The 56,413-nt window shown below is 49.4% G+C and carries 63 protein-coding genes and 2 pseudogenes (2 of these 65 only partly in view); 9 read left to right on the top strand and 56 right to left on the bottom strand.

Annotation, left to right across the window (positions count from 1 at the left end; all coding sequences use genetic code 11):
* Positions 1-183, bottom strand: the start of a protein-coding gene (locus NSQ46_RS10095; RefSeq protein WP_251537417.1) for a GNAT family N-acetyltransferase. The gene continues 273 nt to the left of window position 1, outside the view; 183 of the gene's 456 nt are visible here — the first part of the coding sequence; its start codon is at positions 181-183; the stop codon falls past the left edge of the window.
* A 359-nt stretch (positions 184-542) separates the two neighbouring features.
* Here NSQ46_RS10095 and NSQ46_RS10090 point away from each other — a divergent pair, with 359 nt between their 5' ends.
* Entirely contained in the window at positions 543-806 is a 264-nt protein-coding gene (locus NSQ46_RS10090) for a hypothetical protein (RefSeq protein ID WP_342576748.1), read from the top strand.
* A gap of 192 nt (positions 807-998) precedes the next feature.
* Here NSQ46_RS10090 and NSQ46_RS10085 read toward each other — a convergent pair whose 3' ends face one another.
* From NSQ46_RS10085 to NSQ46_RS10050, 8 genes are all read right to left on the bottom strand, one after another.
* Positions 999-1,145 (bottom strand): hypothetical protein, encoded by a 147-nt coding sequence (locus tag NSQ46_RS10085; protein WP_007127940.1) that lies wholly within the window; start codon positions 1,143-1,145, stop codon positions 999-1,001.
* A 213-nt stretch (positions 1,146-1,358) separates the two neighbouring features.
* Complete coding sequence (locus NSQ46_RS10080; RefSeq protein ID WP_342576747.1) at positions 1,359-2,045, bottom strand: hypothetical protein; 687 nt, start codon at positions 2,043-2,045, stop codon at positions 1,359-1,361.
* Positions 2,046-2,110: 65 nt separating this feature from the next.
* Positions 2,111-3,316 carry a WD40 repeat domain-containing protein gene (locus NSQ46_RS10075; RefSeq protein WP_342576746.1) on the bottom strand — a complete coding sequence of 402 codons (1,206 nt, stop codon included), beginning with the start codon at positions 3,314-3,316 and terminating at the stop codon, positions 2,111-2,113.
* A 212-nt stretch (positions 3,317-3,528) separates the two neighbouring features.
* Positions 3,529-5,049: a HAMP domain-containing sensor histidine kinase gene (locus tag NSQ46_RS10070; protein WP_340900017.1), complete on the bottom strand. Its 1,521-nt coding sequence runs from the start codon at positions 5,047-5,049 to the stop codon at positions 3,529-3,531.
* Entirely contained in the window at positions 5,046-5,741 is a 696-nt protein-coding gene (locus NSQ46_RS10065) for a response regulator transcription factor (protein ID WP_007127936.1), read from the bottom strand. Before NSQ46_RS10065 ends, NSQ46_RS10070 begins: the two co-directional genes overlap by 4 nt.
* 192 nt (positions 5,742-5,933) lie before the next feature.
* Complete coding sequence (locus NSQ46_RS10060; RefSeq protein ID WP_342576745.1) at positions 5,934-6,479, bottom strand: GrpB family protein; 546 nt, start codon at positions 6,477-6,479, stop codon at positions 5,934-5,936.
* 154 nt (positions 6,480-6,633) lie between these two features.
* On the bottom strand, positions 6,634-7,113 hold the full coding sequence (locus NSQ46_RS10055) for an NUDIX hydrolase (protein WP_028404655.1): 480 nt from the start codon (positions 7,111-7,113) through the stop codon (positions 6,634-6,636).
* 34 nt (positions 7,114-7,147) lie between these two features.
* Positions 7,148-7,903, bottom strand: coding sequence for an SDR family NAD(P)-dependent oxidoreductase (locus NSQ46_RS10050; RefSeq protein ID WP_342576744.1), 756 nt, complete (start codon positions 7,901-7,903; stop codon positions 7,148-7,150).
* A 294-nt stretch (positions 7,904-8,197) separates the two neighbouring features.
* On the opposite strand from NSQ46_RS10050, the gene NSQ46_RS10045 reads away from it, so the two are divergent.
* Complete coding sequence (locus tag NSQ46_RS10045) at positions 8,198-8,701, top strand: VOC family protein (RefSeq protein ID WP_342576743.1); 504 nt, start codon at positions 8,198-8,200, stop codon at positions 8,699-8,701.
* A 169-nt stretch (positions 8,702-8,870) separates the two neighbouring features.
* On the opposite strand, the gene NSQ46_RS10040 is transcribed toward NSQ46_RS10045, so the two are convergent.
* Positions 8,871-9,335, bottom strand: coding sequence for a GNAT family N-acetyltransferase (locus NSQ46_RS10040; RefSeq protein ID WP_210094756.1), 465 nt, complete (start codon positions 9,333-9,335; stop codon positions 8,871-8,873).
* 264 nt (positions 9,336-9,599) lie between these two features.
* Positions 9,600-10,430 carry a cupin domain-containing protein gene (locus NSQ46_RS10035; protein WP_210094757.1) on the bottom strand — a complete coding sequence of 277 codons (831 nt, stop codon included), beginning with the start codon at positions 10,428-10,430 and terminating at the stop codon, positions 9,600-9,602.
* Positions 10,431-10,640: 210 nt separating this feature from the next.
* Between NSQ46_RS10035 and NSQ46_RS10030 the strand changes: the two genes are divergently transcribed.
* Together NSQ46_RS10030 and NSQ46_RS10025 are read left to right on the top strand one after the other, a co-directional pair.
* Entirely contained in the window at positions 10,641-11,915 is a 1,275-nt protein-coding gene (locus tag NSQ46_RS10030) for a cation:proton antiporter (RefSeq protein WP_028404659.1), read from the top strand.
* A 21-nt stretch (positions 11,916-11,936) separates the two neighbouring features.
* Positions 11,937-12,449, top strand: a complete 513-nt coding sequence (locus tag NSQ46_RS10025; RefSeq protein ID WP_007127928.1) for a cation:proton antiporter regulatory subunit — start codon at positions 11,937-11,939, stop codon at positions 12,447-12,449.
* Positions 12,450-12,726: 277 nt separating this feature from the next.
* Here the strand turns inward: NSQ46_RS10025 and NSQ46_RS10020 are convergent, their stop codons facing one another.
* From NSQ46_RS10020 to NSQ46_RS10010, 3 genes are all read right to left on the bottom strand, one after another.
* Positions 12,727-13,125: a hypothetical protein gene (locus tag NSQ46_RS10020; RefSeq protein WP_007127926.1), complete on the bottom strand. Its 399-nt coding sequence runs from the start codon at positions 13,123-13,125 to the stop codon at positions 12,727-12,729.
* 38 nt (positions 13,126-13,163) lie between these two features.
* On the bottom strand, positions 13,164-13,967 hold the full coding sequence (gene murI, locus NSQ46_RS10015; protein WP_007127925.1) for a glutamate racemase: 804 nt from the start codon (positions 13,965-13,967) through the stop codon (positions 13,164-13,166).
* Between the two features lie 268 nt (positions 13,968-14,235).
* A complete protein-coding gene (locus tag NSQ46_RS10010) occupies positions 14,236-14,814 on the bottom strand; it encodes a hypothetical protein (RefSeq protein WP_007127924.1) in 579 nt (192 codons plus the stop codon).
* A gap of 83 nt (positions 14,815-14,897) precedes the next feature.
* On the opposite strand from NSQ46_RS10010, the gene NSQ46_RS10005 reads away from it, so the two are divergent.
* Positions 14,898-15,710 (top strand): lipase family protein, encoded by an 813-nt coding sequence (locus NSQ46_RS10005; protein ID WP_028404663.1) that lies wholly within the window; start codon positions 14,898-14,900, stop codon positions 15,708-15,710.
* A gap of 73 nt (positions 15,711-15,783) precedes the next feature.
* Here the strand turns inward: NSQ46_RS10005 and NSQ46_RS10000 are convergent, their stop codons facing one another.
* The 4 genes from NSQ46_RS10000 to NSQ46_RS09985 form a co-directional block, all read right to left on the bottom strand.
* Entirely contained in the window at positions 15,784-16,629 is an 846-nt protein-coding gene (locus tag NSQ46_RS10000; RefSeq protein WP_028404664.1) for a PIG-L deacetylase family protein, read from the bottom strand.
* A gap of 66 nt (positions 16,630-16,695) precedes the next feature.
* Positions 16,696-17,118: a VOC family protein gene (locus NSQ46_RS09995; protein WP_342576740.1), complete on the bottom strand. Its 423-nt coding sequence runs from the start codon at positions 17,116-17,118 to the stop codon at positions 16,696-16,698.
* 139 nt (positions 17,119-17,257) lie between these two features.
* Positions 17,258-17,737: a hypothetical protein gene (locus tag NSQ46_RS09990; protein ID WP_034272811.1), complete on the bottom strand. Its 480-nt coding sequence runs from the start codon at positions 17,735-17,737 to the stop codon at positions 17,258-17,260.
* Between the two features lie 67 nt (positions 17,738-17,804).
* Positions 17,805-18,374, bottom strand: coding sequence for a 2-phosphoglycerate kinase (locus tag NSQ46_RS09985; RefSeq protein WP_342576739.1), 570 nt, complete (start codon positions 18,372-18,374; stop codon positions 17,805-17,807).
* 255 nt (positions 18,375-18,629) lie between these two features.
* On the opposite strand from NSQ46_RS09985, the gene NSQ46_RS09980 reads away from it, so the two are divergent.
* Positions 18,630-19,673: a LacI family DNA-binding transcriptional regulator gene (locus NSQ46_RS09980; RefSeq protein WP_341032875.1), complete on the top strand. Its 1,044-nt coding sequence runs from the start codon at positions 18,630-18,632 to the stop codon at positions 19,671-19,673.
* 138 nt (positions 19,674-19,811) lie between these two features.
* Here the strand turns inward: NSQ46_RS09980 and NSQ46_RS09975 are convergent, their stop codons facing one another.
* The 6 genes from NSQ46_RS09975 to NSQ46_RS09950 all read right to left on the bottom strand — a co-directional run bounded on the left by NSQ46_RS09975 (position 19,812) and on the right by NSQ46_RS09950 (position 32,611).
* Positions 19,812-21,131 carry a glycoside hydrolase family 125 protein gene (locus tag NSQ46_RS09975; RefSeq protein WP_342576735.1) on the bottom strand — a complete coding sequence of 440 codons (1,320 nt, stop codon included), beginning with the start codon at positions 21,129-21,131 and terminating at the stop codon, positions 19,812-19,814.
* A gap of 41 nt (positions 21,132-21,172) precedes the next feature.
* The gene (locus NSQ46_RS09970; RefSeq protein WP_342576734.1) at positions 21,173-23,473 is read right to left on the bottom strand and encodes a glycoside hydrolase family 3 N-terminal domain-containing protein; all 2,301 of its coding nucleotides are present in this window, start codon (positions 23,471-23,473) and stop codon (positions 21,173-21,175) included.
* Positions 23,474-23,807: 334 nt separating this feature from the next.
* Positions 23,808-26,921, bottom strand: coding sequence for a glycoside hydrolase (locus tag NSQ46_RS09965; protein ID WP_342576983.1), 3,114 nt, complete (start codon positions 26,919-26,921; stop codon positions 23,808-23,810).
* Between the two features lie 6 nt (positions 26,922-26,927).
* A complete protein-coding gene (locus NSQ46_RS09960; protein ID WP_342576732.1) occupies positions 26,928-28,307 on the bottom strand; it encodes an alpha-L-fucosidase in 1,380 nt (459 codons plus the stop codon).
* Positions 28,308-28,605: 298 nt separating this feature from the next.
* The gene (locus tag NSQ46_RS09955; protein ID WP_342576730.1) at positions 28,606-30,123 is read right to left on the bottom strand and encodes an extracellular solute-binding protein; all 1,518 of its coding nucleotides are present in this window, start codon (positions 30,121-30,123) and stop codon (positions 28,606-28,608) included.
* A gap of 208 nt (positions 30,124-30,331) precedes the next feature.
* Positions 30,332-32,611 (bottom strand): helix-turn-helix domain-containing protein, encoded by a 2,280-nt coding sequence (locus NSQ46_RS09950; protein ID WP_251537401.1) that lies wholly within the window; start codon positions 32,609-32,611, stop codon positions 30,332-30,334.
* Positions 32,612-33,044: 433 nt separating this feature from the next.
* Between NSQ46_RS09950 and NSQ46_RS09945 the strand changes: the two genes are divergently transcribed.
* Together NSQ46_RS09945 and NSQ46_RS09940 are read left to right on the top strand one after the other, a co-directional pair.
* Positions 33,045-33,971, top strand: coding sequence for an ABC transporter permease subunit (locus NSQ46_RS09945; RefSeq protein WP_007127911.1), 927 nt, complete (start codon positions 33,045-33,047; stop codon positions 33,969-33,971).
* A gap of 36 nt (positions 33,972-34,007) precedes the next feature.
* Positions 34,008-34,886 (top strand): carbohydrate ABC transporter permease, encoded by an 879-nt coding sequence (locus NSQ46_RS09940; RefSeq protein WP_251537392.1) that lies wholly within the window; start codon positions 34,008-34,010, stop codon positions 34,884-34,886.
* Positions 34,887-34,999: 113 nt separating this feature from the next.
* Here the strand turns inward: NSQ46_RS09940 and NSQ46_RS09935 are convergent, their stop codons facing one another.
* The 25 genes and pseudogenes from NSQ46_RS09935 to NSQ46_RS09815 form a co-directional block, all read right to left on the bottom strand.
* Entirely contained in the window at positions 35,000-35,401 is a 402-nt protein-coding gene (locus NSQ46_RS09935) for a zinc ribbon domain-containing protein (protein WP_007127909.1), read from the bottom strand.
* A 28-nt stretch (positions 35,402-35,429) separates the two neighbouring features.
* Entirely contained in the window at positions 35,430-35,906 is a 477-nt protein-coding gene (locus tag NSQ46_RS09930; protein ID WP_007127908.1) for a DinB family protein, read from the bottom strand.
* A gap of 244 nt (positions 35,907-36,150) precedes the next feature.
* A complete protein-coding gene (locus tag NSQ46_RS09925; protein WP_007127907.1) occupies positions 36,151-36,654 on the bottom strand; it encodes a GNAT family N-acetyltransferase in 504 nt (167 codons plus the stop codon).
* Positions 36,655-36,675: 21 nt separating this feature from the next.
* Positions 36,676-37,287 (bottom strand): haloacid dehalogenase, encoded by a 612-nt coding sequence (locus NSQ46_RS09920; RefSeq protein ID WP_210094771.1) that lies wholly within the window; start codon positions 37,285-37,287, stop codon positions 36,676-36,678.
* A gap of 99 nt (positions 37,288-37,386) precedes the next feature.
* Positions 37,387-37,770 (bottom strand): nuclear transport factor 2 family protein, encoded by a 384-nt coding sequence (locus tag NSQ46_RS09915; protein ID WP_251537388.1) that lies wholly within the window; start codon positions 37,768-37,770, stop codon positions 37,387-37,389.
* A gap of 84 nt (positions 37,771-37,854) precedes the next feature.
* Entirely contained in the window at positions 37,855-38,442 is a 588-nt protein-coding gene (pgsA, locus tag NSQ46_RS09910; RefSeq protein ID WP_251537386.1) for a CDP-diacylglycerol--glycerol-3-phosphate 3-phosphatidyltransferase, read from the bottom strand.
* Positions 38,439-39,032: a DJ-1/PfpI family protein gene (locus NSQ46_RS09905; protein WP_213614726.1), complete on the bottom strand. Its 594-nt coding sequence runs from the start codon at positions 39,030-39,032 to the stop codon at positions 38,439-38,441. The genes pgsA and NSQ46_RS09905 overlap by 4 nt, the downstream gene beginning before the upstream one ends.
* A gap of 103 nt (positions 39,033-39,135) precedes the next feature.
* Positions 39,136-39,594 carry a GyrI-like domain-containing protein gene (locus NSQ46_RS09900; RefSeq protein WP_251537384.1) on the bottom strand — a complete coding sequence of 153 codons (459 nt, stop codon included), beginning with the start codon at positions 39,592-39,594 and terminating at the stop codon, positions 39,136-39,138.
* A 67-nt stretch (positions 39,595-39,661) separates the two neighbouring features.
* Positions 39,662-39,958, bottom strand: coding sequence for an antibiotic biosynthesis monooxygenase (locus NSQ46_RS09895; RefSeq protein WP_251537381.1), 297 nt, complete (start codon positions 39,956-39,958; stop codon positions 39,662-39,664).
* A 39-nt stretch (positions 39,959-39,997) separates the two neighbouring features.
* Positions 39,998-40,324, bottom strand: coding sequence for a VOC family protein (locus tag NSQ46_RS09890; protein ID WP_342576982.1), 327 nt, complete (start codon positions 40,322-40,324; stop codon positions 39,998-40,000).
* A gap of 161 nt (positions 40,325-40,485) precedes the next feature.
* Positions 40,486-41,109: a bis(5'-nucleosyl)-tetraphosphatase (symmetrical) YqeK gene (gene yqeK, locus NSQ46_RS09885; RefSeq protein WP_007127899.1), complete on the bottom strand. Its 624-nt coding sequence runs from the start codon at positions 41,107-41,109 to the stop codon at positions 40,486-40,488.
* A gap of 44 nt (positions 41,110-41,153) precedes the next feature.
* Complete coding sequence (locus tag NSQ46_RS09880; protein WP_007127898.1) at positions 41,154-41,648, bottom strand: GNAT family protein; 495 nt, start codon at positions 41,646-41,648, stop codon at positions 41,154-41,156.
* A 16-nt stretch (positions 41,649-41,664) separates the two neighbouring features.
* Positions 41,665-42,201, bottom strand: coding sequence for a hypothetical protein (locus NSQ46_RS09875; RefSeq protein WP_007127897.1), 537 nt, complete (start codon positions 42,199-42,201; stop codon positions 41,665-41,667).
* Between the two features lie 27 nt (positions 42,202-42,228).
* Positions 42,229-42,681: a hypothetical protein gene (locus NSQ46_RS09870; RefSeq protein ID WP_007127896.1), complete on the bottom strand. Its 453-nt coding sequence runs from the start codon at positions 42,679-42,681 to the stop codon at positions 42,229-42,231.
* A gap of 41 nt (positions 42,682-42,722) precedes the next feature.
* On the bottom strand, positions 42,723-43,598 hold the full coding sequence (locus tag NSQ46_RS09865) for a class I SAM-dependent methyltransferase (protein ID WP_251537371.1): 876 nt from the start codon (positions 43,596-43,598) through the stop codon (positions 42,723-42,725).
* A 212-nt stretch (positions 43,599-43,810) separates the two neighbouring features.
* On the bottom strand, positions 43,811-44,356 hold the full coding sequence (locus NSQ46_RS09860; RefSeq protein WP_251537369.1) for a GNAT family N-acetyltransferase: 546 nt from the start codon (positions 44,354-44,356) through the stop codon (positions 43,811-43,813).
* Between the two features lie 45 nt (positions 44,357-44,401).
* Entirely contained in the window at positions 44,402-44,863 is a 462-nt protein-coding gene (gene tsaA, locus NSQ46_RS09855; RefSeq protein WP_251537366.1) for a tRNA (N6-threonylcarbamoyladenosine(37)-N6)-methyltransferase TrmO, read from the bottom strand.
* A 141-nt stretch (positions 44,864-45,004) separates the two neighbouring features.
* Positions 45,005-45,478, bottom strand: a complete 474-nt coding sequence (locus tag NSQ46_RS09850) for a hypothetical protein (protein WP_341342228.1) — start codon at positions 45,476-45,478, stop codon at positions 45,005-45,007.
* Between the two features lie 72 nt (positions 45,479-45,550).
* A pseudogene (locus NSQ46_RS09845) lies at positions 45,551-46,069 on the bottom strand (GNAT family N-acetyltransferase).
* 175 nt (positions 46,070-46,244) lie between these two features.
* The gene (locus NSQ46_RS09840) at positions 46,245-46,871 is read right to left on the bottom strand and encodes a zinc dependent phospholipase C family protein (protein WP_144873276.1); all 627 of its coding nucleotides are present in this window, start codon (positions 46,869-46,871) and stop codon (positions 46,245-46,247) included.
* A 55-nt stretch (positions 46,872-46,926) separates the two neighbouring features.
* Positions 46,927-47,112 (bottom strand): GNAT family N-acetyltransferase, encoded by a 186-nt coding sequence (locus NSQ46_RS09835; protein WP_251537518.1) that lies wholly within the window; start codon positions 47,110-47,112, stop codon positions 46,927-46,929.
* Between the two features lie 438 nt (positions 47,113-47,550).
* Complete coding sequence (locus NSQ46_RS09830) at positions 47,551-48,207, bottom strand: HAD family hydrolase (RefSeq protein ID WP_251537364.1); 657 nt, start codon at positions 48,205-48,207, stop codon at positions 47,551-47,553.
* A complete protein-coding gene (locus NSQ46_RS09825) occupies positions 48,208-48,891 on the bottom strand; it encodes an HAD family hydrolase (RefSeq protein ID WP_342576726.1) in 684 nt (227 codons plus the stop codon).
* Positions 48,892-48,942: 51 nt separating this feature from the next.
* Positions 48,943-49,467, bottom strand: a complete 525-nt coding sequence (locus NSQ46_RS09820; protein ID WP_341342232.1) for a 2'-5' RNA ligase family protein — start codon at positions 49,465-49,467, stop codon at positions 48,943-48,945.
* Between the two features lie 33 nt (positions 49,468-49,500).
* Positions 49,501-49,968, bottom strand: coding sequence for an NUDIX domain-containing protein (locus tag NSQ46_RS09815; RefSeq protein WP_341342233.1), 468 nt, complete (start codon positions 49,966-49,968; stop codon positions 49,501-49,503).
* 367 nt (positions 49,969-50,335) lie between these two features.
* Here NSQ46_RS09815 and NSQ46_RS09810 point away from each other — a divergent pair, with 367 nt between their 5' ends.
* Positions 50,336-51,118: a M15 family metallopeptidase gene (locus NSQ46_RS09810; protein WP_007127879.1), complete on the top strand. Its 783-nt coding sequence runs from the start codon at positions 50,336-50,338 to the stop codon at positions 51,116-51,118.
* 1,149 nt (positions 51,119-52,267) lie between these two features.
* Here NSQ46_RS09810 and NSQ46_RS09805 read toward each other — a convergent pair.
* The 7 genes and pseudogenes from NSQ46_RS09805 to NSQ46_RS09775 all read right to left on the bottom strand — a co-directional run.
* On the bottom strand, positions 52,268-52,729 hold the full coding sequence (locus tag NSQ46_RS09805; RefSeq protein WP_028404689.1) for a Fur family transcriptional regulator: 462 nt from the start codon (positions 52,727-52,729) through the stop codon (positions 52,268-52,270).
* 215 nt (positions 52,730-52,944) lie between these two features.
* Positions 52,945-53,052: pseudogene (locus NSQ46_RS09800) on the bottom strand (30S ribosomal protein S14); the annotation flags it as partial.
* A gap of 3 nt (positions 53,053-53,055) precedes the next feature.
* Positions 53,056-54,252: a zinc ABC transporter substrate-binding protein gene (locus NSQ46_RS09795; RefSeq protein ID WP_342576725.1), complete on the bottom strand. Its 1,197-nt coding sequence runs from the start codon at positions 54,250-54,252 to the stop codon at positions 53,056-53,058.
* A complete protein-coding gene (locus tag NSQ46_RS09790; protein ID WP_342576724.1) occupies positions 54,245-55,108 on the bottom strand; it encodes a metal ABC transporter permease in 864 nt (287 codons plus the stop codon). The genes NSQ46_RS09795 and NSQ46_RS09790 overlap by 8 nt, the downstream gene beginning before the upstream one ends.
* Positions 55,054-55,761: a metal ABC transporter ATP-binding protein gene (locus NSQ46_RS09785; protein WP_342576981.1), complete on the bottom strand. Its 708-nt coding sequence runs from the start codon at positions 55,759-55,761 to the stop codon at positions 55,054-55,056. Before NSQ46_RS09785 ends, NSQ46_RS09790 begins: the two co-directional genes overlap by 55 nt.
* Before the next feature lie 77 nt (positions 55,762-55,838).
* A complete protein-coding gene (gene rpmG / locus NSQ46_RS09780) occupies positions 55,839-55,988 on the bottom strand; it encodes a 50S ribosomal protein L33 (RefSeq protein WP_007127873.1) in 150 nt (49 codons plus the stop codon).
* Between the two features lie 93 nt (positions 55,989-56,081).
* Positions 56,082-56,413, bottom strand: partial view of an ATP-binding protein gene (locus tag NSQ46_RS09775; RefSeq protein ID WP_342576723.1) — the 3' portion only. The gene runs 484 nt beyond the window's last position; the window shows 332 of its 816 coding nt (coding positions 485-816); its start codon lies off the right edge, out of view; it ends in the stop codon at positions 56,082-56,084.

Raw genomic sequence — 56,413 nt, 5'->3', positions numbered from 1 at the left:
CATCGTAAATCCGACCATCGTCTCTTCCGCATAAATGGCCATCGCCACAAAGCCTTCGAGAAACTGAACCTGGGCAATTGAATAAAGATTAGAGGCAATAAAGCCGGCCTGCTCCGGCTTGGCTTTTAGTTGAATACACGCTTCCCAGTTATTCGCATCCACCGGCCTAAGCTCAATACTCATGAAATCCCCCTTAATCTGTAACCATTGTTTCGGCCGTGCTCACGTCGATTTATTCCAATGATGGAAAATGGCCTTTAAGCACATCATAGCATAAGGGATCCCTTCAAAGCCGGTATCAAACGGTTTAAAAGATACCTAACCTGTGTGCAAGGAGAATGAAATATCCAGGGTATCTTTTCAACAACAAACCGATATATCATCATTTGGCCAAAATACATCGTTCCGCCCTTCAGGAGATCTGATATCGTCGTGTTGTTTGTTCATGATATATCCAATTTCCACCCTTGCGTAGCACATCTTCTATAAACCTCTCATTTAATATATGGAAAATCCTATTTTCATATATTGAGGTGAAGCCAATGAGTCAAGTCAATGCCGTTCCCCAGCCAGACCTGGTGCTGATCAGCTGGTCAAGAAATCCTCTGGTTCCCGGTTCCGCCCGCCGAATCGTCGCAGCCCGCGTGATCGGCAGCGCTGTCCCTTGCCGCAGCGATTTGAGACCGAATGCCCTGCTTCGTACGGCGCTGGCCTGCTTACTGGATAACGATGTAGGATTTAAAATCGTATTCCGCAAGCAAACCTCCCCGATTAGCGGGTACCTGTTGTTACAGCGTGAAAGATAATCACAGAAGGAGCAGCATGATGCTGCTCCTTCCGCTGTTTAAGGCTACAATCCAATAGACATCCAGGGACGATGCAAAGGAGGTCGTGAGCAACTCCTCCTACCTCAAATAAGCGTTCGCCTCATCAGGCAGAGTCAGTTTAGGAGGCTCGTTCGTAGGCCTAGTCGACATTTGTTCATGGAAATCTCTGAGCTATTCTTTACGATTCAAATCCTGCAGTTGTTGATTCAGCTGGTCAAGCGAACGCTGCATCCGCTCCATTCGGCGCAGCCCGGAATATTGGTTGCTTATGATGCCTGCCAATCCTACGAACAATAAAATAACAATTAAAGTCATCATTTCGCATTCATATCCTTTCTATCAATCGTTTCTATTAAAATACTAAATTTACAACATTATGCAAATTCTACCCTTCCATTACATTACATCATATCATACTTCCTTCCCAAATTTGATTCAGATTGCCCAGGAAATATTACGTCAAAAAAAGCCTGCAAGGCTAACCGTTTCAGGTGCTTGCAGGCAAATTTTCTCCATTGAAATGGGTCTCCGTTATTTTGTTTTGACAACATGCACCGCAATCTTTTCCAGCTGCGATTGACTTAGAGAGTGATCCGGAGAGCTAAGCGTGACGAATCGGTCATCCAATTGAAAACCGAGCAATGCGGTATCGTCCGGTGTATACCATTTTGCCTTCGTACCGTTGGATAAAGTGACCGGCTTGCTGTCATAACCGAACGAATAATCTCTTGGCGAGATATTGACCGTCATGTGCTCGAACATGATGTTAACTCCATCCCCCGAGGCCCCCGTTTTACGATAGGCGTCCCCTTTCACCATTTGAGCAGGAGCATACGCTGTTTCAAAGCCATCGAATTTTGCGAACGCATTCCGGATTTCCCGCAGCTGCGTTTCACTGTATTGTACAGGTACAAGCTCGTTGGACTGACCTTGATCCGTCCCGGTCCCGATCACCACTTGCCGGTTCATTGCATCATACCGAACCGGTACGTCCAGCACATCCGCAATCGCCCGCACCGGCAGATAGGTCGTATTTTTATACGTGATTGGCGTCATATTTTTGCTCGTATCATAGACCTTGCCATCCACTTTGATGCTGATGCTGTGGTTCAAGTACGCAGTAATTTTCTGCAGATTTGCCCCTGCAAATACGCCAGCAGCTCCACTTAAGGTCATTCCCAATACAGCCAGTGTTATGATCGATTTTTTATGCTTCATGATCTCATCATCCCTTTCTGATATAAATGTAATCCATATTTTTACATTTTCTTATTTTGGAACGATCATCTAAACTCAACAACCTGTGTCACCAGCAAGCTCTCCTTATCCTCCGTCGTAATTCCAAGTTTCATTCCGGAGGGGCTCCAGCTGAGTGGGTATACAGGGTGCGCTGCCGGGTGAACCGATGAATAGTAAGGGGCCAGCCAAGTCACCTTCCCGGAAGCCGTGTCGAACACATATACGCCATTCATCCCGCTCTCATTCTCGGAATACACATCGAAGGCAAGTTTTGTTGAATCCGCTGACCAAGATACATAAGATATCAAGTTCCCTTTGCCGATCAGGGAGCCTTGCAAGCTGCCGGACGCGTCATATATCAACAGCTCACTGCCCTCATCCTCGGCGGACTCCGCCGTCGTCGTTACCGCGATATATTCGCCATTCGGGGAGATTTCGAAGCTCCACACATGATCGATCAAATGCACCGGCTCCGTCTGACCAGGTTCAATAACCTTAAGAACATGGTTCATATCCGTGTAATAGATCCGCCCCTTGCTTGCACCGAACGAAAGGTAGGATTCCACATGCTCATCCTCAATTTGCATGTTCGAATAGGAGCCGTCTGATGCAATGAGCCGGACATCCCCTCTCCCTTGCATTGAACCGGCAGCCAGCACGTACGTATCCGAATCCAGCCAGCCTCCGATCTCCATGTAATTATCGCCCTTGACCGGTATCAGCTCACCCGTTTGCAAGTTCTTGATGAAATTGTCGGCTGTGTACTTATCCCTCCACTTCTGGACGAAGCTGTATTTTCCATCCGGCGACACCTGCTCTTTGACGAGCTGTGATGCGGGCGGCTGTATCTCCCGCTTCGAAAGCTCGCGGCGTTCACCGGTACGTAAATTCACGGTCGCCGTGGTGTACGCAAATTCCGGCTCCTCCGTTTCGGTAGCCGCCTTCACCATTTCCGTCAATGTAATCCGAACCTCATCCTCCGACAGCCAAGCTTCAATGTTGGCAGCTGATATCCGATGCGTTCCGTCCACCTTTAGTTGCTGATCATTTGGCCCGGGCGATCCCTCCACGACCGTAAGTTTACGATCCCCTTGCCTGCCTCCCGAATCCGGTGCGCTCTGCTCTGGAGGTTGACTGCCGCCCGGTTCGACAACGGTCAGCCGTCCCTGCGACTGGCATGCTGCGATCAACGACATGACGACAAACGTGGCGAGCAGCCTCAAACCAAGTGGTCCTACATGACGCTTCATAAGCTGGTTCCTCCTATGCCCTTTGCCAAGGAGCTCGGCGCTGTCCTCTTAATCCGGCAGCCGCCGTATGTTTCCCTGTCTGAGCTTAAGTATAAAGAACGGATATCTCCAAAACATATCCGGCTTGTAACGAACTTGTAAACATCGCTGATCATCCAGCGGTAACGATCCAATAGAGATAAAAAAAGCCCAGACCTTAATACAAGTCTGAGCTAACTCTCGAGCAAATAATCCGGTGCTGTATCGGGCCGGTGAATCGGAAGGGTAACGGCAAAGGCAGATCCTTCTGGGCCTGAATGCATCAGCTGCACGGTGCCGTGCTGTTTCTCGGCCAGGCTGCGTACAAGCGACAATCCTAACCCCGTCCCGCCGCGGGCTCTCGACCGGTCGCTGCTTACCGTGTAGAACGGATCGAAAATCCTGTCCTTGGCTTCCTCCGGTATGCCGATTCCCGTATCTTTGATCGTAATGACCATTTGCTCCGCGCCTTGCGGGTCCACAGCGCGGTGATTGGCAATCGTTACGGTTCCGCCGGGCTTGTTGTATTTCACCCCGTTATCCAGCAGATTCAGCACGATATGCATCAAATTGTCCGGATCTGCCCAAACCGTTCCTTCCGTCAGCGAGGTATGAATGGTCACGCTCAGTTGCTCCGCCTTGGCTTGAAGTCGTTCAGCAGCCTCATGCAGGATGGGCACGATCTGAACGATTTCGGCCTTTGTTTGAAAATCATAAATATCCAGAGACGACAGCTGGAGCGACTTCTCCACCAGGCTGTACAGCCGGCCCGCCTCCTCGCGAATCCGCTCCCTCGCTTCCTCCAATAAATCCGAATCGTCCCGGTACATTTCAAGCAGATCCGCGTATGCGATAATGGAGGTGAGCGGGGTTTTCAGTTCATGGCTGATGTTCCCGATAAATTGCTTCTGCTGCTGTTCCAGCTCCTCCAATCTTGCAACGGCCTCAAGCAGCTTCTGCTTCTCCTCCGTCAGCTGACGGACCGAGGAGGAGATTCTGCCGCTCATCTCGTAGATGCCTTGAGCCAGCTCGCCAAGCTCATCCCCCCGCCTTACCGTCGGTTCGTTCAGATACTCTCCTTCGCCGATCTTCTGTGCGGCCCTATTCAGCTTGCCGATGATATGCGCCTGACGCCATACGTACAGATAGCCGATGAGGAATCCGGCAATCAATACCGCCGCTCCGGTGACGACAAACAATCTCTGGATCCGATGATAGAATGCATGCTGCTCCGCAAGGGAGGCGTGAAACTGAATGGTACCGATCTGCTCGTCCATCAGATAGAGGGGGGCCAAGTATAATAGCTGGTCGCCTTCCGTTATGTAAGCCGACCTTCCTTTCGCCGTATAGGTCAACGCATCCTGAACATCCGCCTTCGGCTGAAACGGCAGCGACGTGCCGGCAAGCGTACCGTCAAGCTTATACAGCGTGACCGCCATCCCGCTTCGGGCGCCGAGATCCACCGCCAGCTGCTGGCCCGACAGCTCCATATAGTCGTCCGGCGACCGGTTGGCGTTCACTAGATAGTCCTGATGCGTCCGTACATTGGCCGCCTCCGCTTCCTGAGCGAATGTATGCTCCAGACGGACGCGCTGGTCCTCCCTTATGCCTGCGAGCACCAGCGAGCTCAGCACGACGAGAATCGAGATGAGGAGCAGGGCAAGCAGAAGCGCCGCCTTCCATTTCAGGCCAATGCGCAGCCGGGCTTGGCTCATGACGGGTTCTCCGTGCTTTTGTAGCCGATCCCGTATACGGTCTGAATGACTTCATGCCAATCACCCAGCTTTTTCCGAAGGCGCTGTACATGAATATCCACCGTTCGCGTTCCGCCCGCAAAACCCATATCCCACACCTGCTCGAGCAAATCTTCTCTGGAAAATACCCGCTCCGGATTTCGCGCCAGCAATGCCAGCAGGTCGAACTCCTTCGGCGTCAGCTCCAGCTGCTTGTCATCGGCCTGAACGGTACGGCTTAACAAGTTAATCGACAGGCCGGCAAGACGGACGAGCTTCTCTTGAGAAGCAGGCGCTTCTGCCGTTTCATGCGCGCGGCTGCGCCGGGACAAGGCTTTAACCCTGGCAATAAGCTCCCGCATATCAAACGGCTTGGTCATGTAATCATCGGCGCCGAGCTCCAGGCCCAGCACTTTATCGACAATGTCATCTTTTACCGTCAACAGCAGGATCGCCGGCCGCTGACGATCGCCAAGCCGCCGGCATACATCATATCCGTTAAGCTTCGGCATCATGACATCAAGCACCATGACATCCGGATCGAACGATTCGACGCGATCAAGCGCCTCCTGACCGTCTCCGGCCGTTTCAACCGTGTGGCCTTCCCTGCGCAATGCATAAGCAATCGCGCTGGCTATACTAAATTCATCATCTACGACAAGTATTTTTGTCATCAGCTTAATGAGCTCCTTTTTACTCGCCTTTCGTTGCTCTATGTATAGCATATTTGTGAGCGGATTTCATCTTTCGTTTGTTACGCATCCTTTGACCCACCAGACAATTCGACATACAGACGGGTTCCGCGTACAGCAATAAGTCCTTTCTCCACACGATCAGGATATCCCCCGTTTTCGGTTGTTGGCATGCTACTCCCCTCCGATATCAAGCTGGCGCACCCACTCCGAATCTTGCCTGGCCCTCTCAATGACAGAGCGGATAAAATCATCCTTCCCGTTCGTATAGCTTACCCGGTCATGCTTAAACTGTGCCTCAAGCTCCTTTTTTAAGTTAAAATACTGTTCGCGCGTCGCAGCATCCTTTTTCAAATACTCCCTAAATAAAAGTTGATCAGCCCAGTGCTTCCCTTGATACCGGTAGATATGCAGATGATGCGTCCCTGCCCGCCACAGGCCCCGCCTAAAAAACATACGCTCAGGGAACTCCGGTTTGGGGACATATTCGTAACCGATCTGCTCCAGGCGCCGAATATAGCGCTCATCCACTAGCCCCAGTTCACTAACGCCTGCCATGATATCAATCGTCGGCTTGGCTCCCAATCCTTGAACCGCTGTACTGCCGATATGTTCGATGCGGACCTCAAGACCTGTCATAGCGGACAATATCTTTATTTTTTCTTGCGCAAAAGCATGCCGCCATTCCGGCTCGTAGTCCATGACTACAACCTCTTCCATATTAGTCCTCCTATGTTAAAGAGCTGCCTTTTTAGTTACCTGTCTACAGGATGCATTCCGCATTCGAATCGCGGAAAAATGAACGGCCCGAATCCTCACTGAAATGATAAAGCACCTCATTCCCCCTCTTCTTCTGATTGCTCTTCCTGCTATTTTAAATCGTACGCTTTAGCTTCATTTCAAATGACGGCTTCGTTATGTATTCCATATAAGCGATCGTACCGGTAAACTCCAGATAAGCTTGGAACCGTGTACGGATCGCCGGTGCCGTTATGTATTGGAGAACGTCCGATTGCGGTACCCAGCGGCAGTCCGATGTCTCATCCGATGTGCACAATTCCCCTCCGCTATAGGTACACACGAAATCCATCATGACTTTTGTCGGAACCATGTCCACCCCGTTGTATCCCGGGTAAGTTGACGTATTGGAATACACACCGATCAGATGGGAAACGGTGATATCGATGCCGCTCTCCTCCTTGATCTCCCTCATTAATGCTTCGATCAGATTTTCTCCGACTTCGACTTGCCCTCCGGGAAAGACCCAGCCATTTCGGACCTTGACCAGCAAAATCTCGCCCTTCTCATTCTCAACGATTCCGCCAACGGCAACAATATGGGTTGGCATGATCATGGCATTCGCCTCCGCTCGTTATTCTTGCTTATCATCAGCTTTTCGAGGAATAAACCTCATTGTAATTCACGATGGCTCCAGGGGAATGCTCTTCATCTAAAATGCGAAGCAGATGTTCTCCAATCTCGGCAGTAGACAGCAGCTGCCCTGATTCAAAGGCCTGGGAAAATGCACCGGCCAGCTCAAACTGCTTCTCATCCTGTCCTCTGGCCATGCTCTGCATTTCCGTATCCACCATGCCGGGATCGACGGCAATAATCTGAACCGGGTTCTCTCGGCTTGCTTGCTCTGCCCCTACGCACTGCGTGAACATATTCAGCCCGGCTTTTGCGGTACAATATGCGCTCATGGAAGGAGCGGGGTATACCCCCGAACCCGAAGAAATATTCATTATTTTCCGCCGTGCCTTATACCTGTTTGTTTGGTTCAAAAAGCAAGAGGTTAGAATCATCGGCGCAATAAGGGTGATTTGGACATTCTTCGCAATCTCGGCTGCGCCGCATTGTTCAATTTTCCCGAGTGGTTCCAGCATCGAGGCATTATTAATGAGGTAGAGCGTATCGGTATCCGCAAGCTCAATGCTTCTTATGATATTCTCCATCAACTGCTCTAGACCCGAGGGGTCACTCAAGTCATACACATAATGAGTGTAACGCTCATAACGATCCAGTGTGATCGAATGGTTTCTCGCAATTCCGTAGACGGCATGCCCCTGCTGAAGAAGCATCAGTGCAAGCTGTCCTCCGATCCCTCTCGACGTGCCCGTTATAATATAGTGTCTTTGGCTCATCTTTCGCACCTCCATTTTATCTCATCCAACCGCCTTGCATGCTTTTCATCAAACATGTTGCCCTCGCGCTGGATGGAGACCTTCTGATTGGATGAATATTCCACACCATATGGATTTCCAGTTTCAATTGCTATTCTCCTGCCTGTGGCCTTCTTAGATTTCGATGTCGCCCTTAATCTTGGGCACCCTGCGAGATACATTCTTAGCAATTTAGAAGAAACTGCTGTGCTGCGGCTATGGTACGATGGGATCAGTAGAAACCCATTCCCGTAGATTCGAAAGGAGCTGCATCTGATGAATCCCACCATTCAGAGGATATCCCCAAACCTGTGGTTCAACAACGAAGCTGAGGAAGCAGCACGTCATTACGTTTCAATCTTTAACGATTCTAAAATTACAAGAGTTACGCGTCACGGGTCGGAGCAGAACGAACATCACCCGGTGGAAGAAGGCACCGTCATGACGGTGGAATTCCAGCTGGAGGGCCAGCAATTCGTCGCTTTGAACGGGGGGCCCCAGTTCCATTTTACAGAGGCGATTTCATTTATCGTCCATTGCGAGAGCCAAGAAGAAATCGATTATTATTGGGAGAAGCTTGGGGAAGGCGGAGATGAAAAAGCCCAGGTATGCGGCTGGTTAAAGGACAAATTCGGCGTGTCCTGGCAGGTTGTACCTGCAAATCTTAGCACGATGATCACCAATCCGGATCGGGCGAAAGCGGAGAGAGTCATGAGCGCGCTGCTGCAGACCAAAACCAAAATTGACCTGCGAGCATTAGAGGAAGCTTATGAAGGGTAAGCGATGAGTAAAGGGTGCCGAGCGGCACCCTTTACTTTTCCAGATCATATTACGGAACGCCTGCAGCTGGCAAACGGCCCATGGCTTGTCATCGATTATAAGTTTCGATTGTGTAGAATCGGTTCCCTTCACTTTGAAAATATTCGCAAACGAGAGCAATCGTTCCGCATCAGCCGCTGTAATCATCTTGTCTCTGTCCTCCCAGCTTAAGGCAATGGGTAATGTTCAAGTGCTGCGGAGATTCTGAGAAACCCAAGCTGATGTAGAAATCCCCGGCCTGCGTCTGATCCGTTCGCAGAACCAGCCAGCTGTAATGATCAGCGGCCGCTTGGATGACTGCTTGCATCAGCATTCTCCCGACCCCCTGTCTCCGAAATTCCGGCAGCACATACATTCTCCGCACCCTGCCGGTGTCCCCGCCCGAATCGGGCGTTTGATTCAGCCCGCAAATGCCGATGATTCGACCTTCGGATCTGCATACGAACAATGCTTCATGATTGCGGTCAAACCGGTTAACACCAGAGATATACTCATCCACGAGCCGGCGGATATGCCTGAAACCTTCCCTGCTGCTTTCGGATACCAGCTCATCTAATTCACCAGGATGGAATCCCTGAACTTGATAGACCTGCATCTGCTTCCCTCCTCTAATCAGCCTTATGTAACCGTCCATGGTTCCGCCCCCTGTTCCATCTTGATCTGCAACGGTGAATCATCCAGAGCACACGTGTATACGGTATTATTATACTTCTTCTTTAATTACGAAATGGCTTCCGATATCACTGCCAGGTCAATCGCTTGTTTTTGAAAAAAAACTCCTCCAATAAACCTGGCGGGCAGCCCACGTTTATTGTAAGGAGTGCTCTTCATTTCTTCCGGTCATAGCCGGATCTTTAGTTCATGAATATTCTTCCGCAGCCATCGCGGCTGCCTTCGTCTCATGCACGGTGCCAAAGGGATGCTCCGGAGGCGCATAGATTACATAGACTTTCAGAGGCTTATTGCCTGTATTTGTTACGTTGTGCCACTTTCCGGCCGGGATCATGATCGCATCATCGTCACGAGCTTTCTTCACAAAGCTCAAGTTGTTCCTCGTATCCCCCATTTGGACAAGCGCTTCGCCCTCTTCGATTCGAATGAATTGGTCCGTCTTTGGATGGACCTCAAGACCAATGTCACTGCCAACATCTATACTCATCAAGGTGACTTGAAAATATTTCCCCGTCCATATCGCTGTACGAAACGTGTCATTTTGTTTTGTAATTTTTTCAATATCGACAACGAAGGGTTTCATGCCCTGATCCGTCAATACCTCCTCGTGCATAGCCCCAAACCGTTCCGCATACTCGATCTCACTGGTGGCAGCGTGCACAAACACCTCTTGAATAGCAGGGTTACGATAGGATGATCCCTGCTCCTGGTATGTTTTATACCCCTCGATTCCCGACTCGTACGCCATGTTCAACCCTTCTAAATAATGACCAAACGCAGCGTGATTAATGATCTCGCCATCAGGCTGATTGCCGGTAAGCGCAACATAAAGATTCATAAATTGATTTAGCTGCCTGTTTCTGTGCTGTAAAGCCTGAGCAATCTGCCTCTTATGGTTGGGAGTCGGCGCTGCTTCTGCCAATTTCGTATACAGGTCAATCACGGCGCGCTCTCTTCGTACACTCGAAAGAATTGCCTCCGATATTTGATAGAGCTGATCGGATTCGATTTTATTCATAATGTGATTAATTCATTCCTCTCCGCGGGTGTTCATAAACCCATCGTATGCCTAGTTTTTGCAAATGTTCCTTGAATTTCAGGTTCCGACGGGCATGGCCATCCATTAAACGGTTGAAATTTGTATTTTCATACAGAATGTTTGTAAAATTTCGCATAGTCATGTACTATAGGCTTGATTGCCAAAAAGAGAAAACAAAGGAGGTCTTCAATGGACGACATGATGTTTGAGGTTGGAACCGCTTTAATTTTGGTTGCCATCGCCTCCGTTATTGCCGGAAAGCTTAAATTTTCCATCATCCCCTTCTTGATTGTTCTCGGTATGCTGGTGGGTCCGCATGCGCCGACCATCGGTATCCTCGACTTCAAGTTTATTGACAGTCAAGGCGTTATTGATTTTTTAGGACAAATCGGTATTTTATTTCTATTATTCTATCTGGGACTTGAATTCTCGGTTCAGAAATTAGTGAAATCTGGGCGAAACATTGTGACTGGAGGAACAATCTATGTCACGTTAAATTTCGTGCTGGGGCTTGCTTACGGTTTTTTGGTCCAAATGCCGCTTTATGAAACGCTGATCATCGCAGGGATGCTCTCCGTTTCTTCCACGGCGATCGTCGCCAAAGTACTGGTTGATTTGCGCAGGACCGGTAACGCGGAGACGGAGCTCATCCTCGGCATGATTTTATTTGACGATATTTTCCTCGCTGTGTTCTTGTCGGTCATGTCCGGCTTATTGCTTGGGGGAACGGCTTCGATCGGAGCCACCATCTTGTCCGTTGGCATCTCCATCGGATATATGCTGCTGTTCTTCGTGATCGCAAGGAAAGGACCGCCTATCCTAAACAAATTGCTGCGTATTACATCGAATGAAATTTTTATCATTGTTGTTTTCTCGACCATGATCTTTATCGCAGGCTTCTCGGAAAAGCTTCACGTTGCAGAGGCAATCGGCGCGCTGCTATTCGGGCTTGCGTTATCAGAAACGGAGCACAGTGAACGGATTGAACAGCTCGTCGTTCCGTTCCGCGATTTTTTTGGAGCGATATTTTTCTTCAGCTTCGGGCTCAGCATTGATCCGTTATCATTAGGCAATGCGTTCTGGCTTGCGATCGGCGCCGTGATTTTAACGATTATCGGCAACCTGATTGCCGGAATGATCGCCGGGCGGAAGGCGGGACTGTCGCATAAATCTTCGCTTAACATTGGACTCACCATCATGGCGCGCGGCGAATTCACGATCATCGTAGCCAATTTGGGTGTGGCCGGCGGATTATCTGCCTTGATCAAGCCATTTTCCGCACTATATGTTCTCGTTCTCGCTATTTTGGGACCGCTCTTGACGAAAGAATCGAAGCGGATCTACCGCGGCGTAAACCGGATATTCAAATGGAGCGAGCCGGTGGAGAAAGGGAAGAAAAAGCATTCCAGCGTGAGCGAGGTCAGCGAGGTCAGTGAAGACTCGAAAATCAAACTGGATCAATAAACATGGAAGGAGGAACTCCATATGAGTTTCATTCGTGAGTCCGAACTGCCGGGCATCGGGAAAAAGTTTCTCATTCAGACCCGATCAGGAGATAAATTGGCTGTCATTATTCATAACGACGGCCGAAGAGAGATGTATCATTTTGAGGACGATGATCCTGAAGAAACCCTCTCCCAGATTTCTTTGGACGATGACGAAGCAAGACAAATCGCTGCGATCGTCGGGGGGATGGTTTACAAGCCGAAAGAGCTTGAGACTATTGAAGTGTCGCTTCAAGACCTGATCATCGAGTGGATCCGCGTAGAACCGCATTATCAAGGAGCGGACAAATCGATTGAGGAGCTCGAAATTCGTAAAAGGACGGGGGCCAGCATCCTTGCGATCGTCAATCGCCACCAGCAAAAAATAAACCCCGGGCCGGAGCACATCCTTTCCGTCGGTTCCACGCTCGTACTGGCTGGAGAAAGACAGCAAATCCGGCAGTTCAAAGAGCTTCTGATGGGCAAACGAACCGGCGAGCCCGATCAAGTATAACATCTGTACTCATTCTATATGATCATGTAAAAGGAATCTTCCTTAATCTAAAAAGCACCCTTCGGATGGACACCGGGTAATCCCAGTCGTGCATCACGTAAGGGTGCTTTTTAAAATTGCGGGCTTCAATCCAAACTTGCTTTTCCCCTGCATCAGGCAGGCTATTGTCCCCGCGCTGTAGGCCCTGATCTTGATCAGCTAAGCTCAGCTCCAATGCCCTGAGCCTCAAGCAAAGGTGCAGCTCCGCCTGCCGCCTGCAATCATATTATGCATGTGCCTATATCAGCTTTTTGACGATAATATCCACGATCATGAATACCAGTGCGGCGCCGACACCAAACGTCCAATACAGCAAATGCTCCGATTGACCGAAGTTTACGGAGGCATCGGAAAAGATCAGCATCGAGACGAGCAGGCCGAGTACGCCATACAGCGCCACCGTTATCAACGCCCGAACGATGGCCTTCCGGGGTCGTATCCGTTGCAGAATTAGCTCGATACCAATCGAAATCGGGACCCCAATGAGCAGCATAATCATTACGCTGTAGATGCCGACGACAACAATATAAAAGGTAAATCCGTAATGTAGGTTCATCATGACAAGCGCCATCACGGATGTAAAGATAAAGGACGCAGCGATCCCCGAAATGCATTTTTTGATCAGCATACTCAGCATTCTATCGCTCCATTCCTTCATGAATATCGGCCTATCCTTCAATTGGCTTCATTTGCAGCCAGGTTACCGGCTTCCATCGCTCCGTAAATCGTGAGCGCCTTCTCCATCTTCTGAATGTATCCTGCCGAGCCGCCGGAGCACAGCAGCTTCACATCGTTCCGTCCGCTGCTGCCAAGCAGGCCGCGTTCTCTCAGCACCTCGACTAGTCGTTTGACGGTCCCCATGCTGCCGTCGATGATCCGAATGTGCTTCGGCAGCAAATCGCACAAGATGTTCCTGTAAAAAGGATAATGCGTGCAGCCCAGCACGACGGTCCCATATTGCGACAGGTCGAACCCTTCCAGCTTGCTCCTGAAATACGCCTTCATGACTTCCGGGTCAAAGTTCAGGGCCTCGCAGTGCTGGACGAGCTCAGGGAGCGGCAGGGAATCCACGATATGCCTGTCGTCCACGCGATGCACGAGCTCCCGGTATTTGGCTTCCTTCAATGTAAGCGGCGTCGCCAGGACTAGGATTCTTTTCCCGGTGTTCCGATTGATTTGTACGGCCGGTTTGACGGCAGGCTCCATGCCGATAATCGGAATGTCGTATTTCTTTCTCAGATCTGAAACGGCGAGGCTCGTCGCGGTATTGCACGCAATAACGATTGCTTTGACCTCTTCTTCCATGATGGTTTCGATGGAATGCTGTATATAGGTCTTCACGTCTTCCGCCGCCTTCGAGCCGTACGGTACATGAAGCGTGTCGGCATAGAACAAAAAATCCTCCTGCGGCAGTCTCTTCATGGCCGTCGATAATACGGTCAATCCGCCCAGCCCCGAGTCAAAAAAAGCAATTCTCATGATTTTCACCTTCGGTATGTTCGTTGTGTTCGTATCGCCACCTGGTCGAATACGTTCTTAAGTAAACCATATTCGCGGGCGGTTTGAAAAGCCAATTGGCCCAGGTCCGAGCGGAAAAGTAGCCATACTCCAAAAAAAATCTTCTTCCCTCGAAGCCCGTTGACAGCTCATCTATGCGAATGAAGACATGAACAATCCTTGTTATGTGAACGCTCTGACATCGTGGTCTCCCGACCTTTGTTGCCACATTACAGAACCATCTTTTTGATCAGACCGCCGCTCTGGAATACAGCAGGGCACCGCCGGAGCCGAGGATCACGAAATGTTTGCCGGATGGGGAAAATCCGCACCTCACGTTTCCGTCCAATCGGTTCAGATCCAACATGACGGTGTCCTTCAAGTACTCGTAACCCTGCCTGAAGACGTTGTCCAATACGACGGAGGACCTCGGCCACCATGGATAGATGACCTCCAGCATCCATCCGTCATTCGTAAGCCGAATGCCGTCCCCGGATTCGAATCCGAATATCGTGATCAACTGCTCATCATGCGGAATGCGGAAGGTCAATCCATCCGGCCCCATTCCTTCCTCCGTCGCATTCTCATCCCGATTTCGATGAAGCAGCTGCCCTGTTCCTGGCTGCGTTACGCTGTAACCCGAGCTGCTGATCAGGACGAGATTTTCTTCCTGATCCCAGCCGCAGGCCGTACTGCCTGCAGCAGGAACGACGATCTCGGCTGCCCATGGGTGCGGAGGCTTTGCAGGCTCCATGGCTTGCGCGCGCTGAAGCAGCTGAAGCTCATAAGGTGTGCGGATTTCTTTCTGAGGACTTCTTCCAAATTTCATGCATGATTCTCCTTCATTCGGTATGATAGGCACCTTTCCCTCATTCCCTCAATATAGTGTAAAAGGGAAGGACGGGATGAAGTATGGAACTGAACTCGGCGCAAGCGCAGCGGGCGATTTTTCTGGCGGCCGTCTGCAGTCAGACGTATGCGCAATTTTCGAATCCGGACGGATCGTTTGTGCTTCCGGCGAATTACTCGCTCTACGATACCATTGAAGCCAGATCCTTACTTAGCGTATGGGAACGGTTCGGGTTTATTCTTGAGTCGGACGAAGAGATCGTCATTGCCTTCCGGGGAACCAGCTCGACAAGCAACTGGATCGCTGACGCGATCGCCTCCCAAAAACGGTTCAGCTATATCAAGGACGACGTCCTCGCCCACCGCGGGTTCACGGGTATCTATTCTTCCGCCCGCAAGCAACTTACGGCTGCGATTCGGCGGTTGGATCCTGACAAGTCCTTGTTCCTGACCGGGCACAGCCTGGGTGCAGCCCTTGCAACGTTATGCGCAATAGACGTCGCCGCGAATACGGAACGCGCTCCCTTCCTGTTTACGTTCGGGTCGCCGCGCGTTGGGGATTACGCTTTTTCAAAAGCCTTTGCCCAATATGTGCCGAACAGCTACCGGATCGCCAATCTGCTCGATGTGGTAACCCATGCCCCGCCTCCTGTCTACAAGCTTCCGAAACGGAACAAAACCTACGACTACAGCCATGTTCCCTCCCCCTGCGCGCTTAACTTTCAGAACGGCTCCGTATCCGCCAATCATATCATCGGGAATTATTATGCCGAGCTTGCCAAACGGGAGCCTGAATTTGCCGGGTTATTGTCTGAGACGAATCCCGGCTTCTGCCCGGGTACGGAATTCATGATCCCTCAAATAGCGGGGAACTAGCACGCTGCATCACGGTATCCGGCCATAGTGGGGCATCAATTCTCCCTAAATTTGCATTATGGTCGCTTCCGGTTCAGGGGAGTGATTCCTCGGATGGCGTCAGCATCGGAAACAGCCGCTTGATTTCATCAGCGCTCGGCCTCCTGCTATAATCCGCTACCTCAAACGGCTCTGCATATTGGATCTTCGCGGCGTGCTTCTCACCGTACCCCTCCACAATCGCAGGCATCATCTCATCCGACACGCGCAGGAAGGTTTCCCAATGCTTCAAAATAAATTGACGCTTCTCCTCCCAGCGCTCCGGAACATCCTGCAAGAAGCCTCCTTGCCATGGCGCAAATTCATAAAACTGGGAGGCATGCGCGTCACACGCCAGCAGCTTACGCTCCATGACATCCCCGGCGTCGATAACGATATCCGGCTTGTACGAACGCCTTGCCGCATAATCCGGCATGAGCAGATATAGGGGCGACTTCGTCAGCGCCGGAACCTCCGGAACGGCGTTAGGCACATTGGCAACGAAATCCGCTGCATCCCGCACCGCCCTGCCCGCATTCCGATTGTCCGCATGGCCGGGACCTTCCGGATGGAAGGTGATGACGATATCCGCCTGCCACCCCCGGATCAGTCGGATCACTTCTTTGCGCACCTCTACGGTCGGCATCAGCTCCCCGTCCGGGATGGGAAGCATGGTATATTCCTGAACACCGAGATGTCTGGCCGCTTTCTTTGCTTCTGCAACCCGGCGATCGATGAGCGCCTGCCCGCTCATTTCGTGATGACCGCAGCGGCCGTCGGTTAGCGTCACGAATTTCACCCGATGCCCTCGATCCGCGAAAGAAGCCGCAAGCGCTCCGGCATAAATTTCAGGCTCGTCGGGATGGGCTGCAATGACGATGACTTGAATGGGATGAGACATATTTCTCGTTCGCTCCTTCTGCTTCAGCGTATTGTTCAGCGGATCTTTTGGATTATAAACACAAGGCTACTTCTTTCTTCTCATAAGAGGGTGATCCTCATTCAACTCCAGCAAATCCCACAGGTTTCCGTAGAGATCCTTGAACACGGCCACCATTCCATAAGGCTGCTTTTTAGGCGGCCGGACAAACTCGATTCCCCGCTGAACCATCTCCTCGTAATCCCGCCAAAAATCATCGGTATTCAGAAACAGAAACACCCTTCCTCCGGCTTGATTGCCGATAAAAGGCTCTTGCTCCGGCTTGGATGCCCTGGCAAGCAAAATGGTCGTACCGACCGATCCTGGCGGAGCAACAACGACCCAGCGCTTATCCTGCTCCGGCTGGTATGTGTCCTCGAGCAATGTGAAATTCAGCTTACGGGTATAGAACTCAATAGCTTCGTCGTAATCTTTTACAACAAGCGCGATATGTACGATGGATTGGATCATATTCAGGGGCCCCCGTTCGTTTTTTAATGAAATTTTTTATACATAGTCTTTGTAGCTGCAATGCTCGGCCTGCCACATCTTGGGCCAAACGTTTACGATTGAACCACAAGGTTTCGCTCCATTAGTCTTCATGCCTTGTTCAAACGGGTTGGGGATATGTCTTCAATCGCTGCCGGAACACGTTACCGTAATACTCTATGGTTTTGGGATAAGCGGTGTTGTCGATCAGCTTTTGCAAAAAATATTGCCCTTCTTCATAGTGAATAAAGGTATCGCTGCGGTCATACAGCTGTCTAACCAGCTGCCGAACGACTGCAACCTTCTCCTTCGTGCAGCCGAATCCGATGCGAATCAGATCCAGCTGATCGACGGGATCCCTGTACGTGTCCAGCACGACAAAATGATCACCATGACTACGGGAGGCATACATTAAGACGTCGCCGGAATGAACCGGCGCATCAAGGTATCGCTCGTAAATCGTGGTGACCGGAATATCGATATCCAGCGCTTTTCTAAGGTCCATGAAGACGGGATCCTCCACATATTCGTCGCTGTCATCGTCGATGTAGGTAACCAGCTCGGTTATCGGGATCGCCATTAAAAATTGGTAGGTTTGCATGCGATTCTTCACCTCGTTGAATCGGGTCGTTTTCATCTGGAGCATGAACCAGGCCCGACATCTGTTCTTATGCTCGGCGCTCTAAGCTTCGCCGCTGCTCCTCAATGTAGTTATACACTTTGCGTATTTCCGGCTCGTAATGCTGGTCAATCTCGAAATACGGGACATCATATTGGGCACATTGCTGCCTGAAACGCTGATGTTCACTGATATGCTGGGACACCGTACGGTCTTCCGGATAAGCACGTGTCTCAACCACATTGCGATGCGTAATAATCTTGGAATCGAAGTTATCCTCGATATAACGTTCCGAGAAACCCAGAAACACCGGTATGACATGCTCAGCATATGTCTCCTCCAACTCCTTCACATGCCGCGGCAGTACATAACAGCCTTCAAGGATCAGGTGCTGCCGATTTTCGATGGCCGTCATGATCATCCCTTTCACGATGGGCCATAGTTTGCTGCCGATCTGCTCCGTGCTGTCGAGCGGTGTAAATCCGCAGTCCGGATTCCCCCGATATAACCCCATTTTCAAATGATCGATTGATACATAAGGAATATAGTACGTCTCAAGCAAGGTTTGGGCCATCAGCGTTTTTCCGGTACAGCTGCTGCCAATGATCAGGATGATCATGTTATCGTTCCTTTCCGCTTATCCTAGTAAATCAACCGTTCGTATGACTGACCTGGATCGGATCAAGAGGCTTCCACTGTTTTCAAAATTCAAAATATTCCCTGTTCATTATACCACTCTATCAACGGACGAGCGGCTCTCTATTCGAAATTAAAATCGTCTTTAAGGCTTCTTAGCTTGTGATCCCGGTTTCGAAGTGTTATTTTTATTAGGATAACATTTGGTTATGAATGAAATGAGAGAGCAGGAGCGTTTATGTCAAGAAAAGTATCGATCCGGGTCCTCGCGGAGGAGCTCGGCTTATCCAAATATGCGGTTTCCCGGGCGCTAAGCGGAAAGTCCGGAGTCAGCGAAGCTACGCGGCAGCGCGTAATGGAACTGGCTAAAACGCTGGGATATCAGCACCGGCAGCAAGCTCCGGCCTTGCAGACCGGGGAACGGGAACAAGCATCGTCCGCCCCGTACATCCTCGTGTGCATGAGTCATGCCCATTCCGCCAACGCCGTTTATTGGCAGCGGGTCTTGAACGGATTGCTGCGCACCTGCGACGTGCTGGGATATCCGACGATCATCGTGTCCCCCGAGCCGGAACCGGCCCGGGCCGACCAATCGCCGCAGCAAGCGATCGCTCCCCATCTCGATTGGTCCCGGTGCGGCGGCATCGTGGTGATGGGCAACCTTCCCGAGGCGGTTCTCAGCCTCATCGCCCGCGCGGAGCGTCCGTACGTGCTTGTTGATCATACAGATGACCTGACCTCCTGCGATAAAGTGAACAACGATAATATCGAAGCCGGAGCGGCTATCACAAGGCATCTGCTCTCCCTGAAATGCAGGCATATCGCCATGATCACGGATGAGGCCTGGTCGCCCAGCTTCGAGGATCGCCTTACGGGTGCCAGGATAACGATAAGCCGCCAGCCCGAAGGGGCGGTCAAGCTTACCGAATGGAGAATCCGTTACGGAGCTCCCTGGGAGCAGTCATTATATGAACGGATGCTGGAGCTTGGGCCGGCATCGCGCCCTGACGCGTGGATCGGCGCTAATGACGATATTGCGATCCGCTGGATGCGCAAGCTTCAATCGGAAGGCCATGCCATTCCAGCGTTTACACGGATCGCCGGCATCGATAACGTGGAAGCCGCAACCCTTGTCACGCCTTCGTTGACTACCGTCAATCTGTGCAAGGAGGAGCTGGGACAGCGGGCAGTCGAAGCGCTGATACGCCGCATGGAGCGTCCCGGCGCTCCTACGGAGACGATCCATCTATCGACCCGGCTAATTGTCCGGGACAGCGCCTGAATGTTCTTGAGTAATGTAAAGGTGCCCGTCATCCCATGACGGTTGGGCAGTCCTAACATATGCTTCAACAGACAAAGAAACCCGCTTCAAGAAGCGGGTTTCTTTGTATTAGTACTGGTCCATTCGGAGCGCCCTTCGTTACACCAAGCCCTTCTTCATTCCTTGCAAAACAAGCTGCGCAAACAGGCTGTTGGACCAGGCAAACCAGGAACGCGTATACTGATCCGGGTTATCGGCGTGGAAGCCTTCATGCATAAACCCGGTTCCTGCATCGGTAGTCTCCAGCATATCGATCATCGACCGGAGCTCCTCATCCGTCGAAGCCGTTAATCCCTGCATGGCGAGGGCCATATGCCACACGTATCCGGGCGGCGTATGCGGACTCCCGATCCCCTTGGCGGCTGATCCTTCATAATAATAAGGATTATCCTTGCTCAGGATGAAGCGGCGTGTATTTTGATAGATCTCGTCGTCTTTGTCCGCGAAGCCCAGATATGGTATGGAAAGCAGGCTCGGTGTTCCGGCATCGTCCATCAGGCAGTAATTGCCGTAACCGTCCGTTTCGTAGGCGTAGATCAGGCCATATTCGGGATGCCGGTAGGTGCCGTATAACCGGATTCCGTGCTCCACCTCTTCTTCAAGCTTCGAGATGGTGTTAACCAGTGCTTCGTCGCGGAACACCCATTTAGCGATGTCCTTCATTTGCCGCAGGGACACGACCGCGAACATAATCGCCGGGATATTAAAATGGAATTCGCAAGCGTCGTCGCTGGGCCGGAAGCCGGACCAGATCATTCCCGTATAATTGACCGGCATGCCCATGCCCTCGTTCCGGAGCGTATCGATCGGTGGGCAATTCCGGCGCTGGAAGCGGTAGGCTGAACGCTCGAAATGCCGCTGCTCAGTCTGCCAGAGGCGTATGATGCCTTCCATGCCCCCCTTGAACCGCTCGTCGAAAATATCGCTCCGTCCCGTTTCCTGCCAGTACGCATAGGCAAGGCGGATCGTAAAGCAGAGGGAGTCGAGCTCGAATTTACGCTCCCACACCCATGCGGACATCTCGGTCTCGTCATTGGCATCCCAATGCCAGCCGTTAGCGGATTCGTTAAATGCATTCGCGTACAGGTCATGGCTTGCATACATCATATGCCGCTTCACAAGCCCTCCGATGATCCGCTGCAGATCCGGATCCTCCTTGGCCAAAGGCACGTAATGGATCACCTGCTCGACGGAATCGCGCAGCCACATCGCCGGAATGTCGCCTGTAATAACGAATGTGGTGCCGTCATCCATCAGCTTCGTTGTCGTCTCCAGGGTGTTCGGGAAGCAATTCAAAAACTGCTGCAGCAGCCTTGGGCGATGCGCCAGCTTGACTCTGGCCTCCTCCATCGTCGCCTGAACAGCAGCCGGCAGCTTCATGTCCGGGATGTCAATCTTCGGGAGTTTGTATTGAATCAAGGTTTGTGATCCTCCTTGTTGTCATAAATATCTTCCAGTCGCTAGCCTTCAACCCGTAAGTTCACGGCTTCTCCCCGCTTCGAATCGGGACCGACCCGAATGCGGAATTCTCCCGGCTCCACAACGGCCTTCATGTCGGGACCGATCAGCTCCAACTGCTCGGGTCCGACCGTGAATGTCACCTCCCGGGATTCCCCGGCTTTCAGGAACACTTTGCTGAAGGCCTTCAGCGCCTTCTCCGGCCGGGTTACCGACGCGGCCAGATCGGAGACATACAGCTGAACGACTTCAGCGCCATCCCGAGGGCCGGTGTTGGTCACGACGATCCGGACCGCGGCGGAGCCGTCAGCCGGAATAACGGCAGGCTCTACGCTCAAATTGCCGTAATGGAAATCCGTATAGCTTAGCCCGTAGCCGAACGGATATTTCGGCTCCAGATCCGTTTCGAGATAACGCTTGCCACGGGTCCGCTTCGCATTGTAGTTGATCGGCAGTTGGCCGACCTCCTTCGGAATGGTCAGCGTCAGGCGACCGGACGGGTTGACGTCACCGAACAAAATATCCGCGATGGCGCTGCCACCCTCCTGACCGGGATACCATGCTTCGAGGATCGCCGGAATATGCTCGTCGATCCACGGCTCGGTAATCGGTCGGCCGTTGATATAGACGACCACCACCGGTTTGCCGAGCTTATGGATTTCTTGCAGCAGTTCCAGCTGCACGCCCATTAAATGCAGGGTGGAGCGGTCGATGCCTTCTCCGCATTCCATATCGCTCTGGGCAAGCCCGGTTACGACCGAAGCGCCGGTTCGGAGATCGATCGTGCCTTCCCCGAAATCTCTCGCGCTGGAGCCGCCGATCGCCATCACGATGACATCGGCCTCCGCCGCGCATGCCAGCGCATGGGAGAAGCCCTCTCGGGAATCGCCTTGGATTCGGCATCCGGGCGCGTACAGAACGCGCGAGTCCTCATCCTCGCCAATGTATCTGCGGATCCCCTCCAGCACGGTTATGATCTGACCCGGCGGCTGCGGGGAGGTATAATCGCCGAGCTGGTTGTATGGCGCATTGGCGTTGGGTCCGATGACCGCGATTTTACCGGTCTTCGGGTTCAGGGGCAGGACGTTGCCTTCATTTTTCAGCAGGACAATCCCCTCGGCCGCTACGCGGCGGGCTAGCTCAATATGCTCCTCGCACCCGATGACCTTCTCCGCCCGTTCAGGGTTCGTATAGGGACGGTCGAACAAGCCCAGCCGGAATTTCATCGCAAGAACTCGGCCAACCGCCGTGTTCAGGTCGTCCTCGGTGATATGTCCCTGCTCCAATGCCTGCCGTAGATACACCCGGAACATCGATCCCGACATCTCCATATCGACGCCGGCCGTGAGAGCCTGTGCCGCGGCTTCCTCCCCGGAAGCGGCTGTATTATGGCCGCTCTTCAGCATGTCGATCGCGCCGCAATCGGTGATGACGAAGCCGTCGAAGCCCCACGCTTCGCGCAGCACGTCATGCAGCAAGTACCGGCTGGACGTGCACGGCACTCCGTCGATTTCGTTATAAGCGGTCATCACCGATTGCGCGCCCGCTTCGACGGCTTTCCGAAACGGCAGCAGATCGATTTCGTGCAGCTCGCGAAGCCCCATATGGACGGGCGCCCCGTTGCGCCCGCCTTCCGAGGCGCCATAGCCCGCGAAATGCTTCAGCGTAGCCAGCAGGCTGTCCTCCGCATCGAGGCGGTCGCCCTGCAGCCCCTGCACGGCTGCCACCGCAAACTCGGCCACCAGATGCGGATCCTCGCCGAACGTCTCCTCGGTGCGGCCCCAGCGGGGGTCACGCACAACGTCCAGCACAGGCGAGTACGTCGCTGCGCCGCCTTGGCTGCGGGTTTCGGCGGCAACGGCGCGGCACATGCTCCGGAACAGCTCCGGATTCCAGGTGCTTCCGATCGTAAGCGGAACCGGGAATACGGTCGCGCCGATCGCCATATGCCCGTGGGAGCATTCTTCCCCGAACAGAATCGGAATGCCGAGCCGCGAATGCTCGATGGCATAGCGCTGGATCACGTTGACCGCTTCCGCCCCTTCCCGCGGGGATAACCCGTTTTCAAGCGTCACCTCAGTCCATGGATCCGCCCGCAGCGTTCCGTATAAAGAGCCGATGCCGCCTTCCGCAAGCTGCTGCTTAAATTCGTCCGTCACCCGAATCGTACCGTCATCGCTTCGGGTATAGGCTTTCCAGCCGAACGGCTGAATGAGCTGACCGATTTTCTCCTCGACCGTCATTCGCGCAAGCAAGTCTTCCACACGCCGCTCAATCGGCAATGAAGCGTTCTTATAATTCATCGGGCACCTTCCTTTTTCATGAATGATTGAATGTCATAAGAATGTCTTAGTTGCTATCGTTATTTTTGTTAGGTTGATTTGTGATAACGTTATTACCGACTAGTCTACGTTCTTTTTTATCAGCCGTCAATGCGGGATTTATAATAGCTGCACCTCAAGCCAACCAAAGCTTGGGAGCATGAATAAAGAGGCTCGCCGGCACGAGCGAATCGGCCGGCGAGCCTCCCTTGGACGACGGACAGGTCTTTAGCAGCCGAAGCCGCCTCCCCTATCTACAAAAAGCCCCCTCAATCCGATTAATGGTATAGCATGGGCATGCGGTCCAGGTCTAATATCAGACCTGTTGATGACGCACGATCCGCACCTCTTCCGGACGATATACGGTCTGTACCTGCCCTTGGGAGTCGGCCGTGAACATAACGGTTCGCTCCCGTTCCAACGGAAACCGATAGGCCGCTCCGGAATCAGGGTCTCGTACCTCGATATCCGTTGTAACTCCATACTCGGAGATGAAGATGTACAGGCTGCCCCGTTCAAACGCCAGCTTGCGGCCGTAAATGCCCGGCAGCCCGCCTCCTTTCAGCCATTCCAGCTCCGGCGAAACGGCGGCCGCTTGAATCGCCTCCGAATACAATGCCTGAATCGGCTCCCAGCGCTCGTTCAGCTCGACCGGGAGCGGACACCAGATGAACCGCCCTGACCCTAATGGAACCGTAATCGGCGCAAGCTCGCCGTCCGGCTGCCCAGCGGGGCGATCCACCGCCAATGTGCCGATCTTCCGCTCGCCGAACGAAACGGCATAACGATCTCCCGCCAGCTGCAGCGTCTCTTCCCGAAGAACGTTCGCATGAAACGTCTCTCCAAGCTCCGACTGCAGGCGCTCCTGTGCCGTTCCCCAGTACGCATCGGTACGGAGCGGCCCGCTCCAGAGAACGGTGCTGCCGGCTCTTGCCAGCTCGAGCAGCTCCTCGAACGCCGCATCGTCGAAATTATGCGCGCTCGGCACGATGATCACCTTGGCCGGATGCCGCTTCAGATCGGCCAGCTGATATTCGCCGATGCCGCGCGGATGCACATTCATGCCGAAGGTAAGCGTACGCATGGCTCTTGTCGTTGCTTCATACGCCAGCTTTCGGCTCGAAAAATCGTTCGAATACGGAAATACGACCGCGATCTCCTCCAGCTGCCGGTTATCGTCGAAGATGCCCGCCGCTTCGTTCATAAAGCGTCCGAAATCATAGGACACGTCAGCCTCCGGCTTCTGCGTGCCGTCAGCCCGAAGCGCTCCGATGTTGGATTCGTTGGCGTTATCCATGAAGTAATTGATATTCCAAATCCACTGCACGGCCCCCGCTCCCCCGGTCGAAAAAGCGTAAGCATATTTGCGCTCCAGCATATTGCGCAGCTCCTCTTCCGTCCGCTTGGCAATGCCGTCGGGACGCTGCACGTGCATGATACCGGTCTCCTGGACCAAATTCGGCTTGTCCGGCGTCTTCGTGAATATGCCGTCCCATGCGAGATGATCGTTCTGCCACCAGGAATGGACCGTCGTATAATCGACGACGGGGCCGTAGAAGGACGGCGACGGACGCTGGGAGCAGATGCCCTCATCCTGCCCGACCGTAACCAGCTGGTTCGGATCGCAGCGGCGGATCGTCCCGATCAGCTCGGAGGCCCAGCGATTATGCATGTCCATCGTGAACAGCGTGAAATCCAGCCACGGCCCCCATTTCTTCGGCTGCAGCACGCTGTTGAACAGCTTGTCGTCCGGACTCGGAGCCATAGCTGCTTCGAACGAAGGGAGCTCGCCCGGCGTCATGTTCCAGCGCTCCTGGAGCAGCGCAATATCGCTGCCGTGCCGCTGCCAGAGCCACTCGGTCCATGCCTTCCGCTCGAACCGGTCTCCGATCGTCACCGGACCTTCAAAGATCCGCTTCGGATCGAACAGCGAAGGCTCGTTGATCAGATCCCAATGCACATTGGTCGTCCCCTGGTGTCTTGTCACGATGGAAGCCACGAATCGCTTCTGTGCCTCTACCGAGCGCGGGTCCAGGTACGGGTTCACGCCTTCCCATGCTTCCGGTGCAAACGAGAAGAAGGTAAAGGTCACCTCCAGCTCATGCCGTTTGGCAGTCAGAATAAAGGCGTCGATCGCCCGCATCACATCCTCGGCCGCATGGCCGTCGGCGAACATGATCATCCGGTATCCGGTCCATATCCCCGTCCGGATCAGATTGATGCCGGCCCGCTTCATCTCGGCCATATCCGCATCCCACCGCTGCACGTTCGGCAGATGGAGGAACTTGCGCGCAACGTCGGAGGTCATATACGTCATACCGACAATCGGGACGGTTCGGCCGCCGCGGCGGAAATAGTCGCGTCCGCACTCCAGCCGATCTCCAGCCTGCAGCAGGGAGCGGTCGACGCCCCATACCGCCTGGGTCAGATTGCGCTGTTCACCGGACTCGGAGACGGCTTCGCACGTGATCCGGTAAAGGCCCGGTTCCAGCCGCACGGGGATGGATAAGCGAAGCTGCTGTAGATCCCGCTGCAGCGCGGCTTCGGACCTCGCCTGCCCGGACCATACGGGCTTCCCGGAACCGTCCTTGATGAGGCGTACCTCGAACTGCCATGCCTGAGCCGGAACGGACGTCCGCGACAGCGCCTGCAGCTGAATCGTCACTTGCGGCGATTCGCCCGGCTCATATGCGGCATAGTTCGGCTTCAGCCAAAGCTCGGTCACGCCTCTGCCGGCATATTCAGCCAGCTCCCGCAGCGCGGCCGCACCTTCCGCTTCCCAGAATATGGCCTGCAGCTGCTGGTTGATCAGAATCCAGCGGCCCCCGGCATAATCGCCCTTGTGCTGCTCCAGCATCACCACCGGAGCGCAGCGCTCCCGCTGATCTCCGTCCTCGCCGATCAAGAGCGGCGAGATAACGGCGTCCATGGGACCGCATGCCCCCATCTCGGCGGGAATATCGCTTGCCTTGGTTGGATGCAGCGTCAATCCCCACGTCGGTTCAATGCCGAACAGCTCCTCACGCCCCTGCAAAATCGGAAATTCGGCAGATGCCTTCAGCTTCCTTACCCGCGACACATCCACCGCCAGCGCGTCGTGAATATCCATCCGCTGATGATAAGCCAGCTGCTCGCGTTCGGCATGCCACGATCCGTTCAGCTCGCGGACCGGCCGCCGAAACGGCACGCCACCCGCATGGACCAGACCGCCGCCGTCCTTCAAATGGGATTCGATCGCCTCCCAAGCCGCTTTTGGAAAATATGGCCCGTGAAGGTGAATCAACGTATCCCAGCCGCCTTCCGATAACCGACCGGCTAACGTCTCGGCGCTTGCGACCTCCGTCCATTCCTTCATCCGCTCCAGCGCGTCCGCGGTTGGCCGCTCGCCCGGATACGGGAACTGCTCGTCGTAAAATAACAGCGTTCTCATCATCCTTTACTCCTTTCCGGCTCCGTCTCTCGGCTGGCCGTCGGCGTAGACGGATGTCCCGCGCGTTCTCGCCCAATCGGCAATTCGGGATGGATCTCCCGTCCACAGACGCTCCCGTCCCCACTGGTTCGTCTCGGGCCGGCTCTCGCATTCGATGCGGATGACCGGGAACAGCTCGGTCGGACGCTCCTTCGGCAGTCCTTCGATCCAGAGCACGTCACCCTCCTGCCGGAAATCCAGCTCCTGTCCTGTCGTGAGCAGCGTTACCCGGTTTACGGGCGTGATGAGATCCGCCAGCCGCAACACCGGTCTTCCGTCCCAGAACCGGATAATGAGATACAGATGATTGTCCTTCATGGTCTGCCGTCCGTAGGTAATAAACTCGGTCAGGTTTCCGCCGTCCGAGCCATAAATCGCCTCGCCGTGCACCTCCAGCCATTGCCCGATCTTGAGGGCACGCTCGACGAACGCAGGAGGCAGCTGCCCATCAGGCTGCGGCCCGACATTGAGCAGGAGATTGCCGCCCACCGTGCCGCCCTTCTCCGCGCACTCGCACAGCATGTCGAGCAGTACATCGGCCGGACGCCAGCGTTCGCCGTTCGTATAGCCCCACAGCCGCCACGTCGTCACCTGGCTGGACTCCCAGAGCCGCTTCTGGTCCGGGACGATGACATGCTCGGGAGAACCAAAGTCGCCCAGCACCTCGGAATCCCCGGATCCGCCGCCTCCGTCGGCATGCAGCTTCTCCTCCTCGGACAGCCCTAGACGGTTATTCACCAGAATGTCGGGCTGAATCGACTTCATCCCCTCCACCAGCTTCACGCTGTCCAGGTCCTCGGCCGTTCTCGGCCACACCCCGTCGAAGAAGAAATGATCGATGCGTCCGTAATTCGTAACGAGCTCTTCCACCTGGGTATGCAAATAGCGCTTCATGACCTCCCAGCCTTCCGGATCCTTCTCCGGTCCGTCGAAATAGGCCGGGATCCGCCAATCGATCCAGGAGTAGTATAAGCCCACCCGAAGCCCCTCCGCTCGGAAGGCGTCGGTGAATTCCCGGACAAGATCCCGGCCGGGAGCCTGCTTCGCGCTGGAGTAATCCGTCGTGGCTGTATCCCATAGGCAGTATCCGTCATGATGGCGCGTCGTCAAGCATGCATACTTCATGCCGGCCTTCCGGGCCGTGTAGGCCCACAGCTCGGCGTCAAAAAACTCCGGATTCCACTCACAGGCCCTCCGTGCATATTCGTTCTGGTCCAGATGCTCCCGGAACAGAACCTGCTCGCCGCGTCCGTATTGGGCATACGGCCCGAAATGAATGAACATGCCGTACCGGCTTTCCGTAAACCATTTCCACCCTTCCCGGATGGCTGGCGCCTGATTGGTCATTCTTCATGTCCTCCTTAAGGCTGATCCGCCGCTTGGCAGGTCAACCGCGATTATGATGGGTTCGCCTCGATAAAGAGGCTTGGTATGAGCTTTACTCTATCCCGTAGAGGCCTGTCTTGAACACTTTACTTTTGAGGGAAAACTTCGAAAATGGCCAATATCGATCGATTGAAGTCTCATTTCCAGGCAGCCTGCTTCATGATTCGCACCACCCAAAAAACAATCCCTCGTCCGGCTGAAGCCGGGCGAGGGATTGCCTTGTTTCTAATGGATGTGTCGCACCCCAGGTGAGGAGCGATTATTGCTGACTCGCTCTCCATTCATCGAATTGCCGCTTGTATTCCGCCACGACCTCGTCAAGACCCGCAGCCTTCATGGAAGCAAGCATTTTGTCGTAACCGTCCTCGTATTTCACAACCCCGTGCATGACCGGATAGACGCTCGTCTTCAGCTCGGCAATGCAGTTGGCGTACTGGGAGGCGACATTCGTCGGATCAAAGGTGAAGCCGATCGTAATACTGTTCACGGCATCGTCCGCGATGGTTGTACGGCGTTCCAGACGCGCCGGGTCGGTATTCGTCGGATACCGGTTCATCTCGACGTGACCAAGCAGCCAGTACGGCAGCTCGTACGTCGGAGAACCGTTCTCGTTCTTGGCGAGATAATCCTTGGTATTCTTGCCGGTATCCTTCCAATGCACGTCCTTCACGCCGCTCTGCACGAGATCCATGTTCTCTTGGCTGCTGTATACCCAATTCAAGAACTGAATGGCGGCTTCCGGGTGCGGAGACGTTGCCGATACCCCGTTCGAGTTCCGGATCGCATACGATCTGAACTTCGGCTGGTCAGCCAAATAGTAAATATCCAGCTTGGCATCCGGGAAGGATTGAAGGATGGCGTCGCTCAAGCCGACATCCCCCGGACGGTACAGATAACGTCCGGCCAGTTCTTCCTGGTTGATGACTTCCGTAGGCGTCGTCAACAGATCGCTCATGATCAGTCCGCGCGCATAGGCTTCGTTCATGTACTGCACGTCTTTTTTGAACTCCTCGGTCTCAAGCCAGGACTTCACGTTCCCTTGCTGGTCGATGTAGATCATGTTGTCGGCCACCGTAAACGGATAGGTGTCGTAGGTCGTGTGCAGGAAGTAGGCAGGCTCCTCCAGCATTTTGATATATACGTTCTTGTTGTCCTGCGGCCAGTTCTTCTGCAGCGTCTCTGCCGCATCGAGCAGCTCCTCCGGCGATTTCGGCGGCGTCAGGCCATTGGCCTCAAGCAAATCGGTCCGGATCGTGAACATGCCGTCATTATAAGCGGTGTCCGCCCAGAAGTTCGGCACGTAGGTGATCTTGCCGTCGATTTTCGCGGATTCCCAAATCCAGTCCGGCATGGAGGCTTTCAGCTCGGTGCCGTATTGGTTCAGGAGATCGTCGATCGGAATGATCCCGCCCGTCCCGGCAAGCACGGTCGGCCCTTTCGTATCGTGCATGATGGCGATCAGCTCGAATTCTTCGCCTGTGGACATCATGAGGTTGGTCTTCTGATCCCATACGTCCCATGCGATGTACGTCGGTTCATACGTAAGGTCCAGACCGTCGGCCTCAAGCTTCTCGTTAATCGCTTTAACCGCGGTATCCAAATCCTGCGGCGCGGTGCCCGGGAGCAAGTACCGGACGGGCAGCTTCTTCTCTCCTCCGCTCTCCCCGCTTGCGGAGCCCTTCTCCCCGCCGGCATCTCCTCCGCCGGAGCAGCCCGCGATCACGGAAATGATGAACATCGAGGCCAACCACATTGCTAGCGCTTTCCTTTTTTTCATGCCTGTCTCCCCCTGACTTCATTTGGTTTGGTCTTGCGGTACGGTTCCTATCTTAAGGAGACATCGGCGATTGCGTATACTTCAAAATGATCGATTTCGCCATTTTAAAACGCTTGAAGAGGCTGTTCAATAAGTCCTCTATCCATCATGAACCAGGTCAGGAAGCCACCAGAACTTCAATTTTTGAAAATGCACTATAAACGGTCCGTCACTGCGCTTTTTTCGTCTCAATCGCATGCTGGCTTCGGAACTGCGCAGGCGAGATTTGGTAATGCTTTTTAAACAGCGTATAGAAATAAGTCGTATTCAAAATGCCCACCTTCTCGCTGATCGATTGCACCGACTCCTCGGTGCTCACGAGAAGCTCTCTGGCTTTCTCCAGGCGGACGGCATTCAAGTAATCGTTGAACGACAGCTCGCAATGCGCCTTGAACAGCTTGCCGACATAGCTTCGGGACAGCTTGACCTCGCCCGCCACCTGCTCGAGCGACATATCCGGCCGTGCATAGTGCTTTCGCACATACATCTGAATGAAGTCCACGACCTCGGCATGCCGCACCGCGCCCGACTCCTCGGACAGGCTGCAAAGCCGCAGGGCGAGCTCCTTCAAGGCATCCGCGGTTTCCTGCAGCGTCTGGAAACGGGTAATGCGCCGCGTGAAGCCAAGGAACAGCTCCGCACTCTCCCGGCTCTTCACCGTGTGGACATTGAGCTGTTTGTACAGACCGCCGATGAACTGATTCATGAAAAACATTACTTCGTGGTAGTTGTAATCCCGGATCTCCTTGATCCACAGATCGATTTCCTTCTCCAGCTTGTCCCGCTGCTGCAGCTTGATGGCCTCGATGATCCGCTTCTCCCGCTTGTCCGGATACTGCGCATCCGACCGCTCCTTCTCCGCGGCGACGACCGGATCGCAATGGAACAGCCTGCCCTTGCCTTCGAAAAACCGCTGCCGGAAGCAGGACTGCGCGTAATCGAACGACTCACGCAGCTCCTCGTACGTCTGCGCGGCCGTTCCGATTCCTACCGTGACGGATACGCGGAGCGTACGGAGCATTTCGCCCTGCAGCTCCTCCAGCATGCCGGTTACCCGGATCGGCGGACGGTTCTGCTTGATCGGCAGAATAACCGCTACGACGCCTTCCCCGACCGCGGCCACCCACGCTCCCTCCGGCTCCAGCATCTGCTGGGCAGCCCGGGCGACGGCGGCGCAGGAATACGATTGCAGCTCCCCGTCCTCACCGCCAGGCGAGCCGTCTTGGCTATCGAGAAGGAGGGCTGCCGCCAGGAAAAACGGCCCCTTGCCGTCTCTGGCCAAGCGCCGGAATGCCGTCTCATCGCCGCCGCTGAGCAGCTGCAGCACTTGGGCCTCTCGGGCGACCGAAGCTTCGGATTCCATCGACCGCATTCGTTCCGTCATCTCTGCGTAGGTCGTATCGAGGATAGCGAATTCGTTGATTTGACGGCGGTTTTCCTTCATTTTCGGAAGGGGGATCATCTTCTCCAGCAGGTGGCGAATCGGATTGTACGCATGATGGGTCAGCCAGATCGACAGGAAGATGCTGACGACAAAGCAGGCCAACGCCAGAACCAGCGCTGTGGTTCGCAAGGTCTGCATGTTGAACAGCAGATTTTGATATTGGCTCACGCTGATAAACGTCCAATTCATATCCTTCGATTTGACGTAGGTGACGATGCTCTTGCTGCCGTCGATGGAGCGGGTGAAATAGCCGCTTTCCGAGGTGGAGGACAGAATGGACTGCACATACGATTCCTGCGAAATATCCTCCATGAAGCGGGCCCGGTCCGAATGTGTAATGATCGTTCCATGATCATCAATAACATACAGCGAATCCACCGCTTCGTTCCGGTATCCGCCAATGAGCTCCTGAATGGTGGAGGTGCTCATGTTGATCACAATGGCGCCTTTGGAGCTAAGCGGCGAATAGTAGCTCGGAAGAAGGACAAAGGTTAGCACGTCTTCGCTACGGCTTGGCGAACTGGCGACCGATATCCTGCGCGGGAAGAGGTGAAAATACGTCGTATTCTTGCTGTTGATCTCCTCAAGCAGCTCCTTCTCCTGCTCCTTGGTAATCCCTTTCGTGTTGAGATACGTATTGTTCGAGCCGTTATAGATTCCAATGGAATGAATGAACGGGTAAGTGGACTGAATTCGGTTCAGCGTGCCGAACACGCCGTACTGCTTGAGCGGATCGGCTTTTTTATCCAACAAGGCGTTCACGATCTCCTTGTCGCTGAGCAGCAGGTTGCCGACATTATAGATCTGATCGCGGATGACGCTGGATACGGCGCTGTTCTGCTTCAGCATCGACTCGGAGATTTTCCCGACCTCTTTCGCGGTGCTCCAGGAGAACATCGTAAACAGGACGACGGTTACAAGGGCAATCATGGCTGCCGTAAGCAAAACAAAACTGAGAAACATGTTGCGGTACACTGCATAACGGAACAATCGCTGCCGGATCATATTCTCCCCCCTTGCCATTTGTCTTTTATGAAGCATCGCTGTCATTATATGTAATATCTATGTCAGATTATTGAAGCAATCAACCCACCGGATCGCTGGGTTCGGATCTGCATTTTACTCTCATCTTACATTTGCAGCGTGCATTCATCAATATGAAAACGCATTCTTATATTTCAAAGCTTTCCATTCCATCTTTGGCCTCCCTGCTCAAACCCCTTATAAAATCAGGCTTTTACCGCTATTCTTTCAATCTGGAGGCGCAGACCTGAATACGAAAATTCGAAGTTTTTTCCCGTTTTTAAAGTCCGCTTCCTGCCTTCCAATCCGCTCAAACTCCATTTTCATAGTTTACGGGTCACGGCAACTCTCTTTACACTCGAAACAGAACTGCTGACGCTTGCAGCCCCATCATAAACGAAAGGACGTGCCTCCTATGAAAAAAAGCCGCTCCGGCTTTCTGCGTGAAATCCGCTCGAACGGCTCCGCGTATCTGCTCATCGTACCGGCCGCCATCTATACGCTGGTCTTCGGCTATTTCACGCTCCCGTACATGCTTATCGCGTTTCAGAAATTCAACTTCAAGACAGGGCTCTTCAACTCGGACTGGGTCGGCTTTGACAATTTCAAGTTCTTCTTCTCGTCGCCCCGGGCATGGGAAGTCACCTTCAACACCCTGAAGCTCAACTTCTTGTTCATTATCGTCGGCACCATAGCCGCAATGGCGCTGGCCATCCTGTTCAACGAGCTTCGCAGCCGCTGGTTCTCCAGGGTGACGCAGTCCACGATTTTGTTCCCCCATTTCTTGTCCTGGGTCATTGTCAGCTACATTATTTACAGCCTGCTGTCGACGGACTACGGCATCCTGAACCGGATCCTGGCGTTCTTCCATGTCGATCCCGTCAACTGGTACGCATCGCCGAAATATTGGACCTGGATCCTCACGATCGCGGCGGTCTGGAAGGACCTCGGGATGAACCTCGTCATTTATTTGGCCGCCATCACGGGCATTGACGACAGCTATTACGAAGCCGGGCGGATCGACGGCGCTACCCGCTGGCAGCTCATCCGCCATATCACCATTCCGCTCATGCTGCCGACCGTGTCCATTCTGACGCTGCTGGCGCTTGGCAAAATTATGTACGGCAGCTTCGATATGATTTATGCCATCGTAAAGGACAACGGCCTCCTGTATCCGACCGTCGATGTCATCGACACGTACGTATTCCGTTCCCTTCGCACCATCGGGAACCCGGCACAGGCGATGGCTGTCGGCCTGTACCAGTCTGTGGTCGGCTTCATCCTCGTGTGGGGCAGCAACAAAATCGTGAAGAAGGTGAATCCGGACCATGCGTTGTTCTAATACGAGCCGGAACCGTTCGGAAAGGAGCGAATACCGATGACGTCCAGACCTAAATTGTTCAACACCGTAAACGCCGTTCTGATCGGCATCATCTCCATCCTGTGCATCTTGCCGATGCTGCTCGTGCTCATGGTGTCCTTCACCGATGAAGCCAGCATTAAACAATTCGGCTACCAGCTGTTTCCGACCGAGCTGTCGCTCGATGCCTACAAATTGCTCCTGTTCGGCAGCACGCCGCTGTACCGGAGCTATATGATCTCGATCTTCGTCACCGTGGTCGGCACCATCCTGGCCGTAACGATCACGTCCATGGCCGGATATACGCTTGCCGCCAAGCACATCCGTTACCGCAACCGGCTCGGATTGTTCTTTTTCATCACGATGGTATTTAACACAGGGCTTGTCCCTTGGTACCTCATTAACCTTAATCTTGGATTGAACAACACGATTTGGGCACTGATCATTCCATCGCTGGTATTCAATCCGTTCAACCTGTTTCTTGTGCGCAATTATATGTCCCAGATTCCTGCCTCCCTCACGGAGGCTGCAAAGATCGACGGCGCCAGCGATTTATATATCGCGTTCCGGATTTTCTTTCCGCTGTGCATGCCCGTCCTTGCGACGATTACGCTGTTCTACGGCATCGCCTACTGGAACAACTGGTTTAACGCCATCATGCTCGTGGATAACGAGAAGCTCTACCCGCTTCAGTACCTGCTGTTTAAACTGAACTCGGAAATCAGCATGATCCAGCAGATGCAGAGCAGCGGTGCCATTCTCGGCACCCAGACGCTGCCGCAGGAATCGGTCAAGATGGCTACTGCCATTCTGACGATCGGTCCGGTCGTGCTGTTCTATCCGTTCCTGCAGCGGTATTTCATCAAAGGCCTGCTGATCGGCTCGTTGAAGGAATAGGGCAGTGATTGATACAATGCTGCTCAGATGCAACAATAAAGAGGCTAACCGCTATAGCGGTTAGCCTCTTTATGTCGTATTGAATGAGACGGGATTGAACAGCGAGAGACGCCTCATCCTGCTTCGATCTCATTTCCGCACTTCGGACAATATTGGTACAAATCATTGTCGATGGATCTTCCGCAATAAGGACAAAAGTTGAAATCACCTTGGGGAACCGGCAAGTCGCCCTTATGATCCTGCCTCGAATCTTGACCAACATATCGATCAAAGGGATCTGGTTCATTATCCGTAATATCGTACACCGACATGCGGTTAGCGCCCGTCGTATTTTTATAATGGATAATCCCTTGCACAATTGCGATGCCGACAAAGACAATCCCGAAAATGACTATGAATACAGGAGCCCCCATGTTCGCGGCCGAGATCGTCCAGAACACGCCGAACAGCCCAACAACAACGCTTCCAGCCGCTCCCATGGCTGACGGCCCACGTCCTGGCTTTATGCTCCGCATCTATCTCCCCCCCTCTCATCGACACGCCTCACTTCATTAAAAAGACAAGGTAATCCGTCATTACCCCCTGATAACCGAAGGATCGAAGCATGGTCGTTATATTGCCTCTGTGATAGGTTCCGTGATTCACGACATGCTGAAGGATCTCGGCAATTGAATTTTCCATTTGCCGTCCACTTGCCATCGTATACGAGACCTTCTTCTCCGCATCGGTCAGCGATGATACGTAATCGCGAATTTGCGACTGTAATTCGTCCATCTCCTGACGCGCTTCCTTAAGATCCGTGAATGCTTTCTTTGCGAAGGTCGAGACCTGTTCTTCTTTGATTCTGTTTAACCATATGTTATCCGCAGAGACGAGGTGACTAACCACTTCGGCAATGGATTTAAACCCTAGATCGACTTCCCTTAAGAAGACTTCGCTTGGCAGCGTGTCAAGATGATCCATCACTCGCTCGTTCGCCCATACGTTGTAGTCATATAGTTGGATCAGTTGTTTGTTCATCACTATCACTCCTTGGTGAGAAACTATTAACATTCCAATCATTACCAAACCACCCCGACCTTAAGATGCCCTTATCTTGGGCTGAGGTGGTTGTGGTTAGAGCTTCTTCCATGATTATACATCTTGAAGGGCGCCGAAGTATAGACAGTGGAACATGGACTTCTCACAAAAAAAGACCAGGTAAATCGGTTTCTTTCTACTACTTCTATTAAGCAAATCAGCCATCGTTAAAGGACGAAGGATGCTACAGCCTAAGCACCATCCATTCTTCATCAAAGGATTGGCCTTCGAACTTAAGGGCATTTCGCTCTACTCCAAACGTCTGAAATCCGATGGACTGATATAATTGCTTAGCAGGATGATTATCGGAGACGACCGTTAAATTAATCTGTTCGATCCCTTCCGCCTCCCTGGCTCTTCGAATCAATTCCTCCATCAATTGTCTTCCGACCCCCATTCCCCGCTTCTCGGGAATCACATACATTCCAAACACATTGCCCTTATGTAATGTCTTCATGCCGCTCTCGCGCATAAAGGTTACGATTCCAACTAGTGATCCATCCTCCTCAAAAGCCCCTAAAACAAATTTATCCCGACTCGGTTGTATTCTTTCCGTTACCGTTTCCAGAGAGAACTTCACTTCCCGATCGTAGGTGGAGCCAAACGCATGGGGATCCCTTCTTAGCCCGTCTAGTCGAACCTCTTGATATGAGGGAGCATCCGCTCCATTTAACACGGAAATCTTCATGATCTTCTGCCTCCTTGCTTTCTACTTCTCGCAGCGTATTCCAGAAAGGATCGGCTCTACTTGATGGAGCCATTGATGCTTATTGTCGGCAAGTAGAGTGTTCCAGCCGAGCTTTATAGCGGGGATCAGATTCTTTTCTTGATCATCGATATAAAGAACCATGGGATGGGAGGCGCCATAATCATCAAAATATTGTGCTACATGGTGATATATTTGGATATCTGGCTTCGATAAGCCTACTTGATTAGAGATGGTGATGCTTTTGGTATGAGGCTCGATTTGGTCAAGAATCGGTTCCAGCCATTCCTTACAATGATTGCTTAAAACATGAATATCTGCGATCTGGCTCCACTGCCCTAAGGAGTGAATGGCAGGAAGCGGCTCCAGTGACTGAATCAGCAGCTTCCGGGCCTCTTCTCTATTCACCCATTTGATGCGGTTGCATAACCAAATCCAAAAATCGCCCTCCCTGAGCTTCCCGGTCCAAAGATCTTTTCGCACTTCGTCAAATTGCTCCCGAATACGCTGAAATGAAAGTCCTGACTCTCCGAATATCGCTGGCCAAAAAGTCGATGAAAAATTGCTCACCAATACCCCCGCTAAATCTAATACGAGCTGAGGCTTACCATTCACGGTTTCTGCCCCCTTTATTTTATATGTAACCTTTGAAAAAGATTGGGGGGCATGGAGCCTGCTAATCTTCGCCTCCCTCTAGTTCCGCTGCATTGCGGTCTAACTATAGTCCTCGATGACCCTTAACTTGTCATCCTGCACAAGAAACATTGATCTTCCTGTAAGTTTCAAAGATTCCCCGGCTTTCATCCCATTCGGCAGATCCACAGCCAATACCCCTTCGTAATCCACCTCAATCTCAGCTTTATCACCAGTAATCGTGATCTGCTTCATGGTCTGGCATCTTTGTGAGAATATCGTCAGCGACTGTTCAGCTAAGGCACGGAATTGCTCGATTCCTTTCGTTTCCGTATCCACTACACCGTTATTGACGTTTCGAAATTCAATGTCATCATGCAAGAGCCTGATCATTCCTTCAATATCAAAGGAGTTATAAGCATCCAAATAATTTTCAATGAGCGATTGAATTTGTACGTCCCCCATAAGAATATCCCCTTCCCCTATCAAATAACATTTGGAATATGTTTCGTTCTATGGCGGAGGCGGAGCCCCCATTGGGCACCTTCCTTAGAGCTCCAGCTTTAACGACTTATAATTATTTCTCATGTACATATATCCTGAATATACGGTTAAGATAGCTGCCATGAGCATGATCGTATAATCAACCCGAAAGCTCGTGATGTATGTAAATGGATCATTGCGTAACAGCACAGCTGCAATTCCAATAACCTGAAGGACTAGCTTGAGTTTCCCATGCTTATCAGCGGCGAGCACGATTCCTTTCGCAGCAGCCATGATGCGAATCCCGGAAACAAACACCTCTCTCCCGATAATAATCAAAGCAATCCATGCCGGGATCAACCGCTGTGCGACCATTACGATCAAGGCAGCTGATACTAATAGCTTATCTGCAAGTGGATCCAATAATTCTCCTAGATTCGTAATCTGGTTATATTTGCGGGCAATATACCCGTCTAATTTATCCGTAACCGATGCAATAATAAATATGGATACAGCCCAGTAACCCCCATACTCGTTCAAATATTGAAAGACTACGGATTGATTCACCAACCAGGAAGGATACGGCTGGCAGGCCAAGAAGAACAGAGGGATCAAGCCAATCCTTAATAACGTTATTTTATTGGCAAGATTCATGTCCCAGCCTCCACTTCAACGATGCCAACGGCCGAATAAGGATAGTCAATCTGCTTCTTTACCAAATCCGCAGCTTCCGTTCCAGCGAATAATTCAATGACATAGACCCCTAAATCGATAGATGTCGCTACGCCTCCTGCTGTTATAACTTTACCATCCTTCACAATCCGGGACTTGACTACTTCCAAGCAGTAAGGTTCCAGTAGGCCATAAACATTAGGATGGGTGGTGGCTTTCTTATTCTTCAAGAACCCTGCTGCCCCCCACAACAAGGATCCGGTGCATACCGAGACTTTGTACTCAACGGATTCGGCGGTCTTGATCCAATCCATGAAATCCTTGTCATGTATGAGCTTTCTGGTTCCCATTCCTCCCGGAAGGAATACGAAATCATATTCAGATAAATCAGGCCTGATGACATTCACCTTTACCGTCATTCCAAGTTCATCCGTAACCTCCTCGGTCAAGCCGCAAATATCCCACGTTGTTCCTTGGGACGAATCAAACTGATTAAGACGATAAATCACGTCATAGAATCCAACAAAGTCTAGAAATGTAACGCCGTTAAATAACACTAAGGCGATTCTCATCATTCCCACCCTCTCTTATCGTCCGGCTGCAGGAGCAGACCAAGGCCATATGGATTGCTTTTGAACACATCAGTGCCTGGAATCTAAGCTTCATCATCCTGCATTATTTAATGGTGTCATATAAATCAACTTCAATATCACTGATCCGGTCATGTCCCCATTCATCTGATATCTCCAGATGCCATGCCCGATGAATCCGCTCGAACTGATGATCATGGATCCATCGATGCAGCTGCTCATAGGTGCTTCTGATTTGATGATTGGGTCCTTTATGAGTGATAACAGCATATTTTTGTTTGGGGACCACTAAAGAAACCATGTCTTCAGGGATCTCTTTAAATTCGCTTACCTCGACACATACCCAGTAACCATCCTCCTCTTCGGAGTAATCTCCAACAATAAAGGCCCCGACAAGTCTCGCCGGATGAATAACTTCCTGGATTTCGCCCAGCCTGTGCTTGAGCATAACAGAAGCTTTGGGGATTTCATTGGCATATTGATCACCAGGACAGACTACCCGTATTCCAACCAGCTTTTTTTCATCAAGCTCGACTATTTTCATAGAAATGACATCTCTCCTAAACGTATTGTTCAACCGGACCTTTTGCCTGATCGATCATGTACATTCCTTATTCCATTTCTATATTCTCGTAATGTTCAACGACCGGGAAGGGATCATAATAATGGTGCAGCAATGCTTTCCATTGTTGGTATTCCTGCGACTTTCTAAAACCAACGGTATGATCCTCCAAGGAATCCCATCTAACGAGCAATATATATTTGTTCTCCACTTCCAGACATTTTTGAAGCTCGTGATGGATATAGCCCTTCATACCAGAAATAATATTTGATGCTTTTCTAAAATCTGCTTCGAAATCCGCGCTGAGTCCTGGTTTTACGTTTAACATAGCTACTTCAAGGATCATACTATCCCCCCCTTTTTTACTTCATTGGACCTCGTTTATTCACTTCAGGAAGCCGTTAAGTCGCTCATTTTGTTGTTCTTCACAAAACATAATCCGATTTCCTTCACTATCATTGACCGCAAAGAACCTTGGACCATTAGCTCCTTCAATAGGCGAAACAATATCTACTTTCTTGGACTTCATAAACGCATAAGTTGCTTCAATATCATCCGTATCGAAGAAGAATAGATGATTTTCGCTTGGCTTGATCTCATCCCGATGTATGCTGTCGAGCAAAAGGCTCGTGTTTCCTAATGGAATCGAGTAGATCGTTTTTACATCAGGATCCGTATTCCGGGTATACTCCTCATCTTTGGGTAACCCCAGAATTTCCCGATACTATTCAACCGCTCTAGGCATATTATGTACAATGACAAATACCGCTCCAATTTGTTTTTTCACCGGACTCAAGGTCTTCATATTTATTCGCTCCCTATGTACGTTATTTAATAACTGTTCCCTTAACGCGCCTTCTCACCACACTGCAGCTAATCCAATTGAATGTTTTCTTTTAATTCTTCGTATGCATCAGCCAACCAAGGATGAATCACCTTCAAGGTTTCTTTTCGTTCCCATAAGTAATTGATATATGTAAATGCGCCGTGTGTTAGGGATTCCTGTAAATTCTTTTTCAGTTCATTTAGATAAGGAGGCGTTCCTTTCTGATCCCAGGAGATCTTGTCGGCGACAAACAAAACCTGGTCAAGCAACGTGGAGTTGGACCTCAAGGTTGTATGGCAGCCAACTGCATTTAATATTTCCTCATCTGTAACATGAAAGACTTGTTCCGCCATGACCTTCGAGATTTTCTGGTGAATAATCATTGGATATTTTTCTTCTTCAGGTAATACGTCAATGGCTAATTGTCTAGCTGCATCGATTCTGGCATGGTTCGGAAAAACTACGCTAATGTCATGCAACCAACCTGCCGTCTCGGCCGCGACCGGATCGGCATCAAACAATAATGCAAGCCTCCTAGACTCTGCCCCAACATCCGAGCAATGCTTAGCGGTTTCTGAACACTGATTGAGTGTAAGGAATTGCTGAATATCTGTCTTCAAATCTCCTGTAAAATGGAGATGTTCCGTGAATGGCTTGAAAATAGGATGCATCGTTCGAATCCCTCCCAAGAAATGAAAAGTATGACTTGTATTCACTATTTCATTGAATAATGCATTACCAGAAAATCAATCTCCTGACCCGAAACCTTACTCTTGAATGACTGGCCTTTAATGAACCCAACACGTTCATACACTTTAATGGCTCGTTCATTGAATGCTGCTACAACTAATTGAACATCTGATTTATCATACTCGTCTTTAATAAAATCAAGACTGCTTATTAAGAATTGTTCACCGTATCCCTTCCCCGTCAGTTCCGGCTTTAGACCCAGGCCAAAATCGATGTATTGCTCATCATTATAAATGCCAATTTGATACCCTCCCGGTACACGCGCCGAGTTACCTGTACATATAAATCCTATTAATTCATTTGCGTAATCCAAGACATAGAAGTAGTCACCATTCATAAACTCGGATATATCGTCCAAACCTCCATCCATACTGTATAGAGAGTAAGGTTCTTCATATGTCCATCTGGCGATTAATGAGGCGTATTGCTCTGTCATTTTTAAAAATTGAAATGATGACATGACCAAGCTTGCTCCTTCACATATATTTCCTAAGTACTTCCTCATCCCAAACTTGCACTTCAATATATCTTTCTGGCCCTTTATCTCCATCTGGATTCCAGGCTTGGGGTAATCCATATTCATCAATGATTTTCACGATTTCATGAAACGTATAAATCTGCTCCCTGTATGGTTTTCCATCTTTATACCTCATGGTAGGAAACAGATCCCCATACGTAAAGCTAAGGATATCCGGGTTGAATTCACTAATTTGAATTTGGATTTCTTCCCCAGTGGTATACCATTCTTTAAGCCATTTGCACCTTCCCAATGTCATATAATGGGGATACTTCATTTTTGGCTTTCCGCCTTTTTGAATAAACAACTTGCGGGCTTTCTCTTCTAGATCAAATCGAACTTCCAGATAGTTCTCTGGCCGTTTACTAGCAAAAACGCTCCCCTTCGCTTTTATTGCTTTCATGACGGCTTTGGCCTCATCCAGTGGTAGAGACGATAAGTTCTTAAAAGGTCCATTACTGTCTTCATAATAATGAAATAAATATTGGATATCCATTCTATTGTCCTTCTTATTTGAAGTTTTCTAACTCCTTATTTCTTGAATCATAATCCCTTCGATTTCCCTAATCATTGAAATTTCTACTCGATCTGTCGTTGTGATAAATCCTAACTGCTCGTGGGCTGTCGTCAGTAACCATACTTCTTTGTTCTTAAAGAAGCATAAATCCTCTAGCAAATCAGGATGTCTCCATCGATATAGTCCCTTCGCTTTATTGATTAACAGTTCTTCCAATTCAGGCTTGCAATTGAAATAATATATGTCCGCATGGTGTCCCAATAATCGCGTTCCCGGCCATTCCTCTTGTTTCTTCACCGTATTAACGTATGGCTTTAGTTCTTCGATTAGTATTTTCGTCTTCTCCGTTAACTCCAGTTGCTCTCTTTTAACTAAAATGAACTCATCACATATTTTAAATGCCAATGATATAAGCTGCTTATAAGTGCTTCCAACGGGTTCTTCAAGGATCTGTATCATTTCCACGTCTCCTAGGTTCTTTGTCGTGATACATTAAGTTTTTACTCTACGGTTCCGAAAGATATCTTCATATTGGGGGCATAGACTAACCAGGATTCATCCGTAAACCGTTGTGAAAATGCTCCTTCAGCTTCATATTGCTCCATCGCTTTAGTCTCGTTTAATCCTCTAGATAATAAATTGTTCATTACTTCTGTAATGTCATCGGGTTCTTGTCCCAAGCCCTCTTCCTTCAAAGCACGATACAGAAAGCTTTTCCCTTCAACGTCCATGTTTTGGTCAAGAAAGTTAACCTTATCGCTAACCCTGCAGCCAACGTTCCTTAATCCTAGCTGGCTTAGGAGAATCGGTATTTGGATGCCTATATTGCCGTCCTTCCCCGTACGTTTGCGATCTTGTTCGAATAACTCCTGTAGAATCCCTAACCGGATTATGTCACTTTGCTCGATTCCATCCAGATAATTATTCGACATATTGGCAATCCAATGGGGTTCGAAGCAGATGACCATCCCGTTTCCTTTCACACTATCGATCATCTTCTTCAGGATTCTTTCAGGATCTGTCATATGCAGTAAAAAAGCATGACTGATTGCGATGTCATACTTCTTTTCAAATGGAGTATCCTCAATATCACTCACGATAAATTCAGAATCGTATGGAAGCTGCGCGAATATTTCATTGGCATGATTAATTAAATCTACGCCTTTGTCGATGCCGGTATATGTTGACCCTTCAGGGAGTATTGGGAGAAGTTTTAGTCCCATGTATCCGAAACCGCATCCATACTCGATGATCTTCACCGGTTTATGAATCTTCCAAACGCGCTGTACTAGAAATTCCAAATAATCATCGTTGTAATACAACCATCTGGTATTTCTTAGATACTCAATTTGATGATCCCAATAATATTCTGACATACCATGCTCCTTTAAATGAAATCAATGATCCTTGCTTCAAAAAAAATGACCCAGCCATAGATAGCTCATATCTTAGGCTGGGTCATAGGTTGAGTGTAATTCTATTTATTATACATCTGACTTATCTCATAACCAAACGTTATCTAACAAAACCTGGGGGACGTTTAATTTCCACTGTCCCCCTACAAAGGGATATAAAATGTATTTATATACTAAGAGTTACAATTTTCTTTACTTAATGTGTAATAAAGCTCTCCATTATAAAAATCAAATTCTTCTGGCAAACCAGAAACCTGATGCACATATTCAAATCCAAGCTTATCCAGTACTTTCCTGGATGGTTGATTACCCGGCTTCACAACCGCCACTAATTCAGCTAGAGCCAACTCATTAAAACAATATTCGACAAGTGCTTTAACGGCTTCACTGGCGTAGCCCATTCCCCAGAATGGTTTTCCTATTAAATAGAAAATCTCCTTGGAGCTATGATTAAAATCAAGGCTTCCAATACCGCACCAACCAACGTGTCGTCCATCATCCTTTCTAGTGATGACAAACGAATATTTATACCAGTCGTGCTGTGGACTGATTTCATAGCATCCGATAAGCCAACTAAAAAGCTCTTTATACTCCTCGAATGTCATGATCTCCATCGGCAAGTATGTAAACAGGTCATTATCTTGCATCAACTCAAATGCTTCCTGGAGATCATTGTCTTGATAAGCCCGAACAACCAATCTTTCAGTTTCAATCCTCAACAGTTTGATGTAATCTCCTCCGACGTTTGACGTATTAATAGTTTTTCAACCCCAATAATCTTCCATTAATTTCTTAGACCATTCCGGCTGCTTCACCTCGCGGTTGGGTAGGAACTCCTTCATAACAGGTTTAATATCAATGATGGGCGTACCATCAATTGCATCTAAATGTTTTACGATCAATTTTTTATGATGATGCCCCAGCAGTTCGACTGTAGTCAAACCTAATTTATTGGGTCTGTTCTTTCCACGCTGGGCAAATATCCCCACCATGGGAAATTCCTTATTATTTCGTGGATGTCTCGCCTCATATTGAATTTTGTCATCCGCTACTTTATCGAAGTAAAAAATAATCTCCAAATGTGAAAAATCGCTTATTCCTTCAAGCGATGACGCATTTAAATCATCAACCAGCTCAATTTCAGTTACAATGGAGCCCCATTGATCATCTTTAATTTCCGTTCGCGAATTACGTACATAGGCAATTGGTTTAATGATGAATTCCATAAGTTAGCCCAACCTTTTGATTTGAATTGAAATGATTATACCATGTTTTGGAATTCCGTATCGACATCGCTTCGGCGTAAGCAATGAGATAGTTATTATTTTGCTCTCCTAGCTTCGCCTCTGGTACCCATGCAGTTATAATTACCATTTCTCTGGCAGCACCCACGGCAGCTTTCCTTGAAATTCAACCTGTAGAGCTGGGCTTGGAAACGTATCAGGTACTAGACTCAATCCATATGTAAAACCAAAAGTAAATCCATCAATCTCAATTAAATCGTCTGATAAATAAGCATTACTGATTGTGTCATCGCCTGACGTTATCCAGCAATCTGGTCCATCTAATATCCTTCCAACGATATGATAAAATCCACCATACAAGTGCGTTCCATCCTCATCTTCGTAATATTCAGATACTTCGCCTTCCTTACGAGGATCTATACCAAATCTATCAAAAAAATCTAAAATTCCTTGCGGCAATGTTCTGATTGCTTCTACATAATTCCTACAAAATAAACATGAGCATCCATCAGTAATGAAGCGATATGATTTATAGTAATTCCTTGTTGTCTCAGGATCATACTCGACTGTCCATGATTTCAACTTAATGGTTATCATGTTCTCAGCTCTTTCAGGATTAGTTTCGGTTAGAACTTACTATTTTCTACTGCGAATACTCCAATTCATTGGTTATACCTCTATCCAAAATCGATTGACGATGTTTCCATCTTCTTCAATATAATCATGATCTTGAATTCCGCCGTTCTTCATAATCGTTTTCTTGGAAGCAATATTATCGGCATCACATACGACTAACACTTTACGTATTCCCAGTTCTTTGGTTTTCTCTAACGCTAAGGATAATAATTGGGTTGCGTACCCCTTACGACGTTCAGAAGGCCGAATCCCATATTCCAATATGACCGCCACAATTCAGTAGCTTCTCATTTAGCTGGTGTCTTATATTTACAGCTCCCACAATTCTATTTGTTTCGGTAACCAACCAGTAAGTGGAATCCCTAACCCAACCTTCCGGGGTTCGATACCTTCTTCATTGTTCAATAAAAAATGCAGCATGCCTTCAAAGTCACGAGGATCCTTTGTTATTACCCAAGGCACTATAACCTCATTACTTTCCAGCCATTCTTGATAAAAAGATAAATATTCCTCTTTATATTTCGTTGATGGTCTCACTAACTGCACATCCATCATGTCACCTCCATTTCGTTGGATAACCTTTAACATGTCGTATTTTCCAGAACTATCTTATAGAAACAAATCAATGGTATTCCGCCCTAACCATTTCAACCGGCTGGGGCGTTTGTCCTCTAGATCCCTATTCAGGGGTGATAGAGAATCTGCGTGAGATCGGATGGATTACATATTAATTTAAATCTGTGGTTAAGGTTAGTATAGGCTTCAAATGTATAAGTCCCTTATCTACCGATGTTTCGATATATCCGACGATTTGGTCAAATGTAAATACCTGGAGGCTCTCATTCAACTCGTCCTGATCATACTCCATATCGCCCAATGCGGAAGGAATAAATTGTTTAACTTCACTTGCCTTAACTTCCTGCAAATTCATGATGGTCGGTTGTATGCTAAGCCAATTTCTTAACTCATCCATGACACCATAGTATTCCAGTAACTTTCCATTTAGTAATCGGAAGTCATGATGGTATCGCTTGTACAACCCTTCATCTGCTCCCATTCTATTTTTCAGCCAAGCTAGATTAAACCCCTGCAGCCAAATATCATCGGCGATTAAATGTGCAAAATACCCCAATACATAATGACTGTCTTTATACGAGCTATACTTATGTAGGAAACCATGATAATCGATATATCGTGTATAATTTTGAACTTCGCCTTTGAAGAAGTGGGATGTGTCTTTGGTGGGGACCGCGTCAGGAGCTATGCCACCTATTAAAAAGGACGCCTTATCTTTAATTGCTAGACTGTCTGCAATTTTATTAGCAATAATCAAATGCATAATTCTAGAGCCCATGCATCCACCACCATGTATTTTTTGTTGGAGCTTAGTTACGGAAATAACTAGGCTCTTAAGTTAAATCTTTATATAGAAACTCTCTGTATTTTTTAAAACCTTGTTTCTGATAGAACCTTTCAGCATGCTCATTATCGATCCAGTAATCAAGATCAATTTTGGGGATTCCGTGTTCAAGCGCAAATTCGCATACTTTATCCATCAGAAGCGTGCCTAATCCCTTCCGCTGAACTTCTTTAATAATGCTTAACTGATGAACATAAACCGATTGAGTTGATATCTTAAAAACACTCTCTTGGTACTGTTTTTTTCAAAACATATGTATCCTAAAGCCCGGCCTCGACCACAAAGAAGATAAAAGTAATGATTCGACGTCTTATCTGCCATCAATTTTTGAAAAAATTGATTAACTTCTTCATCATTATATGCTTTAAAATACTCAGGATATAAAGCGTAATGTAGATCATGAACATCCTTATTTAGATGAGCGATCGTGCTAGAGTCAGTACATTGAAACACTTCCATATTGAATACCTCCATCTGTATTTTACAAAGGCAAATAAATTGTTGATGACGGAACCCCGATATATCCACTACTCACAAGCCCTGATCACATCAAACGTAAAGTTCTCCATACGGGCGGCTATACATCAATGGTTCCCTCCCCCTCCCCTATCTTTTACTTCTCGATCAGTTCACTGATAAATTCCGATATGCTGGAGAATTCATAATCAGGCTTTATTAAAAACTCGCTGCTATGAGAATTGTCGAGCCAATTCACTCCCACAGTCTTCACCTTCGCTCTAACTCCAGCTTCAATATCTGCCTGACTATCTCCGACAAATAACGTTTCTTGAGGTGAGCATCCCAATAGCTTCATTGCCTTTATAATCCCTTCCGGATGAGGCTTTGGATCAACAACATCGTCACCGGTTATCGACACTTTGAACAGATCATCTGGAAATAGATGCTTTACGGATATGTCGTAGCTTCTTCTTGCCTTTCCGGTTACGATACCTGTCGAGATCCCTTTGTGGTGAATGAGATTTATCAATTCGAGGATTTCTTGGTTACCGGATACCATTCTGTCGTGTTCTCTTTCGTAGTGCAAATAGTAATCATCAATCGCTTCATGAACCCGATCTTTACAGCGTAAATTCTGCTGAATGATACCAACCTCGGATGGTCCGAACATGGCAACAATATCTTGATCCGATAATGTTCGCTGATCATAGGTAGCAAAGATCTTTTGAAACGAATAAAAACAAATAGGCAATGTATCTGCCAATGTACCGTCAAAATCGAACAAAATTGCTTTATACTTCAACGTGGTCACCTACTTCATGGGCTTAATCCCAAGATTCCATTGCTCTATGATTCTCTCGATCTCGAATAAATCGCTTACCTTTCCATCATAATCAACCGGCTCTGTATAAAAACCATCTTCCTTCCAGATCCCTTTCATTCCCGCGTTCTTGCTCGCAGCAATGTCATTCGCAGGATGATCTCCTACATAAACGCAGGCTTGAGGTTGTACCCCCATCCGTTCAGCTGCCCTAAGAAATATGGCTGGATCAGGTTTTCGAATGCCCTCGATTTCGGAAATCAGAATCACTTCAAAATACTTCTGAATTCCTAGAGCCTCAATATTACTTGACTGGAAGTCCCCAACTCCATTCGTAATGATTCCTAGCTTAAAGCCATGGTTTTTAAGTCTTTCCAAAACCTCGTGCGTATTCGGAAAGGGGACAGCATGTTTACTGAATCCACTCGTATAATCAGCTAATAGTTCATTCCAATCCAGCGGCAGCTCAAACTCCTTGATCAACTCCTGGTAGACTCGATCCTTCCACACATAGCCGCGATGATCTAATTCAATAAATCGGTTTGTATATCGCTCCACCCCTATACTTTTAGCGTTATGTATAATCCTCGCATATTGATCAACAACAAAGTGATATAGAGAAGTGCTGCGGTCTAGCAATGTCCCATCAAGATCAAAAATAACAGCTCGAATCATAGGATATACCGCCTTTCATAACGATGACCTAAGGACCTCTACGTTACCGAATTACATGCTCTTGATGTCTTCCTTTATTCTGTACTTTTCGGTTTTATTCGCTCGATAAAATAAACTAACGGTGGACACAGAAAACGTGTGGTTATTTTCAAAGTCAAGAAGGATATCCTTTCTCATCTCTTCAATGGTAGCTTCGGATAACCTTGATTTTCGTGCTACCGTAATATGAGGCTTATAAAGCTCTAGTTCAAAACATTTCTTAATACTTTCCTCGTTTGGCTTAAACACCGACACAAGTTGTTTATGCAGCTCAATCAGCTCATCTGACTGAACATCCAGATACAATACATCTTTATCTCCAAAATATCTCGGCCCACCAATGGTAATTTGGAAACTTCCGAACTCCGATATGATCTTTCGGCATTTGGAAAGCCAGCTCATATCCTCTGTAAGTCCACAAGAGGCTTTGACGGTGATGTGTGGGTCCGAACCATTCTGCACACGGTATTTTTCTCTTACGTTCATGACCTTCTCATAAATATCCGCTTCGGGAACAATGCCAAAAAAGAAATCCATTATGTCACGGCCTCCTTCGCTATGCTGTTTCTTTCAGTGGTCTTCAAATGTACTTTCCCAGAACGGTCCTTCCTCTTTATTAAAATATCTCTGAATAACCTCTCTTACGGGGTATGGCTGCAGATTATGCTGCTCCATGTCATTCATTCGAATCCAGTAAAACTCCAAATGGTTCTCTTGGGATTCAGGGTTTATTGAATGATCGATATGTGGTAACTCGACTCGAAATAAATGATTGAGTTCCTGATGGTAGGTCGTGGGAAGCTCAAAATCAGCTTCAACACACCCTATATATTCCCCCACGATACTCTCTTGTCCAAACTCCTCTTTAATCTCCCTGGATAACGTGGTTCTCATGCCTTCCTTAAACTCTACGTGACCGCCTGGAAGAAATGTGTTGTCCATGCCCTTACAGTGCGCGATTAATAGGTTACCATCCGAGAGAATAACCCCTCTGGCGAGCACATGATATTTTTGATTGTTGATATCCCTATATTTCATAAAAAATCATCCTTATCAATTGGTTTGAGCCTCATTATTTCACCAGTTTAGCCCACATTCCTGCGTTCTTACAGGGCTTATTTAGCTCTGAGGTGTTCTTTATATTTCTTAGGTTCTCTGTAATCTATAAAAATGACCCAGCCACAGATCGCTATTAATCTAGGCTGGGTCGTTGGTTGTTTATATAGCTTACTTCCTGAATTATACATCTAAATGTCAAAAGACGGTAGATTCATAGGAATTGCCTAAAGACTCCTCCGTCTAAGCATCTATGATTCTTGTTACATGTCGGAAACATTTTAGATATTATTTCGACATGTTTCTCCTATATACTCTATGTGTAATGGGATCAGGAGGGATACAGCATATGAAAAATAGCAAATTAACGTCGTTCATGCCGAAAATCGTCATCGGTTCCTTGGTCGCAAGCTTGGCTTTAACCTGCATGCCTTTTCCAAAGGGAGCTGATCAAGCGATTGCCGCTGCATCGCGCTCGTCGCAGAGCTTCGCGAAATTTATGCAGATGAACGCTCCGAGCCGGACCGTGAAAACCATAGGCGGAATTCAAACGGTCACGAACCTTTCCAGCACGGTTGTACTGGTAAACAAGCAGAGAAATCTACCTTCCACTTATGTTCCGAAGGATCTGGTCGTTCCCAATGTTCCGTTCAGCTTCTCTGGGCCAAGCCCTAAGAAGCAGTTGAGAAAAATCGCGGCCAATGCCTTGGAGGATTTATTCGCTGCTGCTAAAAAGGACGGCATTGAGCTCAAAGCTGTCTCCGGCTACCGTTCGTACGCCACGCAAAAATCGATCTTTGAACGCAACGCCAGCATCAAAGGCGAAGCCGTAGCGAACAAGACCAGCGCGCGCCCGGGACAGAGCGAGCATCAGACCGGTCTAAGCATGGACATCTCCAGCGCCTCGGTTGGATATGCACTGGAGCAAAGCTTCGGCAGCACGAAGGAAGGCAAGTGGCTGAAAGCCAACGCCCATAAATACGGCTTCATTATTCGTTATGGCAAGGGCAAGGAAAAGCTTACCGGTTATTCGTACGAGCCTTGGCATGTTCGGTATGTCGGCGTTTATATTGCGGGAGAGATCACGAGACAGAACTTGACGCTTGAGCAATACTTGCAGAAATCCATCTAACTTTAAGAACGGGCAGCCCTGCTGCCCGTTTCGTGTTAAGCGCCTCTTAGACATGAACATCATCTAACTCATCAGGACAAATAATAATGTATTATTCCAATTCAGATTGATCATAGTTCAATTCCGATAGCGTAGTATGGAAGCTTTCCCTTTCTGCATCGAAAATTTCTTTCTCGATGATTTGAAAAATCACAAAAGCAGCCCATCCTCTAATGAGGAGTGAGCTGCTTTTCGTTGACCATGAATCCTACATCCTAAATTACACGGTTCCATAATGCTGATGCATATTGCCAACCAAATCGAGAGTTCCCTTTTGCAGGAATTACTGTCTTATGATGAGGATGTCTCTAGGCGGTCTGCCTGTGCTTTGAATTTGAGAAATTTCAGCATCCGTAAGATTTCGTCCTACCAAAATGAGCGAAGATGTTACATTATCAAAATTGCCTAAGTTCGCTACATTTTGGCTTCCCCGGAATACACGGAATGATCCCTGAAAGTTAATTCTCGAAAATAGTACAAGGGTTACTTGAGAGCTTTCCACTACATTTCTAAGCCGAAAACTCGAAAGGATGTTGTCAAATCGAAATGCTCCAAGATCGCGAATTGCAACACCTCCGCGTCTGAAGAGAATCCTACGAACAGAAAAATTAGGGCCAGACCAAAGAGCAAGACGTAAATCGCTGTTTGCCATCTATACCACTCCTTTTCTTGGGAATGATATAGTATATTACCAAGTTGAGAGAATGGTATAAGGCAAAAATATCAGTTTAAAAGTTTGTTTTTTCGTATAAACATAGATTTCGTTATCCTTAAATCCTCTCAAGTCTATTTACAAGATTCATAGTCATCGATTTAACTATTTAAGGAAATCCGGACAATACAACAACAGGAACCTTTCTCACCCAACTTCTGATATCCCAAGTTGTTATGGGTAACTCCTTACATGTGCTGCTTTCCGCTGCACGATACGAGGTGAACTTATCAAAACGATATAGTAACCTCAACTTTGACGAGGACTGGTTCCATGAACAGCTTGCTGGTTATGCGGCTGCATAAGCTATTTCCCGATTTACGCTAAAAGACCTCCCAGCTCTAGGCATACGCCCGTTCCAGCTGAGAGGCCTATTATTTTTTTATCATGGACTTTCCTTATTCCAAAGTCTCTTCCTTCTCAAGTGCTTGGCAGCCTTCGCATAATCCATAAACCTCAAAGCGATGCCGCAAGACTTTGTAATTCCCGGGTAATACAAAACCGTGGTCCATTGGACAGTAATCAAAGGGAAGTGTTTTTTCGCAGTTAACGCAAATCAAATGATGATGGTGGTGGGTCGTGCAGTTCTCTTTGAACTTTAAACCCCCGTCCATAAAATAGAAATGCTCCAAAACCCCCATCTCACTTAACATGCGAAGATTACGATAAACCGTATCCAGACTCATGCTCGGGTAATAGACGGACATTTGATCATATACATCTTTGGGTGATAAATAACCGTCGTGGTCAGCGAAGATCTGAGCTAACGTCCTTCTTTGTTCCGTTACTCTCCATCCATTTCGCGCCATCGTATTCAGCATGTCTTTCACTTTGGCTTGGCTGTTCTCCTTCATTACCATACGTTCCCTTCCTGAGTATACAAAACATCCTGCATAATACCGTCTCCATGTTTTGAAAAAGATTTATCCTTGTATTTTATCAAGAATGAAGGGAAATGTCATATATGGCTACTATCATGAAATGAATGGATGTCAAACAATGAGTACGTTAGCCCTCGCCCTCTATCTTTACTCAAACGTGCGTCTTACCAGCTGGACTTCTTGATACCTGGAATTTATCCTTTGTGGGCTAGCTCGCGAAACACGATCCGCGACACGCCAAACTTGCTAATGTAGCCTCGGGGTCTGCCGGTCACCGCGCAGCGATTGTGAAGTCTTGTCGAAATCTATTCATTTAAAGCAGCCTGTAGGGCTTGGAGATTTTGACGCATGATCGCAATATAATCAAGCTGTTTGGAAATATCCTCATCCGTCAGCCCTTCAATCGGATTTAATACAGCGGTGGATGCTCCGATTTCTGAGGCAATCGTTTCTGCAACGTTTGAGGCTACGAGCGTTTCAAAGAAAATAGTTTTTACATTGTTTTCTTTGGCAAATTCAATAATCTTGGCCATTTGCGATGCCGATGGCTCCTGATCAGGGGACAGGCCTGCTATCGGTACCTGGGTTAAGCCGTATTCTTTGGCCAAGTAACCGAACGCAGCATGCTGGGTGATGAAGTCTTTTCTCTTGGAATCCTTCAAGCCTTCTTTAAACTCCTGATCCAACGCCTCCAGCTTACTTACGTAAGAATCTGCATTCGCTTTGTAGGCATCCTTATGATCAGGGTCTGCTTCAGCCAGGCCTTGTTCAATATTACGCACTTGCTGAATAGCAAGAGCAGGCGAAAGCCACACATGGGGATCAAGACCGCCGTGATCATGATGATGCCCGCCTTCTGCGCCATGGTCATGGGCATGCTCATCTTCGTGGCTATGTTCACCTTCTGCGCCATGGTCATGCGCATGTTCATCTTCGTGGCTATGTTCACCTTCTGCGCCATGGTCATGCGCATGTTCATCCTCGTGGCTATGTTCGCCTTCTGCGCCATGGTCATGGGCATGTTCATCTTCTTGGCTATGTTCACCTTCTGCGCCATGGTCATGCGAATGGGAATGCCCTTCGCCTTCCATGATCTCTATTCCTTGACTTGCCTCAATTACCTTCAGATCGCGATCTTTTACGCTATCCAGTACCTGATCGATCCAGCTCTCCATACCGGCACCGTTATAGACAATCACGTCAGCATCAGCAATGCCTGCCATATCCTGCGGCGTAGGTTCCCAGTCATGCGGTTCAACCCCTGCCGGAACCAAATTCTCGACATCCGCCATATCACCAGCAACTTGGCGCGTGAATTCATACATCGGATAGAAGCTTGTTTTAATCTTTAATTTTGCTGCTGTTGATGTATCTGTTACTTGGCTATTTGTTGTATTCATGCTTCCATTGGATTCACTTGGCTTGGCAGAGCCGCAGCCCGCGACAGCCAATGCTGCGGATAATGAAAAAGCGGCAAGGATTCGTTTATAACTCTTAATCATGATTAATAACTCCTCTTACTTTCGGTTTGTTTATTTGTACAGATCTTCGATTTCGCAATTGCAATAGCTTCTGAATGAATACAGCTATGAGCAAGAACCCTAACAAAATGAGAGCAATCGTGCCACCAGGCGGCGAATTCAAATAGTAGGAGGCGGTTAGTCCCGAGAAAACGCCAACCCATCCTGTAAGGACGGCTACGCCCATGGCAGCTATAAACCCGGGAGCAATCCGGAGTGCGATCGAGGCTGGAAGTACAATAAGTGCCGATACTAGCAATACGCCAACGATCGGCATGGAAGCAGCGACCGTCATGCCTGTAAACACGGCGAATAAAAAGGAAAGAAGCGAAACCCGAGTCCCTGAAATCGCAGCAGTCTCCTCATCGAAGGCAAAGTTATAAAGGGGCCGGCGTAAGGCAACAAAAAACACCAGCCCTAATGCGGCTACGATGGCAATCAAAGCGAGCTGGGTATCACTGACCGCAACGATGGATCCAAAAAGGTAGGAACTAAAGCTTTTATTCAAATGCGGATTCAAACTCATCAGGACGACGGCCACTGCCAGTCCGGACGTCATGATAATGGCGACCGGCACCTCGGTGTAGGTTCGGTATACCCTTCGAAGCTGTTCAATGACAAGCGCTCCGATGATGGCGACGACAAATCCGCTTATCGTCGGATTAAGATGCAAGAACGATCCTAATGCCACCCCTGCCAGCGAAACATGGGAGAGGGTATCAGCCATAAGCACCTGCCGACGAAGCATTAAATATACGCCGAGGATCGGAGCGATTACACCGATCAGGCCTCCTGCCCAAAAGGCACGCTGCATGAATTCGTAACCGAGCATCGCCATCCCGTATCCTCCTTTCGTTCCAGATGGACGACCCGGTCCAGGTAAGGATCGATTTCCTCCAATGCATGAGTAACCATGATCACCGTTTTTCCTCTTTGTTTCACATAGCGATCCAGCAGCTCGTATAACTCTTTACGGCTCGCTTCATCCAGCCCGGTTGTTGGCTCATCAAGGATCAGCGCCTCCGGCTCCTGAGCCAATGCTCTTGCAATACAAACCCTCTGCTTCTGACCGCCTGACAATTCACCAATCTTATGGTTGCGATATTTCCACATTCCCACTTCCATCAGGCTTTGCTTGACGGCCTCATGATCGCTGGCTGCAAACCGTTTGAACAACCCGAGACGATGATAACGGCCTGAACGAACAAGTTCGATGACTTTGCTGGGGAAACCGGCATTAAACGAAGCCACAAGCTGGGGAACATAACCAACCGTTATTGGTGATCCGTCCTCCGATACACGATTCATTTCAATCGTTCCGCTCCAAGGCTTGGTCAAGCCCAGCATCAATTTCAGCAGGGTCGATTTCGCTGCACCATTGGGACCTGAAATCGCGATAAATTGCCCGGTATGGATATCCAGTGACAGGTCCTGGATAACAGTTCGATCTCCGTATCCAAACACGACGTCGCGCATGGAGGACAAAATCATTTCAATCTCTTCCTTCCTCATGACAGAACATTCAACACTGTCTTGCGTAATAATTACGATTAATAACACTGCCTATATTAACGTGTCTCGCGATGCAGCGTATATCTTTTCAATCTAGGGCAATACTTGCGCATTTCCAAACGCTCAGGATGATTTTTCTTATTTTTGGTTGTCGTGTAATTCCGATCTCCCGTTTCGGTGCATGCCAATGTAACGATGACTCTCATATTATGCATCCTCCTTATTAGTAATTTTTACGATTAGAAATCGTAATCTCTATGTGTATCCTTTGTCAATCCCCAATCGGATGATGACTTCTATTAATAAGCAGCGACAATTATTGGTTTATACTCTTCAATCGCGTTCTGCATATGCTTCATCTGAAGAGGCATTCGCTCAATAATCGCTTTACGTTTTGCTTTTAGCACAATTTGCTCGATATCAGCAAAGCTGCACCTTGCAAGCTGCCGGCAAGTTTCAGTGAAAATTGACGGATCACATTCAAATTCGCCAATGAGAATTTCAATATATTGCTTCATTTGCTCCTGCCCAGGCACGGTATAGATTAACTTCGTATCGAACCGGCGCCATATCGCCTGATCCAGATCCTTTTCCAAATTGGTGGCGGCCATTATAATGCTCCGGTCTCCAA

It is taken from the genome of Paenibacillus sp. FSL M8-0142 (genome assembly GCF_038597315.1).
Lineage (GTDB): Bacteria > Bacillota > Bacilli > Paenibacillales > Paenibacillaceae > Paenibacillus_AQ > Paenibacillus_AQ lactis.
Note: the sequence above shows the minus strand (reverse complement) of the source record. Positions and strands in the feature narration are given on the sequence as shown.

Coding starts and splice junctions, on each gene's coding strand:
- NSQ46_RS10065 (WP_007127936.1), bottom strand. CDS start 5,741: ATGACAAAAATACTTGTCGTAGATGATGAATTTAGTATAGCCAGCGCG.
- NSQ46_RS09905 (WP_213614726.1), bottom strand. CDS start 39,032: ATGAGAATCGCCTTAGTGTTATTTAACGGCGTTACATTTCTAGACTTT.
- NSQ46_RS10060 (WP_342576745.1), bottom strand. CDS start 6,479: ATGGAAGAGGTTGTAGTCATGGACTACGAGCCGGAATGGCGGCATGCT.
- NSQ46_RS09795 (WP_342576725.1), bottom strand. CDS start 54,252: ATGATTAAGAGTTATAAACGAATCCTTGCCGCTTTTTCATTATCCGCA.
- NSQ46_RS09955 (WP_342576730.1), bottom strand. CDS start 30,123: ATGAAAAAAAGGAAAGCGCTAGCAATGTGGTTGGCCTCGATGTTCATC.
- NSQ46_RS10040 (WP_210094756.1), bottom strand. CDS start 9,335: ATGCAGGTCTATCAAGTTCAGGGATTCCATCCTGGTGAATTAGATGAG.
- tsaA (WP_251537366.1), bottom strand. CDS start 44,863: ATGGAATTCATCATTAAACCAATTGCCTATGTACGTAATTCGCGAACG.
- NSQ46_RS09815 (WP_341342233.1), bottom strand. CDS start 49,968: ATGAAATATAGGGATATCAACAATCAAAAATATCATGTGCTCGCCAGA.
- NSQ46_RS09915 (WP_251537388.1), bottom strand. CDS start 37,770: ATGGGGGACGTACAAATTCAATCGCTCATTGAAAATTATTTGGATGCT.
- NSQ46_RS09810 (WP_007127879.1), top strand. CDS start 50,336: ATGAAAAATAGCAAATTAACGTCGTTCATGCCGAAAATCGTCATCGGT.
- NSQ46_RS10035 (WP_210094757.1), bottom strand. CDS start 10,430: ATGAATAAAATCGAATCCGATCAGCTCTATCAAATATCGGAGGCAATT.
- NSQ46_RS09880 (WP_007127898.1), bottom strand. CDS start 41,648: ATGTCATCATTTCAATTTTTAAAAATGACAGAGCAATACGCCTCATTA.
- NSQ46_RS09790 (WP_342576724.1), bottom strand. CDS start 55,108: ATGGCGATGCTCGGTTACGAATTCATGCAGCGTGCCTTTTGGGCAGGA.
- NSQ46_RS10000 (WP_028404664.1), bottom strand. CDS start 16,629: ATGTCTCATCCCATTCAAGTCATCGTCATTGCAGCCCATCCCGACGAG.
- NSQ46_RS10025 (WP_007127928.1), top strand. CDS start 11,937: ATGAGTTTCATTCGTGAGTCCGAACTGCCGGGCATCGGGAAAAAGTTT.
- NSQ46_RS09995 (WP_342576740.1), bottom strand. CDS start 17,118: ATGATCCAATCCATCGTACATATCGCGCTTGTTGTAAAAGATTACGAC.
- NSQ46_RS09840 (WP_144873276.1), bottom strand. CDS start 46,871: ATGGGCTCTAGAATTATGCATTTGATTATTGCTAATAAAATTGCAGAC.
- NSQ46_RS09900 (WP_251537384.1), bottom strand. CDS start 39,594: ATGAAAATAGTCGAGCTTGATGAAAAAAAGCTGGTTGGAATACGGGTA.
- rpmG (WP_007127873.1), bottom strand. CDS start 55,988: ATGAGAGTCATCGTTACATTGGCATGCACCGAAACGGGAGATCGGAAT.
- NSQ46_RS10090 (WP_342576748.1), top strand. CDS start 543: ATGAGTCAAGTCAATGCCGTTCCCCAGCCAGACCTGGTGCTGATCAGC.
- NSQ46_RS09820 (WP_341342232.1), bottom strand. CDS start 49,467: ATGGATTTCTTTTTTGGCATTGTTCCCGAAGCGGATATTTATGAGAAG.
- NSQ46_RS09850 (WP_341342228.1), bottom strand. CDS start 45,478: ATGATAACCATTAAGTTGAAATCATGGACAGTCGAGTATGATCCTGAG.
- NSQ46_RS09945 (WP_007127911.1), top strand. CDS start 33,045: ATGAAAAAAAGCCGCTCCGGCTTTCTGCGTGAAATCCGCTCGAACGGC.
- NSQ46_RS10020 (WP_007127926.1), bottom strand. CDS start 13,125: ATGCTGAGTATGCTGATCAAAAAATGCATTTCGGGGATCGCTGCGTCC.
- NSQ46_RS09875 (WP_007127897.1), bottom strand. CDS start 42,201: ATGGATATCCAATATTTATTTCATTATTATGAAGACAGTAATGGACCT.
- NSQ46_RS09950 (WP_251537401.1), bottom strand. CDS start 32,611: ATGATCCGGCAGCGATTGTTCCGTTATGCAGTGTACCGCAACATGTTT.
- NSQ46_RS09825 (WP_342576726.1), bottom strand. CDS start 48,891: ATGATTCGAGCTGTTATTTTTGATCTTGATGGGACATTGCTAGACCGC.
- NSQ46_RS09935 (WP_007127909.1), bottom strand. CDS start 35,401: ATGCGGAGCATAAAGCCAGGACGTGGGCCGTCAGCCATGGGAGCGGCT.
- NSQ46_RS09940 (WP_251537392.1), top strand. CDS start 34,008: ATGACGTCCAGACCTAAATTGTTCAACACCGTAAACGCCGTTCTGATC.
- yqeK (WP_007127899.1), bottom strand. CDS start 41,109: ATGCATCCTATTTTCAAGCCATTCACGGAACATCTCCATTTTACAGGA.
- NSQ46_RS10030 (WP_028404659.1), top strand. CDS start 10,641: ATGGACGACATGATGTTTGAGGTTGGAACCGCTTTAATTTTGGTTGCC.
- NSQ46_RS09865 (WP_251537371.1), bottom strand. CDS start 43,598: ATGTCAGAATATTATTGGGATCATCAAATTGAGTATCTAAGAAATACC.
- NSQ46_RS10070 (WP_340900017.1), bottom strand. CDS start 5,049: ATGAGCCAAGCCCGGCTGCGCATTGGCCTGAAATGGAAGGCGGCGCTT.
- NSQ46_RS09925 (WP_007127907.1), bottom strand. CDS start 36,654: ATGAAGATTTCCGTGTTAAATGGAGCGGATGCTCCCTCATATCAAGAG.
- NSQ46_RS10010 (WP_007127924.1), bottom strand. CDS start 14,814: ATGAAATTTGGAAGAAGTCCTCAGAAAGAAATCCGCACACCTTATGAG.
- NSQ46_RS09805 (WP_028404689.1), bottom strand. CDS start 52,729: ATGGTAATGAAGGAGAACAGCCAAGCCAAAGTGAAAGACATGCTGAAT.
- NSQ46_RS09985 (WP_342576739.1), bottom strand. CDS start 18,374: ATGATCATCCTGATCATTGGCAGCAGCTGTACCGGAAAAACGCTGATG.
- NSQ46_RS09785 (WP_342576981.1), bottom strand. CDS start 55,761: ATGATTTTGTCCTCCATGCGCGACGTCGTGTTTGGATACGGAGATCGA.
- NSQ46_RS09930 (WP_007127908.1), bottom strand. CDS start 35,906: ATGAACAAACAACTGATCCAACTATATGACTACAACGTATGGGCGAAC.
- NSQ46_RS10085 (WP_007127940.1), bottom strand. CDS start 1,145: ATGATGACTTTAATTGTTATTTTATTGTTCGTAGGATTGGCAGGCATC.
- NSQ46_RS10075 (WP_342576746.1), bottom strand. CDS start 3,316: ATGAAGCGTCATGTAGGACCACTTGGTTTGAGGCTGCTCGCCACGTTT.
- NSQ46_RS10080 (WP_342576747.1), bottom strand. CDS start 2,045: ATGAAGCATAAAAAATCGATCATAACACTGGCTGTATTGGGAATGACC.
- NSQ46_RS09980 (WP_341032875.1), top strand. CDS start 18,630: ATGTCAAGAAAAGTATCGATCCGGGTCCTCGCGGAGGAGCTCGGCTTA.
- NSQ46_RS10045 (WP_342576743.1), top strand. CDS start 8,198: ATGAATCCCACCATTCAGAGGATATCCCCAAACCTGTGGTTCAACAAC.
- NSQ46_RS09970 (WP_342576734.1), bottom strand. CDS start 23,473: ATGAATTATAAGAACGCTTCATTGCCGATTGAGCGGCGTGTGGAAGAC.
- murI (WP_007127925.1), bottom strand. CDS start 13,967: ATGAGAATTGCTTTTTTTGACTCGGGGCTGGGCGGATTGACCGTATTA.
- NSQ46_RS10005 (WP_028404663.1), top strand. CDS start 14,898: ATGGAACTGAACTCGGCGCAAGCGCAGCGGGCGATTTTTCTGGCGGCC.
- NSQ46_RS09990 (WP_034272811.1), bottom strand. CDS start 17,737: ATGCAAACCTACCAATTTTTAATGGCGATCCCGATAACCGAGCTGGTT.
- NSQ46_RS09960 (WP_342576732.1), bottom strand. CDS start 28,307: ATGACCAATCAGGCGCCAGCCATCCGGGAAGGGTGGAAATGGTTTACG.
- pgsA (WP_251537386.1), bottom strand. CDS start 38,442: ATGAATCTTGCCAATAAAATAACGTTATTAAGGATTGGCTTGATCCCT.
- NSQ46_RS09895 (WP_251537381.1), bottom strand. CDS start 39,958: ATGATCCTTGAAGTAGCTATGTTAAACGTAAAACCAGGACTCAGCGCG.
- NSQ46_RS10050 (WP_342576744.1), bottom strand. CDS start 7,903: ATGAGCCAAAGACACTATATTATAACGGGCACGTCGAGAGGGATCGGA.
- NSQ46_RS09965 (WP_342576983.1), bottom strand. CDS start 26,921: ATGAGAACGCTGTTATTTTACGACGAGCAGTTCCCGTATCCGGGCGAG.
- NSQ46_RS10055 (WP_028404655.1), bottom strand. CDS start 7,113: ATGATCATGCCAACCCATATTGTTGCCGTTGGCGGAATCGTTGAGAAT.
- NSQ46_RS09870 (WP_007127896.1), bottom strand. CDS start 42,681: ATGATACAGATCCTTGAAGAACCCGTTGGAAGCACTTATAAGCAGCTT.